The organism is Vibrio sp. AIC-3, from assembly GCF_013114515.1.
GTDB lineage: Bacteria > Pseudomonadota > Gammaproteobacteria > Enterobacterales > Vibrionaceae > Vibrio > Vibrio crassostreae_C.
The window spans coordinates 57,672-105,743 of record NZ_VTXG01000014.1; the positions used below are offsets into that span (position 1 = coordinate 57,672).

Below are 48,072 nucleotides of genomic sequence, written 5' to 3' on the forward strand. Positions count from 1 at the left end.
GATTTGAACTTGGTATCAGATACCGCTCAAAACCTGAAATTCCCACTCCCATTATCAAGTGCTGCACTGAACATGTTCGTTAGCGCGAGTAATGCTGGATTTGGTCAAGAAGACGACAGTGCAGTGATAAAAGTCTTCCAAGGTATTGACCTGCCGGGTGTAAACACGGCAAAGGCGGAGAAATAATCATGTTATTAGGTGTTATTGCAGACGACTTTACAGGTGCAACAGACATTGCTGGTTTCTTGGTTGAAAACGGTATGCGCACTGTTCAACTGAATGGGATTCCAACGGGAGAGTTTGACACATCAGCAGATGCTGTGGTGATCAGCCTTAAATCTCGCTCTTGCCCAGTTGACCAAGCGGTGACGGATTCGGTTACTGCGCTTAAATGGCTTCAATCTCAAGGTTGCCAACAGTTTTACTTTAAATACTGCTCAACGTTCGACAGTACCGCTGAGGGCAATATTGGTCCCGTAACAGATGCACTTTTGGCGGAACTTGGAGAATCTTTCACTATGGTTTGCCCTGCATTGCCAGTAAATGGTCGCACGGTTTACAACGGTCACTTGTTTGTTTTTGGTGAGTTGCTCAGTGATTCAGGTATGCGTAATCACCCTGTTACACCAATGACGGATTCAAGTGTGGTTCGAATGATGGACGCACAATCAGAAGGTGTTTCCGGTTTAGTTAACTTTCAAACGATTGAACAGGGCGCTGATGCGGTTACCGCTCGTTTTAACGAACTCAAAGCTCAAGGTAGTCGCTATGCCGTGGTAGACGCATTTAATGCAGAGCACTTGGTGACGTTAGGTCAAGCGGCTAAATCTCTGAAACTAATCACAGGTGGCTCAGGCCTAGCTGCTGGTATCGCTAAAAATTGGACAGGACATCTTGCTGACCAAAGTGATGCAAAACATGCCGGTAGCCCAGTCAAAGCACCAACCGTTGTGTTCTCTGGTTCTTGTTCAGTGATGACTAACCAACAAGTTGCGGTATACAAGCAGCTTGCTCCTCACTTTGCTATCGATGTGAAGGCTTGCTTAACCAATGATCAATACGCCAATGATGTGTTCGATTGGGTGATGACCAATAACCAAGGCGAGTTTGCTCCTTTGGTTTATGCAACCGCAGATGCCGCCGCACTGAAAGCCATTCAAGAAGAGTATGGCGCGCAAGCTTCAAGCCACGCCGTTGAACAGTTTTTTAGTCAACTCGCTATCAAACTGCACCAACATGGTGTGACAAACTTCATTGTTGCTGGTGGTGAAACATCAGGCGTAGTGACGCAAAGTCTAGCCGTGAAAGGTTTTCATATTGGCCCTCAAATCGCACCAGGTGTGCCTTGGGTTAAATCGGTCGAAGGTGAGCTATCACTAGCGCTAAAATCGGGCAATTTTGGTGATAAAAACTTCTTCGCTAAAGCTCAATCATTCTTTTCATAAGCGAGATTCAAATGAGTAAAGTTTTGATGAACGAGCAGCAGTTAAGAGAGCAAATGGTCACGCTCGCTCGTTCAATGTTCGAACGAGGTTACGCCACTGGTGGTGCAGGTAACCTGTCTATCAAATTACCTAATGGGCATTTTCTAGCAACACCAACAGGCTCTTCATTTGGTCGCCTTGTCGCTGAGGAATTGTCGGTTGTTGATATCGATGGCAACCACATCTCAGGTAAGAAGCCTTCTAAAGAAGCGGCATTCCACTTAGCGATTTATAGAAATAATGCAGAATGCAATGCGATTGTTCATTTGCATTCTACTTACCTTACCGCGTTGTCTTGCCTTGAAGGGTTGGATCGTAATAACGCGATTAAGGCTTTCACACCGTATTTCGTGATGCGAATTGGTGAGTTACCAGTGATTCCTTACCTACGTCCGGGTGACCCACAAATCGCTGAAGAGTTGGCAAAACGAGCAGGTGATTATCGAGCATTTTTGTTAGCAAACCACGGCCCAGTAGTAACAGGCACTGACTTTGTTGATGCCGTTGATAACGCTGAAGAGCTAGAAGAGACCGCCAAATTAGCATTCTTATTGAAAGGGAATGATATCCGTTACCTAACGGACGAAGAAGTGATGGATTTAAAAGGGAGAGGCAAATAATGGCTAAGTTCGCAGCAAACTTAACGATGTTATTCACAGAAGTACCATTTCTAGAGCGTTTTGAAAAAGCACACCAAGCCGGTTTCAAAGCTGTTGAATACCTATTCCCTTATGCATTTGAGGCCGAAGAGCTTGCAGCAAAAATGCAGAGATTTGGTTTTGAGCAGGCGCTTTTTAACATGCCTCCAGGTAATTGGGATGCGGGTGAGCGTGGTTTTGCCGCTATTCCAGATCGTGAAGAGGAATTTAAAGCTAGTGTTGATACGGCGCTTATGTACGCGACAGCTCTGGGCTGTAAAAAAGTCCATGCAATGTCAGGCATATTGAATGAGAACTTTACTAAGCAACAACACGTTGAAACCTTCATCTCAAACATTCGTTTTGCGGCTGATAAGTTTGCTGAGCAAGGCATCGAATTGATGATTGAACCTCTTAATAGCCGTGATGTTCCGAACTATTTTGTGGCGCATCAACGTGACGCTGTCGAACTGATTAAGTTGGTCGATAGACCAAATGTGAAACTTCAACTCGACCTTTATCACGCGCAAATCATGGATGGTGATTTAAGTACTTTGATTCGTGAAGTTGCTGCTTATACCGGTCATATCCAAATTGCTTCTGTACCAGAGAGGCATGAACCATCGGAAGGCGAACTGAACTACCCACATTTATTTAGTGTTTTGGATGATTCAGGTTACCAAGGTTGGATTGGCTGTGAATATAACCCAAGAAGCACGACAGAAGAGGGGCTTAGCTGGGTAAAAAGTTATTTATAGCGCGGTGTGAATGGCGTTTATATGTAACGAATCATAAAAGTAAAAACTGATTTAGATAACACGGCTTACAGGTAAGCCAACACATAACGATAAAGTGCAATGGGTGACCCGGTATCACCCATATGCACCACCCTACAAATTTTCTAAAAATGAAGAAAGAGACAAAAGGAATATAAAAATGGATGGAGCACTGATAGGCATCGTAATTGGCATTTTAGCCATGATGGGCATGATCATTAAAACAAGAATCCCAGTGGCGCTTGCGATGATTATTGCAAGTATCATCATGGGGCTATTCGCTGGTATGGCACCAACAGAGCTGATCAACGCAATTAAAGCCGGTTTTGGTGGCGTGCTTGGTGGTATTGGTTTGATTATCGCGTTCGGCGTTATCATGGGCGCGTGTTTCGAGCGTTCTGGTGCGGCTGTTAGAATGGCAAAAACGTTTGTAAAGCTGTGTGGTAAAGGTCGTGAAGACTTAGCACTAGGTTTTACAGGTGTACTTGTCGCTATCCCAGTTTTCTGTGACTCTGCGTACATTATTTTACACTCTCTTGTTCGCGCAATTTCACGTGACACAGGTAAATCAGCGGTTGGCTTAGGTGTGACTCTGGCGCTTGGCCTACTGATCACTCATGCGCTTGTGCCACCAACACCGGGTCCAGTTGCTGTGGCTGGAATTCTGGGTGTAGATCTAGGTGAATACATGTTATGGGGTTTGATGGTTTCTATCCCTATGATGCTTCTTTCTATGATTTATATTCGCCGAGTAGGTAACGAGTACTACCGCGTACCAAACGGTGAGACATGGATTACTAACCAAGCTGATTGGGCAAACCTTGAGAAAGTAAAAGAAACAGATGACAGAGAGCTACCAAGTAACTTTTTATCATTCGGTCCAATTCTGCTGCCAATCGCATTCATCCTAATCAACACGCTTGTTGGTCAAGGTGACACTGCAATGCACAACGTTATTTCGTTGATTGGTAACCCAGTGGTTGCTGTTGGTATCGGTGTTCTTATGGCGCTATACGGTCTTACTCGTCATATTGAGCGCAAAGACATGGTTAGCTCTATGGATGATGCTCTGTCTACTACAGGTCTAATTCTTGTGGTAACTGGCTGTGGTGGCGCAATGGGTGCAGTACTTAAAGCATCAGGTGCTGGCCCTCAAGTAGCCGAAGCTATCGCGAGCAGCGGTATTCCACCTCTACTTGTACCACTAGCAATTGCTTCAATGCTTCGTCTAATCCAAGGTTCAGCAACGGCATCAATGATGGTTGCAGCAACGATGACGCTGCCATTGGTTGAAACGTTAGGTCTAGACCCAGTATTCGTAGCACTTGCATGTGCGGTAGGTCCGGTTGGCTTCTCTCATTTGAACGATTCATACTTCCACATCATTAACCGTACGTTAGGTATTACTGAACTTGCTGACCAAATTAAGATCTGGTCTGTGTCTTCAACTATCGCATGGGCGATTGGTGCAAGCATCATCATGATTCTAAACTTAGTGTTTGGTAAAGGCGGTACGTTGATCGACCCACTGATTCCAATTGCGGTTCTAGGTGCTGTATTCGTGTGGCTAAAAAGCAAAGAGAAATCACAAGTAAAGACAGCCGTTACTAACTAATACTACTTACCTTTATATACTGCCCCTATTAAGTGATTAGCTTGCTGATCTTCAATAGGGGCATTTTTGGATCGGGCACTCATCAAAATTACTAATCTTTTGGATCTCTCAGTATGAAAATTGTTATTGCACCAGACTCGTTTAAAGAATCTCTATCGGCTGTATCTGTGGCGGCGTGTATTGAAAAGGGCTTTTGTGAAATCTTCCCAGACGCTGAATACGTAACATTGCCTTTGGCTGATGGTGGTGAAGGGACTGTGGATGTATTGCTCCAAGGGCTTGTTGGTGAAAAGCGACATAGGCAAGTCGAAGGGCCGTTAGGGCAACAAGTTAATGCTGAATGGGCGATGCTTGAGTCATCCAATAGCAACCCGAACAAAACGGCACTGGTTGAAATTGCTGCTGCATCGGGTTTGGACTTGTTGAAACCAGAGCAGCGTGATCCATTGATTGCTTCTTCATTCGGAACGGGGCAATTGATTTTGGAGGCGATAGAGCAGGGCGCTCAAACGATTATTCTTGGATTGGGTGGCAGTGCAACTAATGATGGCGGTGCAGGTATTGTTCAAGCATTAGGTGGGACACTGTTAGATAATGCAGGGCAAGAGCTTAACCGAGGTGGCGTTGCACTAGCTGATTTATCATCGATTGATCTTACTGGTTTAGATTCACGCTATGCTGATATCGAGTTAATTGTGGCGTGCGATGTCGATAATCCGTTGTGTGGTGATAACGGTGCTAGCCATATATTCGGCCCACAAAAAGGCGCAAGCCCAGAACAAGTTGTGATTCTTGATAAGGCGCTTGAGAATTTTGCTCAAGTAGTTGAATCGCAAGGTTGTGTTCGTGGGGATGATCCCGTTCACAAGCGTACTGGTTATGGCGCGGCTGGTGGTGCTCCAATGGGGCTTGGTTTGTTGTTTAACATGCAGATTAAACCGGGTATTGAGATGGTGCTTGATGTTTTGCAAGCCGATGAAGTATTGAAAGGCGCAGATCTTGTGATTACCGGTGAAGGGCAAATGGACAATCAAACTCTGCAAGGAAAGACGCCTTATGGCATTGCCAAACGTGCGAGCTTACAAGGCATTCCGACCATAGGGATTGCAGGTTCTTTAGGTACAGAAGTCGAAGCCTTGTATGGTGAAATGAACAGCTTGTTTGGTACAGTGCGCTCTCCTCAGTCACTCGAGCAAGTACTGCGAGAAGCTGAATTGAACCTAACCAGAACGGCGAGGAACATTGCCTCAACTCTGAGGTTAGGCCATGCCATTTTTAAATAAACCGAAGTTATACATAGGCTTATTCGCAGTGAAGTTCAATAGGTTTCATAGATAACAACGATAAATATAAACGATTATATTTTCTGCCAACTCAGGTCTATTCTTTATCCATATTGTTTTAGTGGTTTTTAAAGTATTGAATCCACTTAAATCTAAGATGTGGCAACGATGCGATATCTTTAACCTTAAGGAATAGACCATGAGTAAAAAACTGACCACAGCTGCGGGTTGTCCTGTCGCTCATAACCAGAATGTTCAAACGGCGGGCAAACGTGGTCCACAACTTCTTCAAGACGTTTGGTTTTTGGAGAAATTGGCCCATTTTGATCGTGAAGTGATTCCAGAGCGTCGTATGCACGCGAAAGGCTCAGGTGCTTACGGCACATTTACCGTTACACACGACATCACAAAATACACCAAGGCAAAATTGTTCTCTGAAATAGGTAAAAAAACCGACTTGTTTGCACGTTTCACAACAGTTGCGGGTGAGCGCGGTGCTGCCGATGCTGAACGTGATATTCGTGGCTTTGCATTAAAGTTTTATACTGAAGAAGGCAACTGGGATATGGTGGGCAACAACACGCCAGTATTCTTCCTTCGTGATCCTCTTAAGTTCCCTGACTTAAACCACGCGGTGAAACGTGACCCACGCACCAACATGCGTAGCGCGAAAAACAACTGGGATTTCTGGACTTCTTTGCCGGAAGCTCTGCACCAAATTACTATCGTAATGAGTGACCGTGGTATCCCTGCGACTTACCGTCACATGCACGGCTTTGGTAGCCACACGTTCAGCTTCATCAACGCTGATAACGAACGTTTCTGGGTGAAATTCCACTTCAAATCTCAGCAAGGTATTAAGAACCTTTCTGATGCAGAAGCGGCACAAGTGATCGGTGATGATCGCGAAAGCCACCAACGTGATTTGCTAGACAGCATCGATAACCAAGATTTCCCGAAATGGACGTTGAAAGTACAAGTGATGCCAGAAGCGGATGCAGCGAAGGTTCCATACAACCCGTTCGATTTGACTAAGATCTGGCCTCATGCAGATTACCCGTTGATCGAAGTGGGCGAATTTGAGCTAAATCGTAACCCGCAAAACTTCTTCGCAGAAGTAGAGCAGTCAGCATTCAACCCAGCGAACGTAGTTCCAGGTATCAGCTTCTCGCCAGACAAGATGCTGCAAGGTCGTCTGTTTGCTTACGGTGATGCACAACGTTACCGTTTGGGTGTAAACCATCAGCACATTCCAGTGAATGCGCCTCGTTGCCCAGTACACAGCTACCACCGTGATGGCGCGATGCGTGTCGATGGTAACTTCGGTGGCACATTAGGTTATGAGCCAAACAACGAAGGTCAATGGGCTGAGCAACCAGATTTCGCTGAACCAGCACTGAACCTAGATGGCGCAGCAGCACACTGGGATCACCGCGAAGATGAAGATTACTTCTCGCAACCGGGTGACTTGTTCCGCCTAATGACACCAGAGAAGCAAGCGATTCTTTTTGATAACACTGCTCGCAACCTAGGCGGCGTGCCAAAAGAGATTCAATTGCGTCACCTAAGACACTGTTACAAAGCTGACCCTGCATACGGTGAAGGCATTGGTAAACTGCTTGAAATCGACGTGAGCGAATTTAAGTCGTAATCAATCATCTTGATTCGTTAATTGAAAGGCCGTTGAGTGAATCACTCAACGGCCTTTTTTGATCTCGCTGTTTATTAAGCAACCCTAAATCATTGAAAAATTTAATAATCCACATTGATAGTTTTTACCTATCGAATTGATAAATCTATCCCATTATCTTTGTAAGAGTGATGGGATTATTCTACGACTATCAGTTTATAAAGTAGAAGAGTTTGAGATGAATAAGAGCGCATTAATCGTTGAAGGTGGAGCAATGAGAGGCATTTTTGCTGCCGGAGTTTTAGACGCCTTTATGCAAGACGATTTCCGTCCTTATGACTTTGCCATCGGCGTATCTGCAGGTGTGTCGAATCTGGTTGGCTACTTATCTCATGCACCAAAACGCAGTTATGATGTGATCACCACGATGGCGACGGATAAGACCTTCTTCAACCCTGCTCGCTTTGCCAAGGGCGGTAACTTAGTGGACGTTAAGTGGTTATGGAACGAATCCAATCAACGTTATCCGCTGGACTGTGGCGAGCTATTTTCAAGTATCCCACTCATTGCTGCTGTCACAAATGTCGATACGGGCAGTGCAGACTACTACCATATTAAGCCAGAAAACCTTTCTAATGTTGTTGAAGCAACAACGGCTTTACCTATCGCTTACCGTGAAACTCCGTGTTTCTCTGGTGGCTGTTATACCGATGGCGGTGTAGCCGATTCGATTCCGGTTCGTGAAGCATATCGCCGTGGCGCACGCGATATTACCGTGATTCTGTCTCACCCATTGAGCTACCGAATGAAGCCTCAAAAGCACCAATGGATGCTGAAGAAACTATTAAAGAAATTCCCAAATATTGCTGAATCGATGGCGGTGCGTGCTGAAAACTACAACCAGTCTCTGGAGTTCATTCGTAACCCACCCAAAGATGCGACCATTAAAGTGATAGCGCCGCCAGAAGCGTTCGCAGTAAAGCGTTTAACTATGGATCAAAGTACTCTTAATGCAGGTTATGAGATGGGCATTAAAGCGGGTGAAGAGCACCTTGCCATTCGAAAAGGCGTGTATGGTTTAGACACCGAAGATTGTCATTTCTGCGTCTAGGAACGTTTTTAGGATACAGGATAAACGACAAAGCCACGCTGTTCACTTCAGAATAGCGTGGCTTTGTATTTGTAGACCTAGTTTGTTTTTAACTCAGTCTGCTATTAACTCAATTAGCGATTAAACGAGTTCGTTACCGCTGGTGTTGCCAGCAAAGAAGGCATCAACACTGGTGAGCGTTGTATTGGCGATGTTGAACAGAGCATCTTTGGTCAAGAAAGCTTGGTGACCTGTGAACAATACATTGTGACAAGCAGATAGACGGCGGAACACATCATCGACAATCACGTCATTTGATTTGTCTTGGAAGAACAGCTCTTTCTCGTTGTCATACACATCAAGACCAAGTGCGCCAATCTTACTCTGTTTAAGCGCTTCGATAGCAGCTGTGGAATCCAGTAGTTCACCACGGCTGGTGTTGACAATCATCACGCCGTCTTTCATCTTCTCAAACGCAGTCGCATCTAATAGGTGGTAGTTCTCTTTACTCATTGGGCAGTGTAGAGAAATCACATCAGACTCTTGGTAAAGTTCGTCGAGTTCAACGTATTTAGCGCCTAACTCAACAGCTAACGGGTTTGGATATGGGTCATAGCATAGGATATTCATGCCTAAACCCTTCAGAATTCGCATCGTCGCTAGGCCAATCTTACCCGAGCCAATCATACCGACCGTTTTACCGTGGAAGTTAAAGCCAACTAACCCCTCAAGAGAGAAGTTCGCATCACGAGTGCGTTGGTATGCCTTGTGTAGTTTACGGTTCAAACACATCATCATGCCAACCGTGTGTTCTGCTACCGATTCTGGTGAGTAAGCCGGAACGCGAACCACTTGCAGACCAAACTCTTTGGCTGCGTCTAGGTCGACCTTGTCAAAGCCCGCACAGCGCATCGCGATTAACTTGGTGCGGCCTTGAGCAAGAATCTCTAACACGTCTCGCGATAGGTCATCGTTTACAAACGCACAAACCACTTCGTTGTCGTGCGCCATTTTTGCTGTTGTTGTGGTGAGTCGAAAATCGTGAAAATGAAACTCAGCGTTGAGTTCGCCTTTTGCCAGTTCGAATGATTTTTCGTCGTATGATTTTGAGCTAAAAAAAGCAATGTTGAGCATGGCTTCCTCTCTTACCTAAAATATAAATAACCCACTGATTCATTCTCTGAAACGGGATTAAAACAAGGGCATGTTGGCCTTTCGCGGTTAAGTTTTGTTCGAGATAAAATCGTTTTAATCGCGACGAGAGGTTTGCCGCCTAGTCATTCTAAGCAAAACCCTCTCAACAAAGAGTAAAACGATTTTAGCCGAACCCTTCGGGCAGTGTTTGTGGTTCCTTTCTACAGCGTTATCGAATTCTCATGTAGGCGAGCTACACGTCGAATTCTCTGCCTTGTATAAATAACCCACAAACGGCTGCAAAAATCAGCTCGATAGGTCAACATGCCCTACAACTCTGTTCAGTGTGCTAGAGTTTTTTTCTCTTGTCTATCACCATTAGTCATTGTAATTGCTATGGTTATTTGATCTTTTGTCTTCACTTATTGAACATTAAAAATCACATTACGAGGTTGCTTGCTTATAAGTTCATCAATATTGAATGAATCTTACTTTCGGGTGTGGAACGTTGAATTTTCCAGTGTGACGGAATACGTAAATGACTCATATAAAACCTCTTCTCTAACTGTTCTTTGAAAGTTGTGCTTCTGTCTAACGAGTGGTGGTTGTTATTTACCAGTAGTTCTCACTGCTGAATTGACCGGGTTTTCTGCGTAAGTGCTTTTCGAAACCTAAGCTAGTTAGCGCTTCGCTTGTGTCACGAACCATTTGCGGATTGCCGCAAAGGTAGAAAAAACTGCGGGTTTGATTGAAAGCGACAGACGCGGCTTGCTCGAGGTCGCCTCCAAGTAACAAATTTGGGATTCGTCCGCGCAAAGTTCCGGTAACTGATTCTCTAGAAATAATTGGCACATATTTAAGTCTCCCTTGAAAGTGATTAACGAGTTGAGTGATACGATCTCGATAAGTCAGGTCTTGCTCTGTTCTTACAGCATGCACTAGAACCAGATTCTTGAATGAAGAGGCTTTGTCTGAAGCCAACTCATTTTGCTGTATCTGCATGCTCTCAAGTATTGAGATAAATGGGCCTACCGCGGTTCCGGTTGAAAGCATCCATAGATCGTCGGCGATCTCTGGGATCTCATCTAAGGTCATAAAGCCACTTGGGTCTTTGCCGACAAAGATGTCATCGCCCATCTTCAACTCATGAAGTTGAGGTGAAAGCTGACCGTTCTGATCCTTAATAATCAAAAATTCCAGATGTTGATGACCTTGTTCGTGCTCTGGCGCGTTCACCATCGAATAGGCGCGTCTTACGAACTCATCCTCACTGTTAAGTAAGCCAAGTTTCGTGAACTGACCTGCCTGATAAGAAGAGACAGGTGCACTAACCTGGAGTGAGAACAATCGATCTGTCCATTCTGTTTTGTTTAGGACTTTGCCTGTAACTAAACCATGAGGAATATCTGTCATATCATCCACCTTTAAGAAGAGAAGTTATCTCATTAAGGATACTCAACTATTTACACTTTAGAGTTGCATGTACCACGCCAATAGTGAGAATGCTTATCAATACTGATTAAAGGTTAATTATTGGGTCGAATGTTGTCAAAAAGACAATATACTATTTGAGTCCAAATGACTCGTGCATGTGTTTTGGTTTCGTTTTAATAGACTTTAGCTGGTTGAACATCGTTAACATAGGTTGAGTGGTTTGACCCCTAGGATATTCAATCAATTACTGAAGAGAATAATTTATAGATGCGTATAATGGCGGCTTTCGTTCTCAATATAACTGTGTTTTATGCTTGATAATCTTCGTATGGCCTTGAACGTATTGTTCGTGACCATTAATACTGCATTCACCGCATTGGCTGTGAGCCTGTTTGCCCTAATCAAACTTATTTTGCCAATTTCTGTCGTTCAAAAATCATGCACTCGCTTAGCTAACTTCACATTCTGGTGTTGGGCTTCTCTTAATTTATGGATGTTGAACGCCAATAACGATATCGAATGGCAAGTGGAAGGGGGGGAAGATATTTCGACCAAGCAGTGGTATTTGATGATGTCTAACCACCTAAGCTGGGCAGATATTGTGATTTTGTCTTCAATCCTAAAAGACAAAATGCCGATGACGAAGTACTTCTTGAAACATGAATTGTTGTACGTACCATTTGTTGGCTTGGCCTGCTGGGGCTTAGATATGCCATTCATGAGACGCCACTCTCGTGAGTTCCTATTACGCAACCCAGAACGCCGTAATGATGATTTTAATGCAATCAATAAAGCGTGTACTAAGTTCAAATTAGCACCGACAACATTGGTTAATTTTGTTGAAGGGACTCGTGCAAACCACGAGAAACTGGCGTCAGCAAAGACCCCTTATCGCCACTTATTGAAGCCGAAAACTGGGGGCGTGGCATTTGCTTTATCTGCAATGGGCCCAATTTTGGATGGCATCGTGGATGTGACCTTAGCTTACCCTGAAAACCAAACCTCTCCGTTTGAAGATATGCTGAAGGGCAAAATGACTAAGGTCGTTGTGCGTATTAAATTGCATCCAATGGATGAGAACGTGAACGGTAATTACTTTGAAGATAAGGCTTTTAAACGTCGCTTCCACAATTGGTTGAACAGCACGTGGAAAGAGAAAGACGTCTACCTTGATACGGTTTATGGGGTTGATAAGCCTTCTGAGGTAGAGACAGTTGACGAGCCTGATGTGGCTTATAAGAAACAAGAACAGTAAGCTAAAACTGAATCGATAGCATTAATAAAGCCGATAGCTCATTGAACTATCGGCTTTTTTATTAATTTGACTTTCTTAATATTCAAACCATTAAGTTAGTACTTACTATGGCTTAACCGCCTGGTAAGCATCAATAATATGCTTTACTTGGCTAGGTTTGCCTTGCTTCTCTTGTCCTTGATGGATACGTAAGTAGTGCTGCAATGTTTTGGCTTTGTATTGCTGTGATACCTTCACTTGTTCATCACAACTTGGTGTCCAGATCTTGTCACCGACGTTTGATATCTCGCTAACGGTTTGGCTCTTTTCTGAATCACCGCGACTATTACTCACCAATAAAATCTCGTAGTAACGACGGTTCTCTTCAATCAACACTTCATCAATAAGACCAAAATGGATCGCCTTTAAATGGCTTCTCAACTCGAATTGCTGATGCACCGGACAAAGCAAGAAATCGATCGCTTTGTCTGGGTGTTGACGATGAATATCATCGACGAGCTTTTGAGTAAGATCGCCACCGACGCCCGCAATAATCACCAGGTGTTTGCCAGTATGTTTCTCAAGCGGGATAGCGGCGACATCCATACAGTAGACTTGCCATTGGCTAGTCACTTTCTGTTCTGCTATTGCACCTTGCGGAAAGTAACGCGTAAGTTTGCTTTCCAAATCGCTCATAAGAGACGGGACAATATCGACAAAGTGAAGCTGAGGTGCTTTGTTATCCGACAACAGTTGAACACCCAAGAAGCCGTGATCACAACAACAGTCCCAAATATGTTGGTAGTCATTGCTGACAAGGGAATGGAGAGTTTGCAGTCGGTTACTTAGCTTCATAAGGCTCGTGTCGTTAGAAAAGGGGTATTGTCGTGTTGAACGCGCATTGTAATGACTTTCCATAAAAACAAAAGCACCTAGGGTATGAATCCTAGGTGCTTTGTTTTCATCGGTATCCAAGTAAAGGATAAAGTGAGCTTGTTAGGACAACCTATGAAGCCTTTGCAACAGCCCTGATGTGGCCTTCAACTCGATTTTTTCCAAGCTGTTGAGCAATCAACTTTGCTTGCTCCGCCAGTGCTAGAGCTGTATCTGGCTCTCCCTCTATTTGTGAAAAACCGACACTCACGCCTAAAGAGAGGCTGATGTCTGGCGTCACAATAGTTTTCTCTGCTACGCCAATTCGGCACTGGTCTAGTTGGAACTTGGCGTCGTTGCCGTCGTTTGCTTTAAATAATACTGCGAACTCTTTGCCTCCAATACGAGCAAGGCATAGTCCTTTAGGCTTCGGAAAGTACGAGCGTAGTGCTTCTGCTGTCAGCTTGATCATCTTGTCACCCACAGCTTCACCATAAGCACGGTTCACGTGGTCAAAATTATCGATATCGAGTAGAGCTATATAGGTTTCAGGCTGGTTGGCGTAGTTTTCCAGTGCAATATTAAAGCTACTTTTGTTGTCTAATTGCGTCATCAAGTCCTTGCTACTCAACTGGTGCTGAAGCAGTAAGTTGGACAGTGAGACTTCCGTGTAATCTCTGATCATTCGTAGAATACTCTGGCTGATCGGTAAGTTTACGTTTACGTACAACACTGCGATCAACTGCTGACGAGAGTGCAAAGGAATACAGTAATGACGTTGGTGTATTTTGAGTTTACACGCCAGTGGATCGGCGTACTTACCACTTCGGTAAGCCATAGTGTCCGGTGTAAATCGCTCTGCAAGGGCTTTGTCACAATGTACCGTGGATTTGTTTCCGTGATAGTCGATGGTACTGAATGCGTGGTTCTCAAGCTGATAGAGACAGAATTGAATGCCTTTTTGGTAGGTGAAACTATCCAGTATGGATTTTAACTCTCGCTTAAAGCTTACAAGGTCATCGACTTTATTCAGTTGCGACAAGGACACGTTCAAACGATAAGCCAGATAGTTGGCACCAATCCACAATAGCAGGAGTGAGCCCAGTACTAAGCCCGTCAACGTAAATTGATGTGAGCTGGTTAAGATGTCATGGCGGTCAGTGCCCGCAATGAACACCCAATTTAAGCTGTTGTCTGCGTCAAATACCGATATTTTGAAGTTATCTTGATAGTAATATTCGTGCTTACCAACGGTTTCACCTTGTGAGAGTTGGTGGCTGATCCCTGCATGGAAGCTGATGGATTTAGAACCGATACGCTGTGGATCCGGGTGGAATACCAGTCGCTCTGTTGCTCTGTCTACAACAAATACATAGCCATTATTAAGCGTTTCTAAATCTCTTAAACCTTGCGTGGTATGCATTAAATCAAACTCAATCCATATTTCTTCGTTGAGCTTTTCTGCAGTGTGTTTAACGGCGAAAACCCATCGTCCATCGGCTTTTTGGTAAACGGAAGAGATGTAAAAATCTTCTACAACACCGTCTATTGAATGCCATTGTATTGTGGCGATTTGTTCATTGGAAAGAGGAAGGCCACGAGTGGAGACATAATGTTGGGAGTTAGGTTGGTATCGAACGATATCGGAGAAATTTGGTGTTCTTCTTAGAATATTATCACTCAATTCTCTGAATTTTTTATCACCGATTGGAGCCGTTTTAGGCAAGCCTAGACTGGTTTCTAAAAAATAGAGTTTGCCGAATGTGGCTTCGATGTTGGAACGAATGGTAGAGCTTGCGATACGAATGTTTGATGATGATTGTTCTGTTGCTGCTGTTTCTACTTTTTCAAGCTGAGTCATAGCAAGATAGAGCATCCCTCCAGTTAATAAAATAATGTATGGTTTAAAAAGCCGAATTAATGTTTTAGGTAAAGCCATGATATCCAAAGACGTTATAGATTCATTTTTATAGTACGGCAATACTAAACAGTTTCATTAACCACATCAATGCAAATGATTCCATATGGATGAATGATTTTTGTGATATTCAGCTAACAAAAAAGCCAGCTGTAAATATAACTGGCTTCTATGGTTTTCGGTGTTTTATTAAGCTGACTAAGCTTTTGCTTTAATCAAATCAGCCTGATCTGGCGAATAGTGCAAAATTGCCATCGAAGTTGGCGACAACAACATTTCACCTTCTGCATGACCGGGTTTAACGTTTCGCAAGTTGGTATCACAGATGGTTACCCAGTTTTGTTCACGGTCATTCGGTAACGAGAAACGTGCTGGCGCATTGGTTTGGTTGATAAGATAAATTAACTCGTCGCCATCTTTACCAATACCTAAATGCAAAGCGACTGAGCTTAAGCGGTTCCAGTCGTCATGCTCCATAAGTGTGCCATCGACACGGCTCCAGAAGATGCGGTTAGAGTTACGCTTTTCGCCACTGAATGCCTTAATAAACGGCACCATGTATTGCTGACGAGCAGAGATCATTTCAGATAACCAAGTCTTGAAGTAAGTCTTGCGCTCTGAATCTTCCCAGTTAAGCCAGCTGGTCACGCCATCTTGGCAGTAAGCGTTGTTGTTACCTTTTTGAGTATGAGATAACACATCGGCCGTCAAAATATGAGGAATACCAAAAGCAAACAGCAGGCTCGCCATGAAGTTGCGTTTCTGCTTTTCACGTGTTGCGATAACTAACAGGTTTTCGGTTTCACCTTCAACACCGTAGTTTTCAGAACGGTTATCACCATGCCCATCGCGGTTATTCTCACCATTTTCTTCATTGTGCTTGTGCTTGTACGAGACAAGGTCCTGCATGGTGAAGCCATCATGGTAAGTGATGTAGTTGACGGTGAGTTTGTAAGGCCAGTGCGCTGCACTGTAGATATCACGAGAGCCCATTAGGCGTGTAGCAAACTCTTTTAGGTAACCCTGATCACCGCGCCAGAAGCTACGTGTGATGTCTCTCAGCTTGTCATTGCATTCATTCCAACCAAGCGGGAAATTACCCACTTGATAACCATTAGGACCAATATCCCACGGCTCTGCGATTAACTTAGTTTCTTTAAGTACAGGGTCTTGAGCTACGGCTTTAAAGAAAGCAGCCTCAGGGTTGTAGTTGTCACCTTCGCGCCCCAGTGTCGCTGCCAAGTCAAAACGGAAGCCGTCGACTTGGAATTCACTCACCCAGTACCGAAGTGTATCCATCACTAAGTTGAGTGCAGGTTGGTGGGTAAGGTCGACGGTGTTTCCACAGCCAGTGAAGTTCGCGTAATGGCAGCCATGTTTAATGTAGTAGCGGCTATCGAGTGCTTTTAGGTTGAAGGTGGTTCCGCCTTCCCCACCTTCTGCTGTGTGGTTGTACACCACGTCTAGAATGACTTCGATGCCATTGCGGTGCAGTTCGCGAATCGCAGTCTTTAACTCGTTTACGGCATCTTTCTCTGCGTAGCGAGGGTCAGGCACCATAAACAAGTATGGGTTGTAACCCCAATAGTTCACTTTACCCATGTCTAATAGGTGTGGTTCATGCATGCATGCGGCAATGGGCAAAAGCTGTAGAGAGTTGATATTTTGCTGTTTGTAGAACGCAAGCATTTCAGGGCTCACTAACCCTAAGTAGCGTCCTTTAGTATTGGCAGCCACTTCTGGGTGCAGTTGAGATAGACCTTTTACATGCGTTTCAAAAAGAACGGTATCTTCGCGGCTAATGCGTGGCTTTTCTACATCTTGCCAATCGAAGGTGTCATCAACAACGACACATTTCGCCATAGCAAAGCTTTTTTCATTGGTATATGGCGTGACGTAATCGAGCGGTTCGCTTATTGCTTTGGCATACGGGTCTGAAAGCAGGATAGGGCCATTGTCCGTTTCGGCAATGAAGCCGTATTTTTGCCCCGCTTTAATACCATCAATAAAGACATATCTGATATCAGCGTATTCATTTTCCAATTTATAAGTGGTGAATTCGTCGTTCTCGTCAAAAAGAGCGAGTGAAAGAGATTTACAGTCAGGAGAATAAATAGAGAAGTTGCAGCCAGTGTTACCTAGCGTTGCGCCTAGCGGATAAGGGCGAGCGAGCGTTCTAGTCATTGCTTGATTTCTTGTTCGTTTATCAACATCAGTGAACTATTAGTAAAAGGCTTTGTCACAGTAAGGTCAAGCAACTTCACAGATTAATTACGGTAAAAAAATAATTCATCGATGAAGTTCAAATTATATATTTGAGCTAGATCTCACTTATGTTGAATAATTAGATCTGTGTGCTGTCTACTCCTCCTATATTAAGTGATCTACCTCTTTAAAACACCATTCTGTATATTTTCTACTCCCCTCTAGTCCCCCTTAATTAACTTAGGGGCGGAGGAAGTCAAACTTGTCATCCCCTCTTAATATTGACCCCGTTGAAACGAATCAGGGGAAACCCTAAACCTCTCTATCTTACGACTACCATTACTGCCTTTGGTTGCCGCAAGAGAGCAAAAATATAAAAACCTAAAATAAATCGTCCTTAATGGAGTTAAGAATGAAAAAAGTAAGTTTGATTGCTGCTGCAGTGGCAACTACATTAGCTGCTGGCTCTGCGTTCGCTGTAGATTTTAATGGCTACATGCGTGCTGGTACTGGTATTAGCGGTAACGGTAACGGCGACGTATCAGTAAATAAAAACGGTATTGGTCGTCTAGGTAACGAAAATGACAACTACTACGAGTTTGGTCTAGCTGAAGAACTAAAAACTGGCGAGCAAACGTGGCGCGTAGAATCTATGATTGCTCAAGGCAACAACGGTTCTAATGGTTGGGAAGACGGTGATTTCAACGTTGCACAATTTGCTGTTAAAGCTAAAGGCGTGATCGCTTCAGACAAAGAAGCAACGCTTTGGGCTGGTAAAACATACTACCAACGTAAAGATATCCACATCACTGACTTTTACTTCCTAAACACGTCAGGTACCGGTGGTGGTATTGAAAACTTATCTATTGGTGACCAGAAGCTTTCTGTTGCGCTGATTCAAGACGGTGACCACGACGAGTCTACAGGTTACATTTTTGATGCTCGTCTAGCGAACATTGGCCTATGGCAAGATGCATCTCTAGAGCTAGCATTAGCGTACAACTTTGCAACTGACTCTGATGATAAGAGTGAAGAAGCGGATGATGGCCTACTAGCTTCTGCGATCATTCACCAAGGTATGGATAACGGTTTCCACCAAACTATCCTTCAATACGGTACTAACGGTTACGGTGTTCAGGCGGCTAACTTCTGGGGTTCAGGTACATACTACGCTCGTGGTACTGAAGCATTCAACGATGCATCTGGTTTCCGTTTGATCAACTGGGGTGTAATGAACCTAGGCGAATCTTGGGAAATGGGTCACCAACTAGCATACCTATCTGGTAGCGACATCGGTGGTCAAGCTGCAGGCGTTTACACAAACAAAAACTTTGATATCGACCAGTACTCTGTAGTTGCTCGTCCAATGTTCAAGTGGAACGACACTATGCGTACTATCTTCGAAGCAGGTTACAATGCTGGTGAGAAAATTTCAGACAGCGGTTTAGCTAAAGAAGATTTCGGTAACGCTAAGTTCACAGTAGCTCAAGCTTGGGCTATGGGTGACAGCTTCTGGGCTCGTCCTGAAATTCGTGTTTACGGTTCTTACATCCTAGATACTGAAAACAAAGATGCATTCAACGGCGACGATACTGAGTACGTGTTCGGTATCCAAGCTGAAGCTTGGTGGTAAACACTTAGCTTAACAAATCCTAAACTGTCCTAATTCATAGCCGGCTCGCGTCGGCTATTTTTTTAAGGAATGTACGATTAAGTTGATCGTTCCCTAGGTGAATAGTTCTCTTTGTGGTAATTAAAGTTAGTAAATTTCTTAAAAAAATAACAAGAAGGAAGGGTTATGTATTTTAAAGCTCTAATGTTGAGTGGTTGTGTTGCGTTGGCCGGTTGTCAATCTGCACAAGTAGTCGAGCAAGTGCAAGTGGCACAGGCTGAACAAGTTAACTCTATTGCTGGTCTTCAATTTGCCCCGATGAAGCTTCCAAGCTCGGCAATTTTCGATGTAACACCAGACAGTCAAATTTTAAACTATCAGGGTATAAACAGCCCTGTAGTAGCGATCGAGCTACCAGCGGATCGCGGTGAATACTCTATTAAGATCACCAGCATGATCGGTGATACAGCATTTGTGCCGAATGCCGTGATTTACGATAAAAACGGTCGCGAGTTAGAGCGTTATGGCAAAGAGAGCTTCGAATACGCGAAGCCTAGGTTGCATTTGGGCAACCGTCTTGTTGCAGAAAATGATTTTTACCCACCGACAACTGCTGAATCTGTTTACTTAGTTATCTATACAGAGCAAGAAGATCTTGGTGGTTTTACTGATGTCATTCACCCTGCACGTTTAGATGCGGAAGGCCGCGGTAACTACCTGCCAGAAGTAGAAGACATCCCCGTTCCAAACGCGAATGTCGGTAAGATTGAAGTGACTATTGATAGAGTGGGCTTCTTCTCATTTGGCTCTAGCAGTGAATCTAACGCTAAACCAGCGGCAGCAGCTAAGGTTGAGACTATTCAACCAGAAACACAAACTTACTACCATAATGCCATTCAAGCAGCAGTAGACGCAGACAATATTCCCAAAGCACTTAGCTTATTAGATGAAGCAAAAGCCCTTGGTATTGAAGGTGCACAAGAAGCCTTTGTGCGAGCCGTCAACGCCAAGTAATATAGATAAAGGGTTCCTTTAAAAGTGCAATGCTTGTAAGTTAAGCATCGGTTAGCATCTTCTAAGGAACCCTATCGAATACCGCTTTAATGTATATGCTTTTTATTTGCAATGTTCAGCAACTTTCTCGCCTAAAGGGACTTCTGTATTTTCGCATTTTGATACGTGACCAGTAGTCGTTTCCCCTGCTTTATCCGTTTCCATATATTGATCAACATTACCGTTGCTTTCAAGTGTTTGCAGTGCCTGTTTGTGCGCGGCATTTTCAGCTTGTATTTGTTGCGTTGTTGCAGTGCTAGGAGTATGTGCCAGGGCGCGAGCAGCGTCGGTAGATTCTACAAGATCAGTGGTATTAGCCAAAGCCATCCCGCCCATCAATGCTGTAGTCACGATGCCCATTTGGATGGTTTTGATGATATGTTTACGGTTCATGGAAGTTTTCCTAATCAAAATTTAACGACACCGCAAACAACTGCGGTGTTTTGCTGTTGATAGAATATTACATCGAGAATTGAATGTATTTTAATCGTAATTGTAGGGCGTAACCCTTCAAAAAAGGCTGCCAGGATTAATTCTGTTCACTTAAGGGAGAGCGGCATTCCTACTATGATATATCGTTAAGATTTGGTTTTAACGGTTCTAAGGAATATCCTTTCCCTTTAGTTCTAAGTTTTCAGCCATGTAATCGAATGTAGGGGCTATAAAGTATGGTTGGAAATGCCCCGAATTTTAATGGGCGATGCAGTTGTTTATTATTTGCTTAAATCTGCTGGGTTCAATAGTTGTAAAAAAGGGAGACTGACGTCTCCCAAAGGCTAGCTTTCGCTTGTTTTATTATCTGTTACTTGAACCTAAGCTTGGAGCTTAATTCTTAGTGACAGATACCACAGCTTTGTCTACATTGTCGTCAAGCTCGTGAATGGCATTCAAGGTGAAGGTGTAGCTGCCCGCTTCCGTTACGCTCAATTGGCAATTGCCACCTGTGCCAATATCGATTGACCCGCTTGCAAGCTCTACAGAATCGCAACCAAAGTTAGGTGTTTTCCAATCAGCATCTGCAAACTTGAAGCCATAGTTACCTGCTTCCAAATTGCCTGTTACAGAATAAACCCCATTAGCAACAAAGCTCATCGCCCAATCATCAACAGGGTTCCAACCATTCATATCCCCACGAACATACACGGTTGTTTGGCCGTATGGCGGAATGCTCGATACATCCTTGCCAGAGTTATCAACTGGCAGGCCAGCACCTTGTGCATCACCTTGAGCTTGTACAAATACAGCGGTAGTTAGCGCAGGGACTGTGAAGGTTTCAGCGGCAAAGCTTGCGCCTTTCACTGTGTCGTCAGCCGAGTTTTGTTGAACGTCATGAAGTGTAAAGCCGGTTGCTCCTGTGATTTTGAATGATTGAGATTTATTAGTTGAGTTTACAACTGCCACAATCGCATCATTTGCAGGGTCAAGATCGTCGCCCGCAGACACGCCATCATCGATCGACATGACAATCAGGCCTTCGACTTGATCTTCGCCAACGTTACGGAAGTCGACACGCTTCATAACTTCGTCAGCTGTATCTAAGCGGAACAGTTCGCTTGAGCTACGGATCTTTAATAGCTCTAGGAATTGCTGCTTAGTCAGCTCAATGTCGTCTGAGTCTGGTTTAGCCGCGCTGTCAGCAATGATTGTTTTGATCAGATCCCAGTTTGCACCATCTTTATCTTCACGAGGTAAGCCAACATTCCAGTTGTTGTCCGTCCCATCAAACATGACGCGGTTGTACCAGTCACCAGAATCGTAAGAATCGCGCTGCATAGACTTAGATCGTAGCAGTTCAGAACCCATATGGATGAATGGTATGCCTTGGCCTAGCATCACGGTAGAAAGCGATACAGACTGCATACGCGCACGCTCTGCAGAGCTAGTACCAGTGGCGATCTTGTAAGCGTTGTTATCCCAAAGTGTTTGGTTATCGTGTTTGGAAACGTAAGAGATGTTCTCGGAAGGCATCTTGGTGTAACCAGCTGGCGCGCCGTTGTAATCAACGTTTTTACCCAGTTTGGTATCGCCTTTGTAATCAATCAGTACGTATTCTGCGAGGTTACCTGCCATCCCCAAACGAACAAGGTCTTGGTTATGTAAACGACCATTGATCGAATCTTGATCAACTTTGGTTTCTTCGTTGGCAATCGCTGCGTTACCAAAGCCTTGGTTAAAGCGAAGTGGGTGGTTCCCTTCTGAGTCGACACCACCATCGAATGGGCTACCACCACGAACGGCGTCACGCAAACGGTCTGAGAAGGTACCGATTTCTGTACCTGCCATGTTGATTTGGTTCGCTTGATCGAAGCGGGCGTTGTTGGCGACTTCACCAAAGTCCCAGCCTTCCCCGTAGAACAGAGTATTCGGGTCGATTTTGCGCACTTCTTCCAATGCTTCGACCATTACATCTTTTGGCTGGTGGCCCATCAAGTCAAAACGGAAACCATCCACTTTGTAGTCGTCAGCCCACACCTTAAGTGAGTCGACCATCAATTTACCCATCATCAGGTTTTCGGTCGCAGTGTTGTCACAACAAGTCGAGTTTTCTACGCCACCAGTGTTGACGTTAAGACGGTGATAGTACCCAGGGACAATCTTATCCAGTACCGACTTATCGTTCACACCAGACGCGTTGGTGTGGTTGTATACCACGTCCATGATCAGCTTAAGATCCATGTCGTGCGTAGCTTTGACCATCTGACGGAATTCGAGAATACGCTGAGAACCATTAGGATCGGTCGCGTAACTTCCCTCAGGCACTGTGTAATGGAATGGGTCGTAGCCCCAGTTGAAGCTATCAAGCATACGAAGGTCATTCATTAATGCTTGTGCGTCACCCGTTGAAGGGTCATAACCATCGAGTACGTCTTCGATGACTTTGTTTTCGTCTTCGCTTCCACATAAGGTAGCTGTCGGTTTTACATCACACAGTTTTCCTACGGTGTCGGTGATATCAACACGGCTCGCGGCATCTTCATCGACGGTAGCGATATCAAATGCTGGTAAGATATGCAGCGTAGTTAAACCTGCTTCTTGGAGAGCTTGTAGGTGTTTGACCGACTCACGATCGGCTTCTGTAAGAGCGAGGTACTTGCCATTTAGGCTAGCTGTGCCGAGCTTATCGCTGAAGCTAAAGTCACGTAGGTGTGATTCGTAAAGTACGTGGTCTTCGTCTTTTTCTACGGTTGGTCGTTGGTAGTTGTCCCAGTTCGCTGGTTTCAAGGTTGAATCATTCAGGTCAATCACTTGAGAGTATGCTGAGTTCTTTGACAAACTGAGAGAGTATGGGTCTGTCACAAGGCGAGTTTCGATATTGCCTGTGGTTGGGTGATAAACCTTCACTTGGTAACGGTAATAACTGTTCACTGCATTAGACACGGCATCAGTCGCCCAAATGCCTGTCTCAGTGTTTTCCGTCATCGGGATTACTTGTGAACTTAGCAGATCTTCACTGTATAGAACGAGTTCTACATCTTGCGCGGTTGGTGCCCAAAGCTTGAAGGTCGCCGCACTGCCTTCAACAATTGCGCCTAGTTCTTCAGCCATTGCATTACCAGCATCTTCGCTAGCAAATACCGCATCAAGCACACCAGGTTTTTGAACCTCAGTTGAAGAGATAACATCGCCATTGGCATTGTAGGCAACAAAAATTATCTGAGATTTTAAAATAGTGCGAAGTGTGCTGTCGTCAACATCGATAGCTAGGGCAGGTAAGCTTGCAAGGTGTCGGAAACGCTCTTTCAATTCAGAAGATAGTTCTCCGTCTTTGCTTAGTTCAATTGCAGTTCCACCGACAATCTCTTTGTCATCGTTCATTGTGATGCTGTTGTCTAGTGCATAGAAAAGCTTCACAGAGTCTGCATTGCTAGCCGCTTCCCAACCAATTGTGGTTGCATCTAGCCAGTGTGCTTTTTGACCATCAATATTGACTGGGCGCTCTGAAATTGGGTCGTAGTACAACTCGCTGCTGCCATGGAAACCAAATACGCCTTGTGAATCGCCAAGCTTAGTTAACTCGACTTTTGAGTTCGCACTGCCAAATGCTTTCTCATCACCATTGTGCAAGATGAAGTTCATGCATTTGTGTGGGTCAGAGGCATCTGGGTCAACTTTCAACACATAATAGGCACCGTAAGTATCGCTGATACCATCGTATTCGTAAGGGCTGTTCCAATCGGTTCCGGTTTCACTCAACCCCATGCCGACTAAGTCTGTGCTAGTACAGCCTTCGCCATTCCACAGGTGAAGTCCCCAACCGTCGTAAGTAGAGCCAGATGAGCTGGCAGCGGCAACATCGCGTTTGTAGTAAATAACGACTTCGTTTTCAGCTGCAGGGTATAAACCACTGTTGCCAGGGGCTGTACCGTTGTCGCTATCATTATCACTACCACAACCCGCGATCAAAGTAGCGGTGAAGAGCGGTAACATTGCTTTGGCCAATGTAGAGCGTTTGAAGCTCTTCTTTTTGGTATTGTTGAAGGTATTTCGTAGAGAGATAATTTTATTAATATTTATGTTGTTCACGTTTTGATATCCATATTTCACTTTTTATGAAGATGAATATCCTAGCTTTAACCAAGGTCAACTATTTGTGATGGCAATGTATAAAGTTATTTTAAATTCGTAAATATAGGAAACCTAGTGTCAATATCACGCTTTGTATTTGGTTATTGTTAAATTAATTGGATCAATGACTCATTTGCATAATATCAATAATGTAAGGTGTAGAGGCTAGGCGTAGTTAATAAGGATGAGAGCTCATCCTTATTATTGTGAGTAATATATCGAATTGAGAGAGTGTTAATTTAATGTGGAAATTAAGTTATTTATCAATTAGCTAAAAGCGAGCTGTTCGGTAATTTATATTGATAGGTATATCATCCATTTAAGGATAACACCCAAGCCAAAGACGCCAGCGGTTTCAATTCAATATTAAAACTGCCAACACTGTTCTCAATGTCGAGCACTTGTTGCGCTATGCCTTCAATATATTCATTGAGTATGTAACGACCATCAACTAATTTGAGTTTTTGGATTACATCACTTGGAATCTTTAAGTGAATATTTTCAGTGGTATGTTGGCTGAAATTAGCTGCAACAATGGTTAGCTCTTGGTGGTCAGAGCGCAGAAATGCGTAGACTGAATCACTTAAGTTACAGCACTGGTGTAAGTCTTGGTAATCACCTGTCATCGACGAGTGCTCTAGCGAAAAGTTCATAACCTTCTGATAGAAGTGACGTAGTTGTTTTTCGTTTTCGTCTAATAGCCCGCCATCGAATGCGCCGTGGTTCATCCACTTTTGGTGTTGTGGGACTCCGATGTAGTCAAATATGGAAGTTCGTGAGGGCTGTCCAAAGCCTGCATTCTCCGCGCCCGGTTCGCCGACTTCTTGCCCAAAGTAGATCATGGTTGGAGAACTACTCAATAACGCGCTGACTAGCATTGCAGGCTTCGCTATATTTGGGTCACCTACAAATTCAGGAGACGCGATGCGTTGTTCATCATGGTTATCCAAGAAGTGCAGCATGTGATGTTCAATATCCATCATTTGATGTTGGATTTTGGGGATGATAGCCGTGGAAGTATTGCCTAGCATGATGTCTTTTAGACCGTCGTACAGATCTACTTTGTCATAGAGGTAGTCCATCTTGCCTAAGTGAATGTATTCACGGTACAAGTCCGGCTGATACACCTCTGCCATCAGAAAGGCATCGTGGTTTTTCATCTTTATTGATGAGTTGAGGTAGCTCCAAAATTCGACTGGAACCATCTCAGCCATATCGTAGCGAAACCCATCAACACCTTTATTCAACCAAAACAAGGCGATATCTCGGAATTTAGCCCAAGAGTTAGGCACATAAACAGATTGCCAGAAACGGAAATGATCCATGTAATTGCGTTGAGCATAGTCACTCGGTAGTTCAGGGAAGTCTTTTGAACCGTCTGGTCGCATGCCATAATTGATTTTCACCGTTTCATACCAATCATCGAAACTAGGCTTGGCTAAACGTGAGCCGTTACCTGTCCATTTGGCGGGCGTCTCTATAAACGGGGAGTTTCGGTTGGGATGCTGTTCACCACCTAGCGGCGTAAAGGCGGGCTCTATGTCTGGCAATTCAAAGGTGCTGTTGGGAATGTAGTAGAAGTTATTGTCTTTGTGGTATTCCAGCGTTGTGTCATCTTGAGCGCCGAAGTCACTGACACCTTCTGGGTTGTTTAAGCCTTTATAATGACGCGCAACGTGATTCGGTACGATATCGATAATCACTTTTAAACCATTGTCGTGACTTCTTTTGATGAGTGCCTCGAACTCCTCTAGTCGGCATTCAGGGTTGTCTGCGAGATCTGGGTTTACGGAATAGTAGTCTTTGACGGCATATGGTGATCCCGCACGGCCTTTTACCACGCTAGGGTGATCGTCTGAAATACCAAGGTGCTTGTAGTCATTGATGAGCGCATGATGTGGCACTCCGGTATACCAAATATGAGTCATACCGAGTTTGCGGATTTCAGACAGCGCTTTGTCGGTAAAATCACTGAACTTACCGACGCCATTTTGCTCGATTGTGCCCCATGGAACATGTTGGGTGTTTTTATTGCCAAATAAACGCGTAAAAACTTGGTAGATGGCGTACTTTTGGTTGTACATATTTATAATTCCTTTAACTTCCATCATGTTATGTAGGGATGAAAGGGCTTGTTTATTCTTTGCAGGCTAACCGAATTACAATATGCCTTGCTCATCCTTATCAAAATCTACAGGGCGTAATTGCTACAGTATGTGAGCTGTTGCTCAAAAGGAGTCATGTTGTCTTCATCTATTCAAATCGTTATCACCTATTTGGTTCTGGTGGCGGTGTCTGTGTTGTTTGCGGAAAGTTCTAAAGCGCTGTTGGTGTGGTATTTGGTTATCGGTTTCGTGACGTTTTTTGTGTACGCGAAGGACAAGCGAGCAGCGATCAATGGCAATTGGCGTGTGCCAGAGAAAACTCTGCATATTTTTTCTGTTGCTGGTGGCTGGCTAGGGGCGTTGATTGCTCAAGATAAGCTGCGTCATAAAACGCAGAAGCAGCCGTTCAGAGTCATATATTGGGTGACAGTGGCAGTGAATGTTGCGGCGTTTGTGTGGACACTAACCCCGAGCGGGCAGGCGACGTTTGGACGTTGGCTTAGCGAGGTTATTGGATACTTGTAATGAAATTGATGGCTAGTAATCACTTACTAACCATCATAGGAAAGCTATTTTGTTATAACATCGGAATCGTTGAGGCTAACAGCAAGCCTGCCATACCGTAGTTGAAGCTTTTGATACGGACTGGTGTTGTTAACCAGTGTTGCAGTTGTTTACCTGCCGCTGTCCAGAATGTCACGGATGGTAAGTTGGCGAGCGTGAAGATACCTGCGATGATTGCAAGCTCCCACCATGAACTGCCGCTGCTATAAACTGAAATCGCAGTCAGCGCCATTGACCAACCTTTAGGGTTCACCCACTGAAAACTGGCAGCGCCGAGGAAGGTCATTGGTTTAAAAGCTTCAGTACTTTTCGCTTTGCCGCTCAATGCTATCTTGATTGCAAGGTACACGAGGTAAGCAAGGCTCAGGTATTTCAGTATTTGGTGAGTAACTGGGTACGCGTTGAAAATGCCCATTAAACCGAAGCCAACCAGCAGCAACATGGCTGCAAACCCTAGAGCAATGCCAAGCATGTGTGGAATAGTACGGGCAAAGCCAACATTTGCTCCTGATGTCATGAGCATGATGTTATTTGGACCTGGTGTGAAGGTCGAGACAAACGCAAACAAGGCAAGTGCGCTAAGTTGTTCTAAAGGCATTATGGTTCTCCAGCAAAAAATGAACGAAGTGACTGACCGGTCATGACTTTCACGTGTTGAGAAACATAGTAGGTGGAAAGTGAGGCAATTATGTGCTTTTATTTCCTCTATTATCACTAAATGCACAATAATAAGTACTTATGGATAGATTTGACGAAAGGATATTGCAAGAGCTTAAATTGGACGGCAGAATCTCCAATATTGAGCTTTCTGAACGAATTGGTTTGTCGGCTTCAGCGACCTTAAGGCGAGTACAAGATCTCGAGCGTAAAGGGATCATTCAAGGTTACCGTGCAGTTCTGGATAATGGCCTGATGGGCGTTGGCTTTATTGCTTACGTTTCGATTGGTTTATCGAGCCACAGCAAAGCGGCTCAACTAGAGTTTGAACAGCATGTCAGTATGGAAAAAGAGGTGGTGGAGTGCCACAACATTACCGGTGCCAACGAGTACTTGCTAAGGGTAGAAACCAAAGATCTACCGGGCTATAAGAAGTTTCATGCCGATGTGCTTGGGGAATGTGCTCAGGTGCAATCTATTACGACTATGGTTGTGATGGATACCCCTAAAGACGAACGCTAGTCGAGTTTTATTTCAGGAGAGGCGCAGTGCCAAATACCAATCAGTTGTTATTGTTCTTAGATGTGGTTCAACAAGGGTCGTTTACCAAAGCGGCAACCTTGCACGATATGGACAACTCATCACTCTCTAAACAGATCAAAAAGCTCGAGCAAGATTTAGGTGTTCAGCTGCTTAACCGCTCTACACGCTCGTTTTCGTTGACGTCGGCCGGGGAAGATATTCTCGCACAGACCTATGTACTGAAAGACACCATCAATCAGATTCAAGGCATTGCAGATTCATACCAGTCAGAGCCAAAAGGCGTGCTACGAATTACTTCACCGATCTATTTTGGGCAGCAATATCTGCAACCTATCATCACTCAGTTCATGAGAAAGTACCCAGATGTTCAGATCGTACTTTCACTAGACGATAAGATCGCCAACATCATTGCAGGGCAGTTTGATATCGCGTTTCGCTTCAGTAAGCTTGTTGAATCGAATTTGATTGCCAAGAAGATTGCCGACAGTAACTTTATGTTGGTCGCCTCGAACGACTTTGTGAAGCAGCATGGTGAACCTAAAACGCCACAAGATTTGCTCGTGTTACCCGCTGTGATTTATACCAATGGTGATATGACGGTCGATCATCTGAGAATCAGTGAAGAGCCGGGAGGAAATACTTTCCAGAGCCTGACGATTCGTGGCAACTATAAGGTGAGTGATGTTCGCACCATGGTCTCTTGCGTAAAAGATGGCTTAGGCTATGGCTTCCTTGACCAATCAAACCTGTATGCCTCAATGAAAGATCTGGGCTTGGTTACGTTGCTTCCAGATTACCCGATTTCTACAATCGATACTGCAATCTACGCTGTCTATCCGCACCGTAAGCAGACCAAACTGGTCAAAGAGTTTATTACGACGGTTCAAGACTATATCGGCTCTCCGACGATTTGGGAGAAGATGCAGCAAGGTTAGTTGTTTTTCTAATCGTTCAAACATAAAAAAAGGAGCCAGAACGTCGAACGATCTGGCTCCTTTTTATTCCTCTGGCTATAGCTGATTTACAATGTAAAGCTTAGCTATAGCTGACGTGAAAGGCTCTTGTGCACCAATGTCTATCAATGCTCATGAATCACTTCTTTACCACTTGGGTAGGCTTTTGAACCCAGTACATTACCGTCGACTTCTTTGCCATAATAACCTTGGTGGTTGTGGTAACGCTTAGCATTACCTGCAACATCACCTTTGTATCGTGGGTCTTGTGGGCGTTCATGACTGTTCACAAATGCGGCTACATCCCATGCATCCTGAATTGAAAGCTGTTGGCTCTTTCCAAGCGGCATATTTTCGTAGATGAAGTAAGCTGCTGTATTTACACGGTGCATACCTGCACCCCAGTTATACGCATTTTCCCCCCACAGTGGTGGGAAGTATGAACGGCCGTCTGATCCTTTAATGCCTTCACCATTTTGACCATGACAGGTTTGGCAGTTGGTTTGGTAAACCTTTTCACCACGCGCTATCGATGGCTCTTGTTCAGGATTATCAATCTTAGGATAGCCACGCCCTGCCAACTTACTGCGGCCATCGATTGGGTATTTGCTTAACAGCTCTTCAGGGAGAGGGAAGCTTTCCGCTTTACCACCGACTTGTAAGTCGGCATCGCTAATCTCAGGAACGGGTGTATCTTGCATGCCGTTCTTGTCTAAGATGCCGCCCATCGCCAGCCAGTATGAATACGCCGTCAGTGCGACCATCTCTTTTGAACCCTCAGCCGGTGGCAGACCATTCATTGAGTAGGTGAAGCAACCTTGGATACGTTCTGCGTAGCTGTTTACCTTGTCATTCTTAGAACGATACGCAGGGTAGGCCATGTACGCACCCCAAAGAGGGGCAGCGTTAGGCTTCATGCCCGCTTGCATGTGGCAGTTGACACAGTTTTGTTCATTGCCGACGAACGTACCACGCATCTGTTGTGAATCGACAAACAGGGAATAGCCCAGTTTTACTTTGTCACCAAATTCCCCATCAGGAATATCTACCAAGTCGCGTGGCACCAGATATTTATTATCTTGTGGTTTTTCAACGGCGGGCAGTTCGGTTTGGCGATCGGGTAACTCACCTTCGGCATAAGCCATTCCAGAGGCAAGGGTTGCGGTAATTAGAAATAATGTTTTCATGCGAGCCCTTTAGTATCGGAAAGATGCGAAGTAGTAAGAGAGGTTTTTGATCTCATCGTCGGTCAACTTGCCGGCGATATTGCCCATCATGTTTAAATTATCACCCTTACGAGTGCCGTTTTTCCAAGCGTTGAGCTGAGTCTGAATGTAGTCGGCATGCTGGCTTGCTAGGCGAGGAAATTTGTCTACGCCCATACCGCTTGGCCCATGACAGGTTGCACAGGCTGGAATGTTTCTATCCCAATCGCCTTGGAATACAAGTTTACGATAGGGGTTATCGATATCAGCCTGTGAGCCGCGCTGCTCTAAATCGGTAAATTCGTATGAAGGTAGTGATGCAAAGTATTCTGCGACCTCACGACGAACTGCGGGATCAGATACACCGTCAGCCATTCCCTTCATGATCGCGCTTTGACGCTCACCACTTGAGAACAGAACCAGTTGATGTTCTAGATAGTCAGCATTGAGCCCTGCAAGCATAGGGGCAATGTTGGGCATGCCTTTACCGTCGGCTTGATGGCAGCCGCTACAAGTTTCTGCGGCTTCTGGCATTGGATTAGGTGCTGCTTGTGCAAAAGCGGATAAAGAAAGGCTTCCTAGAGCAGCGATGCAAAGCGTTAGAGTTTGAGTTTTAATTGTCAGCTTAGTCATGAGGCGTCGCTATTGGTTGTAATGCATGCATTTTCGACATAATTGGTTGTTCGCGCTATTGTGGATTTCCACATTAATTCACTTGGAACTTGAGGTGAGTCTCACATTAATAACCTCAATCACCATAATGGTATTGATGTGAACTTCTATAGGTTGATCCAACTGCCGTTTATGAAATGCAAGGGAACTGCCATGTTCGCCTCGGTATAACTGCTTGTTAAGGCTCTTTTATGGCACCGATTGTATAAGCATAGCTGCTTTATGGATGCGGGCTAAAAAAGTTGTGGTGAAATGAAGATTACCTAATGGCTTTGGGTTGATTACTCTATCTAGAGCGGATGCTTTATCTAGATTGGGTACTTTATGTAGATTGGACGTTTATCCAAATAGCCTGCTTTTCTAGATCAAGGGGACGAAAAAGCAGAGCAACCTCGAATGACGAAGTTGCCCTGTTGTGTTCTCATCTGCAAATCAGATAAGGAAGTGTTTTGAATGAGTGATTAAGTTATAGCTTGCTGAGTTTAAGCTAGACCTTGTAGATCTTAGCCGGAAGCGCTTGCCTTGCTGCAGCCCCCACAACCCAATCCAACATGACGCCTTTGCCTTCTCTCGTCGGGTCGATCAAGCCTATATCATTAATGTTAACACCATCGTTCGACTTCATCTTCACCGGTTGTTGTGTATTACCGATCCAGTGCGCACGCTCACCGAGTTCTTTATGACCAAAGCCGTGTTCAAAGCCTAATGTGCCCGGTTTGATGCCATCAATCACCATCGCCAGCGCATGTGTGGTTGAGCTCGGTGTTTCAATAGCAAACACGTCACCGGTTTTGATACCCACAGAAGAGGCGTCTTGCGGGTGGATGTAAACAGGGTTTACTCCTTTAATCGATTCCAAGCGTGGTGACAAATTAGAGACCGCACTGTGAATGTTGGATTTAAAGTTGGTTAGGGTGAACGGCCACTCTTTTGCTGGGAACTGCTCTGCTAGTGGCGTTCCGTCCGCGAGTTTTTGTGGATACCATGTAGGGCAACCCATGTATTGCTCGCCACTGATGGTGTTGCGAGAAGTACCGAGCTTTTCATTCCAGATAGCCAATGGTTTGGTCCATTTGTACTTCATGGTTTCATTGGTATACGCATTGGTTGCGTCTTCAAAACGGCCGCCACGCGCAAAGATATACGCTACTTTGAGCATCTCTTCAGGCTTGAGCGTTTTGTTCATCATAGGGACTAGGCGTTCTAGACCAGACCAAACGATATCTTCGGCGTCTACATTCGGCACGCCACCTTTTACGAACGCCAAGTTAGCAGCCGAGCGCAGGTAGAAGTCTTCAGCGCTATGAATACCGTGCCAGTTACCTTGGTTGTCTTTGATTACGTTATCGCCAAAGCCACCTAAGCCCAGAGTTTTCGCCACATCAATAAAGAAGTTCTCTAGGTTGATGGCGCGCCCGTCTTGAGTGCGTGAGGTTTTAGGCTCAACAATCGGCCAGCGAGCAGTGATCGCTTTGGTCGCGACGCCATGCCACGGGGTTGCCATGCCCCAGCTTTCGTAGGTCACCGTGTCTGGCACTAGGTAATCCGATAAGGCAGTCGTTTCATTGATGAAGGCATCGATAGAGACGATCAAGCCAAGCTGTTTTGGATCCTTAAGCTTTTCACCCAGCAAGTTGTTTAAACCCGGAACACCATAAAGTGGGTTCGCCATGTGGTTGATCCATGCCTTTGCGCGGTAAGGATAGCCATCAATAGCAGCTGATAAGTGCTCGGTTAACAGCGGCGCAGAGATTGGGTACCACGGAGCACGTGTTGGGTAGGGTGACTCGCCTGCGGCAACGCGACGTTTGTATTCGCTGGTCTTGTGATACGGGAATTTGCTGCGAGACAAGAACACACCTTGCGGCTTAGTCTTACCCTTGAACTTGGTAAAGTCGTAACGTGGACCTGCAACAGAAGTTGGGTAGCCACCTGCTTTCGCCATCGCCCCGCCTTTTGCATTGATGTTACCGATCAGCGCGTTCAGCATTAGGATAGAGAACGAGTTGTAGAAGCCGTTGGTGTGCATGTTGCCACCGTGAGTATCCACGACTGCTTTCGTCCCGTAGCTGGTGAAGCGTTTTGCCAACGCAATAATCTGGTCTTGTGGGATTTCACACTGCTCACTGTAGTAAGCAAGATCATATTTGAAGGCTTCTTCTTTCAATCTTTGTAGAGAAGATTTAACACGAACAGTCTGACCATTGATTTCTACGTCTTGATCGACGAACAGCGCCGCTTCATTCACCTGAATATGTGACGCCAATAGTGACGTTGTCACATCTAGTGCGATAAATCCGTCATCGTCAGACATCGGTTCGCCTGTTTCTAGCAAACCCATATCTGATGCGCGAAGCATACGCCCATTTTGTGGGTGCGATTCGTCACTGATCACAAGGTGAGATGCATTACACCAGTGTGTGGTGCCTGCTTTCTTCATCGCTTGCGCACTTGGGCGAGACAAGAAGTCGTGATTGTAGCGCTGGTTTTCGATGATCCACTGGATCATACCCAGAACTAATGCTGAATCGGTGCCCGGTTTGATCGGCAGCCAGTTATTGCGATCGCCCGCCGCAAGGCTTGACGATCCTGCCGGAAGGCTTGGTGTCACTATGGTGTAGCTCAGTTTTCCGTTGGTACGAGCCTCAGCCAATTGTCTTGCTTGACGCTTGAACGGGTTACCCGCTTGAGCCGGAGACATACCGATGAAAAGAATGAATTCTGCGTTGTTGAAGTCGGGCTTTAAGTGCGAGAACTTATCTAAGTCATTCATGATCGCGCCAGAACCTGCACGGAATGCGTAGCCACAGTAAGAGCCGTGATGACCAAAGTTACGAGTGCCGTAGCTGTTAAATGCAAAGCGCTTCAAGATGTCGTCACGGCCTTCATTACCGGCATTGGTCACAAGCAGTTGGTTGGCTTTTGGTCCGTATTCAGGGTTGTTTGGATCGAGTGGTGTTTCGATGTCACGAATCGATCGTAAGCCCTCAACTTCACCTTCACCGAATAAGTCACCACCCTCGGTGATCTCAGAGATAAGTTGTTCGTAGCTGATTGGTTCCCACTTGCCTCCACCACGCTTACCAACGCGTTTGAGCGGTTGAGTGATTCGGTATGGGCTGTTTTGAATCTCCAACATGCCGTTACCACGGGCACAGGCTGTCGAGCGGTTATTGATGCCTGACTCACCAGACAAGCCAATGTAGGCGTCTTTTACCGGTGTTTTGAACGGGATCTGCTGATCACTTGAAAGCGGGTGATATGGGTTACCTGAGATACGTAAAATCTCATCATTGCGATTATCGATACGTACACGCAAGCCACACAGTGTCCAGCAGCCAAAACACATTGAGGGTGCAACGCGTTGGTTTGGATTCGGCGAAATCTTACCTTGCTCATCGACACTGTATTCCGTCTCTAACGAATTACCGTGATGGATGTGATTGGTTTTCTTACCTGCGGTGCCATCGATAGCACCGTGAACCATGTGCTTTGTGGTTGTCGCATAACCTGCAGCAAAAGCTCCAACACCACCGGCAGCAAGGCCTGTTTTCAAAAATTGACGACGTTTGTTATCCATGATGATTCCTCAGACTACAAGCTATGTGAGCGGTTAAGTGGTGATGATGTGTTTTGGTTTGGCTTAGATGCTGTCTTTGTCGCAGAGCCAGTTGATCTTGACGATCCAGCAGACACGATTTCAGAGGCGAACAACGCAAGTGCTAGCCACAGGCCGCACATGCCAACGATGCCAAGTAACCCAGCACTACCCATTGGTAATTCATAAGGGAATGGACCCACATCAAAACGAGGAATGGTTTGAACTTCCATCATGGTGACCCAACGTACCGCCCATGCTGAAACTATGGTCGCAAGCGCAACACAGACAATTCCTAACTTGCTTTGCGATAGGCGTTGTAGTGGCAGCACTAAGATCATGCACAGCAAAATGCTGGTGGTCATGATGCCTAAATTGATGCCCCAAGCGTCGTTCTCATACAGGCTGAAGTGACCATGATTAGATGCCCAAATCGACGTAAGAATGATGGCAAGGCCACCGGTTAGGGTAATCGTTCTTTGTACCAGAGCGAGGTCTGTTGGTTTTAAGCTTGGCTTGGTGGATGGCAGTAGAGCCCAAATCAATAGGGTTAAACCCGTTGCAGCAAAGAACGCTGTCGTAAACCAAAGCAGCGGAGAAGCCGGTTGATGCCAAAGCGGTCGGCTCGCCAAAATCGCAATTTCTGCGCCTGTGTAAAGCGCGATGCTTAGGCCCGAAATAGCCGTCACAGCAGCGAGCGCAATCATCAGCTTTGACGATATTTGCCATTGACCTAGCGTCAGCCAAGCCAAACGTTTTAGAAGTGGGTTTTCACTTTCCTTAAGCTGTGCGATGTCGTCACGCAGGTAAACCCAAGCCGTCGTGACAGCCAGACCAGAGAATAGAGGTAGAAACAAAGAGCCTAATGACATCCATGACCAAGGCGAGATGTGGGCGTAGAAGTGCCAAGCTCGTCCCGGTTGGTGCAAATCACCGGTTAATGCTAATGGCCCAACAATCGCGCCGATGGCCATCACAAGCACAAGGGCAGAACGGAATTGGTGGCTGGTTGAGTTTTTGAATATCAGTGCAATCAAAAACAGAATAGCCGCCGCGTAAGCTGAACCAATGTAGAAGAAATATTGAACCGCCCACGGTAGCCAAGCGATCTCTTGAGCGGGAACTAACACCTCAGTGATATTCATGCTGTCTCTCCTTGTTTGCTTTGTGTCGCGATTGCCAATTCTTGTTGGCTAGAGGATGAGTTATCTATGGCGGCTGGATCATAAATCGCAGGTTGGCCTTCGATGTGGCTAACGAAACGCTCGTTCATGCCGATATAGAAAACATGGGGGTTGGTATTCTGCTCTGGCTTGAGCACCTTGATGTCGTCTTGGTTTTCATTAAGCAGACGGTTGATCTCGCTGTTTGGGTCTTTGAGGTCACCAATGACACGCGCACCACCAACACAGGTTTCTACACAGGCGGGCAGTAAGCCATCTTCAAGGCGGTGTGCGCAGAAGGTGCATTTGTCTGCGGTAAGGGTGTCGTTATTGATGAATCGAGCGTCGTAAGGGCAGGCTTGAACGCAGTAAGCACAGGCTACGCAGCGTTCGTTGTCGACCATGACAATACCGTCTTCGCGTTGGAAGGTCGCTTGAACTGGACAAACCTTGATGCAGGGAGCGTTGTCACAGTGATTACAGAGACGAGGTAACATGAAAGATTTCACGTCTTGTTGAGCAGTCGAACCATCATCAAGGGAGACTTCATACTGTTTTACGGTGGTTCTGAATTGGCCAATTGGTGCTTGGTTTTCAACGCTACAGCCAACAGTGCACGCCTGACAGCCAACGCACTTACGTAAATCAATCGCCATGGCGTAGCGTTTACCTATTTCGCCTTTGCGGTCAGGTTGGTTGTTATTGCGAATGGCTGTGCTTGCGACTGCGGTGTTGATTCCGGCAATGGGAATGAGCGCAGCACCAGCGGAAACCTTGCCGAATTGGCTGAGAAACCGTCTTTTCAATGAGTCCATGGAGGTACCTATAAATGGGTATTCGATCTGTTGGGCTCATTGTCAGATTTTGGGCGTACGCGGGGTATTGTGGATTTCCACATACCCAGATCAAAGTTGATCTAGAACAAATGTGGTTTTACCAATCTAGCTGTTATGCTTTGTTTTAGAGGCTTATTTAAGGCGCTCAAGCATGAGCTAAGCGCGAAACACGCCGCTGACATAAAATGAATTGAGAATAAATTGAATAAACAGTCCGTTTGGAGAAAGAGATTTCAGTGACAGTCAGAAACCTAATGACAATCGTTGGCCTTTGTTGGTTGAGCCTAACCGCAGGCGCGTGTTTAGCGGCTCAATCGGAGCAAGAGATTGCAACGACAAGCACTGTTGAGTCTGAGCAAATCATAGAAGTTGGCGTGTTGGCGACTCGAGGTAAGCTTTCCGCACAGCAGCGTTGGCAGCCGACAATGGATTGGTTGTCGGAGCGCATTCCCGGAAAACACTTTGTTCTCAAGCCTTTCAACTTGGAAGAGATGGCCGAAGCGGTAAAAGATGTGACTGTTGATTTTGTTATCACCAACCCCGGTCAGGCGGTTCGATTAGGACGCCAGTATGCGCTTTCTTGGATGGCAACCATGACCAGTCATAACTTTGAAGCTCAAGGCACCAGTAATACACGCAGTATTGGTTCCGCCTTGGTGGTGAGAAGAATGTCGCCTTATATCTCTCTCGAACAACTTAGCGGTAAGCCGATTGCGGCAGTCTCTGAAAATGCTTTTGGTGGTTACCTCACTATGCGTTACCAAGTGATGCAACAAGGGCTCAACCCCAATCACTTTTTCTCTAATACTCAGTTCTTAGGTTTCCCTATTGATGCCAGCTTGTATCAGCTGCGTGAAGGGCACATTGAAGCTGCGGTGGTGCCTGCGTGTTTGGTTGAGAGCATGATCAGCGAAGGTTTGCTGGTGGCGGGTCAATATCGTGTTATCGAGAATCAAGCACCAGAAGGGTTCCGATGTCAGGTGTCTACACCTTTGTACCCTAACTGGTCGTTTGCCAAAACAGAGAGAGCGTCTTCGGCACTGGCGAAACAAATGAGTCAGGTGTTATTTGCGATGCCAAAAAGCAGTGCGCCAGCCGTTGCAGCGAATGCATCGGGCTGGACGTCACCCACAAGCTTGCTGTCGATCGATAAGCTATACCAACAACTCGACATGCATCCACTGCAACAACCTTGGTGGAAAGAAGCGTTAATCTGGCTCAAGTACAATCAACAGTGGGCATGGGCGTTCTTTATTCTTGTCGTGTCGCTGAATGCTTACCACTTCTGGTTGGAATACAAATTCAGTCGCAGCAAAAAGCAACTAGAAGCGACGCTGTACAAGCTGAAAAGTAAGAGTGAACAGCTAGAGCACTCACAACGAATCGCGGTAGTTGGTGAACTGGGAAGTAGCTTGGCACACGAGATTAATCAGCCTTTGGCAGCTATTCGGAATTATAGCGAAGGTGGTTTACTGCGGATTTCGAAGAACAAACCGCTGACTGACATAGAGCCTGTATTTGAGAAGATACAGTCTCAAGTGGACCGTGCTGATGCGATTATCCAGCGCCTAAGAAACATGATCAAAAAACGCTCATCAGATAAATCTCAAACTGATATAGAGGTGCTTCTTACAGATACCATCGAGCTACTGCAATTTAGATTAGAGAAACACAAGATAACCATTGAACGTTATGTTGTGGGTAAACCTATCACGCTACATGTTGACCCTATCGGATTGCAGCAGGTAGTTGTAAATTTGATCAACAATGCGACTGATGCGTGTAATGCTCAGATGCATCGCGAACAAAGCGCTACGTCTGATATTGGTAACAAAAGCAACGAACCATCGACAATTAAAGTGATTACCGAGTATCAACCGGATAAAATGATACTGTCGATTATCGATAATGGCACCGGTTTAGATTTCACTGAGCAACTAGTCACTCAAGCCTTTGTGAGCAGCAAAGAAAACGGCTTGGGTTTAGGGCTGGCGATTTGCCAAGATGTGATTGAAGACCACAGTGGCCAAATGGCCATCAAATCATTAACTCCTCACGGCTGTCACGTCGCAGTGACGTTACCTTTTTCTCTTTCAAATGATTGATAAGGAATCTTGTTATGTCTGAACTTCATCAAACGTTGCCGGTCTATGTGGTTGATGACGATGAGTCGATGCGTGACTCGTTGGTGTTTCTATTAGAAGAGCATGATTTCACTGTGTCAGCTTTTGAAGATGGCCCCAGTTTTTTAGACTCAGTGGACTTGAGTGCGCCGGGGTGTGTGGTGTTAGACAGTCGAATGCCAGAGATGAGAGGGCAGCAAGTTCATGAGTTGATGGTGAAAGCGCAGAGCCCACTGTCGGTGATTTACCTGACGGGTCACGGTGATGTGCCAATGGCGGTTGAAGCCTTACAAGCCGGCGCGGTGAACTTCTTTCAAAAGCCAGTTAAAGGCTGTGAGTTAGCTGAGGCAATCAAACAAGGTTTGGACGCTTCTGAAAAGCATTTACACATGAATGTGTATCGCCAAGCGTATGCGTCGTTAACTGAGCGAGAAATCGATATTCTTAAGCAGATTATCGATGGCAAACGTAACCAGAAAATCGCTGATGAATTATGTATCGCGATGAGAACGGTAGAAGTACACCGAGCGAGTTTAATGAAGAAATTCTCAGCGAAGACAGTTGCCGAGTTGGCTTACATATACGGTCAACTGAACTAACTACAGCGACACGAAATTGCTGATAGGCATTCATCAATTTCGTTGTCGTTTTTTAAGATTATTTTGCTCAAAGGTGGTCTTCATTATCGAACTCTATTGAAGCAAGGTCACACCATTTATGGAGTGCATAAGGATAGGTCTAAGTAGACTTTTTATCGCTATGTATTCCTGAGATACTGAACTGAGTTCATTTTAGGGCGGAACGTTTTAATAACGGCGCTTTTCCCTGTAATTAGAAACATACCATTCACTATGGGTTGATCACTTTCCCGATATCGGGGCTAGTATCAGCCGAGTTAGGTTAAAATATTTTATGAGTACAATGGGAATCGCAATTGGTGCGACGGCTCTTTCGTTAATACTTGTCGCCGTGTGGCTGATCTCTTTATCGTTAAGAAAGCAGCGCTTGGAACAAGAACGTAAGGCTCGTGCTGTCGCTTATCGAAAAGCGATTGAAAAAGCGCGTATACAAGAGCAAAAAGAGCGTCACTTCAAAGCCGAAACCGGGCATGTTCCGTCGATTCTGTATTTGGCGAAGGAGGCGGAACGTAACAATATTAAGGAAGCTCTGTATTGGTACGACAAAGCGGCGCAACTCGATAATATCAATGGCATGTACGGCATTGTGCGCCTAAGCATGAAGCGCAAAGAAGACCTAATTTTAAGAGAGAAAGCCAACTTTTGGCAGCTTGCGATATCCGCATTGGACAATGACGTGTCTGCGAAATTTGAGATGGGCAAAGCGCTTGTCTTTGGTCGTGGAACTGATAAAAACATCCCTAAAGGTTACACCTATATCGAAGAATCTGCGGCTGGTGGTAATACTGAAGCAATGCTGTTTATCGGTGACTGGTGTCTAGATAAAGAAAACCCAGACTACTCTGCCGAAAGCTCTGTCGAGTGGTACCAAAAGGCCGCGGAAAAGAATAGCTTAGACGGCAAGATCAAACTTGGTATGAGTTATTTGAACGGTGTGGGTGTTGAGCCTAACCATGGCGAGGCTGTTTACTGGTTTGAGACGGCCGCAGAAAAGAACAGTGCAGAAGCCATGTTTAGAGCAGGTGAAGCTTGGATTGACCATGGTGAACACGGCAATGCCATTGCTTATATCTGGCTATTTTTATCGGCTCATTTTGGTTACTCAGAAGCCAAGCATTTGAGGGATAAAGTCGGCGGGGAACTTGGTGTGGATGCTGTCGTGGGCTTACAAGCTCTGACTAAACCGATAATGACTAAGTTGACCCAAGAAGCAATCACTAAGCACTCAATCATTAAGGCGCTCAACAAGCTCTACAAACGCAATGTCCCTGTCCCTAAGAAGGTTAAAGAAGCGTCCGATGAAGAAGGTGAGGAGTTAAATGTCGATGGTAGTCATTTAGAGACCAAAGCGTCGAGTGAGCAAGGTTCTAACGTCGATTACAGCCAGCAGGCGACGCCAAACCATGATAGCGGTGCTGCGAATCAAGGGTCACCCAGCGATCAAGCAACGCATAACAAAGAAGCAAGTCCTAACTCTCTAGACTTCAGTCAGGCAGCCGTGGATCCAAGCTGGAAAAGCAACCACTAAAACGTGTTGGTTAGCTTTGATGAGTTAGACAAGAATGACTAAAGCTGTGAAGCTATAAATCTATATAGCTTCTAGCCGTAATCTAGAAAACCAAGACAACAAAAAAGGGAAGCGAATGCTTCCCTTTTTATTTGTGTGCTATTTGCTTTTAGAGCTTAGAGCTTAGAGCTTAGAGCTAAAGCCTAATACCAAGAGCTGTTAAGCTTTGTTTTGCTCAGCTTTACATACAGCCGCAGTGAACACGACGTCAGTTGAGCTGTTAAGCGCTGTTTCAGCAGAATCTTGAATCACACCAATGATGAAACCAACCGCTACAACCTGCATCGCTACATCGTTTGAGATACCGAATAGGCCACAAGCTAGAGGAATCAGTAGCAGTGAACCACCGGCAACGCCTGATGCGCCACATGCTGAAATTGCAGCAACAAGGCTTAATAGAATCGCAGTGAAGATATCAATCTCAATACCCATTGTGTGTACAGCTGCAAGCGTTAACACAGTGATGGTGATTGCAGCACCCGCCATGTTGATGGTTGCGCCTAGAGGGATTGATACAGAGTAAGTATCTTCATCTAGCTCTAGCTTCTTACAAAGGTTCATGTTCACTGGGATGTTTGCAGCGCTTGAACGAGTGAAGAATGCCGTTACACCAGACTCACGAATACATTGCAGTACAAGTGGGTATGGGTTCTGTTTTGTCTTTACAAAGACAAGCAGTGGGTTAACGACAAGAGCAATGATCAGCATTGAGCTTAGTAGAACCGCTAGCAGTTGACCGTAGCTTGCTAGTGCATCGAAGCCCGTTGTTGCGAATGTAGTCGAAACAAGGCCGAAGATACCGAATGGCGCAAGACGAATAATGAAGCGAACAATGTGTGAAACACTGTGGCTAAGGTCTTCGAAAACCGCTTTGGTTGTTGCAGATGCGTGGTGCAGTGCAAGACCAAGACCGATAGCCCAAGCAAGAATACCGATGTAGTTCGCATTCATTAGTGCGCTAACTGGGTTATCTACAAGCTTGAATAGAAGCGTATGAAGAACTTCTGCAATACCTTGAGGAGGGTTAGCACCTTCAGCGCCAGCAACCAGTGTCAAAGTGGTTGGGAACATGAAGCTCAGTACTACAGCAGTCAGTGCAGCTGAGAACGTACCAATCAGGTAAAGCACAATGATTGGACGCATATGAGTATGCTGACCTTTCTTTTGGTTTGCGATAGAAGCTGCAACAAGAATGAATACTAAAATTGGGGCAACAGCTTTCAGAGCACCAACAAACAGACTACCTAATAGGCCTGCATCTTGAGCTGCTGAAGGAGAAACCATGGCGAGAACGACACCGAAAACAATACCAGCAAGGATCTGTAGAACGAGATTTCCACGAGCGATGCGGGCGAGCATGTTGTTATTTTGCATAAAATACCTGCAATTGTTAATTTATTATAGTGATGTATTTTTTATAAAGTTGTACCAAATCCAACTATACACTAGTGGAATGGGCGGTCATATTAGCGGGATCTAAGAGGGTGTCTAGGAATAGTTTACTTTTAGGGTGATTGTTTGCGCTACGTGGTGTTTTTAGAGCTAAATGTTAAATTTTTGTACTCTTGTTGAGATATAAATCTGCATGATAATACTCATTCGGGTCAATGTTCTGGTTTTGGTGCCGTCAGAGTCGATTAGCAAGATCATTGTGTGCAGAAATGATCTCATCGAATTCCTATTGATATAAAGAAGACCTGTTAATACAAAGAAGCCCCGCTGATACAGTAAAGCCCCAGGCCAATGCGTTAAAGAGCTCATGAATTAATGAGCTAATACGCGATAGGGACATGGGGCTTATTTACGTGTTGTAAACCTAATCCAATAATCGGCTATTTAGGCGATTTTTTGATATTACGGCTCTCTGACTGCACGGTTTTGTACATTTTAGAAAGCTGTTTACTGCTCGCTCTCTGCTCTGCCAATGAGGCTCCATTTCTTGCTTGCTCTCTGAGTAGCTTCTCATAGTTAGAGAATCGTCTTTCAGAAAGCTCACCGCTTTCAATGGCCTTGCGTATTGTGCATCCTGGTTCTGACTCATGGCTGCAATCAGAAAAGCGACAATGCATCGCTAACTCTTCCACATCAGAAAAGGTTTCACTTACTCCTTCAGCACAATCGGCGAGTTGTAACTCTCGCATACCAGGAGTATCGAGCAATAAACCACCCGATGTTAGCAAGTGGAGCGATCGTGACGTGGTTGTATGACGGCCTTTGCTATCGTGGCGCCTAATTAAATCTAAGTTTTGTTATAAAGTGTTACATTTAGCTCTAACATTGGCTTTGTGCTATGTAACACTTTTATGATGCGGTAGATGAACCTTAGATGGTTTCCAGCCAGAAGAACTAGTTAGTTGTTACTCTCGATGGCCAAAGCTGTCATACAGTGTGATTTACCGAATCCTTCTAAGTTTTTTAACCAGATTCTTTCCTCACCTTCGTTTTGTAAAGCTAGGTACAGTCTAGTAGCATAGTCCTTATAAGCTATTGTTTTATCATCAATAGACGAGCAATAATCGTTCCAAATATGAGCTATTGCGTGTACTGCAGAAGGAGTATTATATCTCCAACAATAGGAAATACATAAATCTAATAAACATATCGACTCGCTGAAATGTTTGTATTCTGTATCCAAAAATAATGGAAAATTTAAAAATCTCTTAAACAAATCTACAGCGTATTCCCAACGGTCCTTAATTAACTCTTCATTAGAAAATATTATCCTAGCTCTATAGTCAAATGGTAAGTATTTATCGTCAACGATTTCAAGAGCTAATTTATTTAGCTTGTTATTAGCAATTAGGTTTGCTGTTATTGTTTTTAGATCTCGATAAAGTTCATTTTCAATAAAATCATCTGTATCATAAATTATCTTTAACAGTAGACTTACTTTTCTGATGATTATAGGTAGAATTGGTGAGATTTCACTAATCTTACTTAGTGGAGTGTTGGTGAAAACTAATATAGATAATAGATTAATAGCTGCGAGTCTGGTAGTTGCGCTATGCCATAACATCGGATTTCTTACATTAATAAAGGGTCTTGTTATATATTCTTCAAGTACTTTATCTGTAGCTTGAACGGTCTTCCCTAAGAACTTTCCTAATATTTGGTTCTTGTCGTTAGCTAATAAAACAAAACAATGAGAAATATTGTGAAATTTTTCCGAATCGACTAGTGATGAATATGTGAAGTTTTGGTCGCATATTTTTTGTACAGTGTCATGTTTAGGGTTGATGCCAATCCAATTTTCAGCCTTTTTAATTATATGGGTACGAATTTTTATTTTGTCTTCAAGCGAAGGAACAAGAGCAGATAAGTCTAAAAGAAGCTTATCGTCTGTAATTAGAAAGAGAATGTTCGTAAGTTTTTCATCTTGAAGTCCTAAGTTGGGCCAAATATTTACTAGTTGTTTTATAAATAAATTTAATTTGTCTTTTGTTTCTTGAATTTCAATTTCATAGCCTTTCTTGTCTTTAATTCTCGATATAATTAAATATTCTGAGTTAACTAAAGAAGGATTTCTTTCGTTTTGTAGGATTTCTTGATTTAGAGTATCGATTTGGTTGCTTAACTGTTTGATTTTATTTGATACTTCTTGAAGCTTGCTCGCTGAAATCCAGATCACATCATGAATGCTCAAGTTGTTCTTCAATAATATATTTTGGATTTCTGAAATAGAAGTATTGTTATCAATTACATCATCATTAATAAAGGCTACGATTGTTAAGAGTTTTAAATGTAGACAGTTTCCTCTCATTAATGGAAGCGACCTCTTCCTATCTTTAAAAATAATCGAATTAATTAATGGCCTACATAATTCACCGACATATTCTTTATGTTTTTTTTGCTCAACAAAACAGGAGTAATCCTGAGGAGCAAGTGCTGCACATAAGCGAACTACAAAATAGATTCCGTAATCATGGTTACCATATTGTGAATCATATCTTATACTATGAGCTGAATCTTTAAACCCTTGCCAATTGAATTTCTTTAAAGCAATGGCTCTTGAATAAGACTTCTCTTCTATAGAGCGTTCTCTAGCTATAAATTGCTCTCTATTAATTAACTCATTTAGAACTTTTATAAGTGTTTTTCTATAAAAATATCCCGACAGTCTAATACTAACAACCTTTTCGAAATCACTGTTTGACCTAGCTGACATCTCTCCTAGTCCACGCAGGCAAGATGAAAGTTTATCGATATTTTCAGGAGGGGGAAGCTTCATTCTTTTCTTATTTATGTACCTAAATATATTCCTCCCGTTGGCATTCCAGTTAATACTGGAGTTAATATTTATCAATCCTCTTCTAACTGACTCCTTAACAATATATTTATCACTACAATGTTCATCACGATTTAGCAACCATGCAAGCGTAACAATCACATCGGGGTCGTTATAAATACCTCTATATAAGCTACTCATTTTATTTCTGGCCATTGATATGTGATTTTTGGATTACCAACTCGACTGTTATCTACCCCAATACACAGCCCTTCAATATACTCTTGTATTTGGGATGCTGTTGATGGCTCTATTTTTGTTATACAAAATGGCCAATTCCCAGCCATTTTATTAATACTATTTGATAGCATATATACTAATGGTGATGGATCGTCAGAATAGGTTATCAAATATCTATCATGAAAAGCTTGATTAGTGCTACTCCAATTGATATTTATAACTTTCACTTGGCAATTGATGATTTCTTTGGTTTTAAGTATTGATTTTTTTAGTTCATCTACGGGGTTTACATCACTACGAAGCACATTGCCGGAATCTGGGTCAATATTTCCAAGGCTGGTTACTATAATAAGTTCCAATGTTGACTCTTCTATTCTTGTTACAAACCTTTCGAATGCGTCAGCACCAAAAAATGGGTCTACAATGATCGCTTTTTTGGCTGCTCCATTATCTATTAGTCGTTGAAAGTGTTTAATTACGTTCACTTCATTACGAATCGACTTGCCAAACCACACGTCATGCCCCGATTTAGGAAACAAAATAGGTTGCAGGTTAACCATTGTTTCATCGAAGTCTCGGTATTTTGAGGCAGACCTAGAATCGATTGAAAGAGGTTTAGTGTTAGTTTTTCTAACAATGGAAGCCTTATTAGCTAATTCCTTTCCCACTTTTTGGGCTTTTAGGGATAGTTTATCCTCTATACTAACTTGTCTTGATACTATTCCCATATTCATCGCAACTTGGGCTATAAAGTACTGATGGTCTTGGTCAATGAGCTTACCCGATGAATCAAATAACCAGTATTCAAATTCATAACAATCTTCAGGAATGTCTGTGGTTTTGGTAACCTCCACCCCCTCTTTTAGCTCAATAAGCTTTTGAAAAATAGTATCTTTTGATTCTCTACATATTACATGTAGCATTTGATTCTCATTGACAAGAGGTTCTTTTCTAGCAACTCTAATACAGTTAGTTCCTCCACCTTTACCTTGATTCAGTAGCTGAATCGAGATGTTAGATTGAACGTTATCCGAAAGGTTGTGCACCTCAAAATTACCAAATTTTCTCGAGTAATCTCCATCGAATGGTAAGTTTAATTCTCTTTTAAGAAAATTGAGGACACTTGCAAGTTCATCTAAGTAGTCAACCCATACTTCTAAACTTGGTGTTGTATAATAAGATCTTATCGGAACAGCTCGTTGTCCAAAAGAGCTACCAATAAGGTCTCTATAAGATGTGATTTCAAAACTTTTACTTAATGTAGGTCTTAAAGTGGATAAATCTAACTGACTATCAGAAGATACTTTTGATATTAAACAATCAACTTGGCTAGTGGTAAGGAGCGTTGAGAAAAAAACAACTTTCCCGACTTTGGTACTGAGTTCTCCTTCATCTAGATCTGTGTTTTGTTTATAGTTGGCATAGTTTGGTACTAATGCAGCATACAATAATATGTCTTTTTCAGGAGCTTCTAAGTAGGACGCCCAAAACCACCATGTACTCATCTTAGTCATCTAAAGTCTCAACCCATCCAAAAATGATAATAGTGCCGCAATAGTACAATATTAAGCAATATGTTGCACTTTAATGATGCTCAACAGTGCCATCGGAATAGCTTAATCATTTCTGGCTACAATACGAGACAGCGCTATCTCTTGCTCTGTTATATTCTTTTAAATTCACCGTTCTGCTAGCAACACTCTTTATCTTGCTATCTTTCCAAACTGTGTATTTTAGAGATATAGATCCCCAATTTTCTACGGCTTCAACAAATCGTAGGTTACTAATCGTGGCAAACAAGTCTGTTCCAATTTCACTTGGGGATACATACAACTTTCGTATTTCACTACCACTTGAATATTCAACATATGTATGTATATTCTGCCCATATTCTGTCATTTTTAATTTCAAAAACTCAGCTTGAAAACCATCTGGGCGATACGAGCAGGTAAACCAAATCCGTTGCTCATTATCAATATCAAAGCCTATTGATGTAGCAGAAAAAGGTGAGTTTTTCTTGTGTTCGTGCTTCAAAACAGACCAATAACCGAAATCCTGTCTTTCAGATGCATGTACATTTATGGTTAGAGCTGCAACAAAGGTTAAAATTAATGATCTCACTTTCTTCACCTTAATATGATTCTTCGATAATTCAACCAAGATCAATTAATCTCAACACTAGGTCAAATAGTTTCTATTGAAATTTTTAGTTCTCACAGGTCAAAATAGAATTTATAATTTTTCAAATAAAAAAAGTAGTCATTCTGAATAAACCAAGTTTGGAGAGGTCCAAACTTGGTTGTTTAGCGTAAATAGTTATAAGCAAGACAGTATCCCTATCTGGCAGGGTAGATGTCACTGTTAAAATTTAACCAGTTTGGGCGATAAAGAGTAATTGTGTCTCGTATCTCAGTAGAAAGAAAAGAAGCTATATTGAA

General features: G+C 44.1%; 36 protein-coding genes (1 of these 36 cut by a window edge). 17 read left to right on the top strand and 19 right to left on the bottom strand.

The features are described 5' to 3' along the window. From ltnD to F0229_RS11835, 8 genes are all read left to right on the top strand, one after another. On the top strand, nt 1-186 hold the 3' portion of the coding sequence (gene ltnD / locus F0229_RS11800; protein WP_171732923.1) for an L-threonate dehydrogenase. The gene continues 729 nt to the left of window position 1, outside the view; the window shows 186 of its 915 coding nt (coding positions 730-915); the start codon falls outside the window, past its left edge; the stop codon is at nt 184-186. A 2-nt stretch (nt 187-188) separates the two neighbouring features. Next, nucleotides 189-1,445, top strand: a complete 1,257-nt coding sequence (gene otnK, locus F0229_RS11805; RefSeq protein ID WP_171732924.1) for a 3-oxo-tetronate kinase — start codon at nt 189-191, stop codon at nt 1,443-1,445. Between the two features lie 11 nt (nt 1,446-1,456). Beyond that, complete coding sequence (locus tag F0229_RS11810) at nt 1,457-2,104, top strand: aldolase (protein WP_171349682.1); 648 nt, start codon at nt 1,457-1,459, stop codon at nt 2,102-2,104. Then, nucleotides 2,104-2,880: a 2-oxo-tetronate isomerase gene (gene otnI, locus F0229_RS11815; protein ID WP_171732925.1), complete on the top strand. Its 777-nt coding sequence runs from the start codon at nt 2,104-2,106 to the stop codon at nt 2,878-2,880. Before F0229_RS11810 ends, otnI begins: the two co-directional genes overlap by 1 nt. Before the next feature lie 178 nt (nt 2,881-3,058). After that, the gene (locus tag F0229_RS11820) at nt 3,059-4,513 is read left to right on the top strand and encodes a GntP family permease (protein ID WP_017086589.1); all 1,455 of its coding nucleotides are present in this window, start codon (nt 3,059-3,061) and stop codon (nt 4,511-4,513) included. Nucleotides 4,514-4,626: 113 nt separating this feature from the next. Further along, nucleotides 4,627-5,796, top strand: coding sequence for a glycerate kinase (locus F0229_RS11825; RefSeq protein WP_171732926.1), 1,170 nt, complete (start codon nt 4,627-4,629; stop codon nt 5,794-5,796). 199 nt (nt 5,797-5,995) lie between these two features. Next, nucleotides 5,996-7,447 (top strand): catalase, encoded by a 1,452-nt coding sequence (locus tag F0229_RS11830; protein WP_017066332.1) that lies wholly within the window; start codon nt 5,996-5,998, stop codon nt 7,445-7,447. A gap of 217 nt (nt 7,448-7,664) precedes the next feature. Further along, nucleotides 7,665-8,537, top strand: coding sequence for a patatin family protein (locus F0229_RS11835; RefSeq protein ID WP_017063996.1), 873 nt, complete (start codon nt 7,665-7,667; stop codon nt 8,535-8,537). A gap of 120 nt (nt 8,538-8,657) precedes the next feature. Here the strand turns inward: F0229_RS11835 and F0229_RS11840 are convergent, their stop codons facing one another. Then, a complete protein-coding gene (locus F0229_RS11840) occupies nt 8,658-9,650 on the bottom strand; it encodes a 2-hydroxyacid dehydrogenase (RefSeq protein WP_102398419.1) in 993 nt (330 codons plus the stop codon). A gap of 612 nt (nt 9,651-10,262) precedes the next feature. Beyond that, nucleotides 10,263-11,063 carry a ferredoxin--NADP reductase gene (locus F0229_RS11845; RefSeq protein ID WP_171732927.1) on the bottom strand — a complete coding sequence of 267 codons (801 nt, stop codon included), beginning with the start codon at nt 11,061-11,063 and terminating at the stop codon, nt 10,263-10,265. 331 nt (nt 11,064-11,394) lie between these two features. Here F0229_RS11845 and F0229_RS11850 point away from each other — a divergent pair, with 331 nt between their 5' ends. Continuing rightward, nucleotides 11,395-12,339 (top strand): acyltransferase, encoded by a 945-nt coding sequence (locus F0229_RS11850; protein WP_017063993.1) that lies wholly within the window; start codon nt 11,395-11,397, stop codon nt 12,337-12,339. Between the two features lie 105 nt (nt 12,340-12,444). Here F0229_RS11850 and F0229_RS11855 read toward each other — a convergent pair whose 3' ends face one another. The 3 genes from F0229_RS11855 to glgX all read right to left on the bottom strand — a co-directional run bounded on the left by F0229_RS11855 (nt 12,445) and on the right by glgX (nt 17,293). Next, nucleotides 12,445-13,173, bottom strand: a complete 729-nt coding sequence (locus F0229_RS11855; protein WP_017069730.1) for a tRNA (adenine(22)-N(1))-methyltransferase TrmK — start codon at nt 13,171-13,173, stop codon at nt 12,445-12,447. 151 nt (nt 13,174-13,324) lie between these two features. Beyond that, nucleotides 13,325-15,067, bottom strand: coding sequence for a diguanylate cyclase (locus tag F0229_RS11860; protein ID WP_171732928.1), 1,743 nt, complete (start codon nt 15,065-15,067; stop codon nt 13,325-13,327). Nucleotides 15,068-15,307: 240 nt separating this feature from the next. Beyond that, nucleotides 15,308-17,293, bottom strand: a complete 1,986-nt coding sequence (glgX, locus tag F0229_RS11865) for a glycogen debranching protein GlgX (protein ID WP_017069732.1) — start codon at nt 17,291-17,293, stop codon at nt 15,308-15,310. Nucleotides 17,294-17,726: 433 nt separating this feature from the next. On the opposite strand from glgX, the gene lamB reads away from it, so the two are divergent. Continuing rightward, nucleotides 17,727-18,947, top strand: coding sequence for a maltoporin LamB (gene lamB, locus F0229_RS11870; protein ID WP_171732929.1), 1,221 nt, complete (start codon nt 17,727-17,729; stop codon nt 18,945-18,947). Nucleotides 18,948-19,112: 165 nt separating this feature from the next. Then, nucleotides 19,113-19,940 (top strand): MalM family protein, encoded by an 828-nt coding sequence (locus F0229_RS11875; RefSeq protein ID WP_017058852.1) that lies wholly within the window; start codon nt 19,113-19,115, stop codon nt 19,938-19,940. Nucleotides 19,941-20,042: 102 nt separating this feature from the next. On the opposite strand, the gene F0229_RS11880 is transcribed toward F0229_RS11875, so the two are convergent. The 3 genes from F0229_RS11880 to F0229_RS11890 all read right to left on the bottom strand — a co-directional run bounded on the left by F0229_RS11880 (nt 20,043) and on the right by F0229_RS11890 (nt 26,629). Then, nucleotides 20,043-20,372, bottom strand: a complete 330-nt coding sequence (locus F0229_RS11880) for a hypothetical protein (protein ID WP_017058851.1) — start codon at nt 20,370-20,372, stop codon at nt 20,043-20,045. A 432-nt stretch (nt 20,373-20,804) separates the two neighbouring features. Next, nucleotides 20,805-24,503: a pullulanase-type alpha-1,6-glucosidase gene (pulA, locus tag F0229_RS11885; protein ID WP_171732930.1), complete on the bottom strand. Its 3,699-nt coding sequence runs from the start codon at nt 24,501-24,503 to the stop codon at nt 20,805-20,807. A 353-nt stretch (nt 24,504-24,856) separates the two neighbouring features. After that, the gene (locus tag F0229_RS11890; protein ID WP_171732931.1) at nt 24,857-26,629 is read right to left on the bottom strand and encodes an alpha-amylase family glycosyl hydrolase; all 1,773 of its coding nucleotides are present in this window, start codon (nt 26,627-26,629) and stop codon (nt 24,857-24,859) included. A gap of 156 nt (nt 26,630-26,785) precedes the next feature. On the opposite strand from F0229_RS11890, the gene F0229_RS11895 reads away from it, so the two are divergent. Beyond that, the gene (locus tag F0229_RS11895; RefSeq protein WP_171732932.1) at nt 26,786-27,175 is read left to right on the top strand and encodes a DUF1294 domain-containing protein; all 390 of its coding nucleotides are present in this window, start codon (nt 26,786-26,788) and stop codon (nt 27,173-27,175) included. A 52-nt stretch (nt 27,176-27,227) separates the two neighbouring features. Here F0229_RS11895 and F0229_RS11900 read toward each other — a convergent pair whose 3' ends face one another. Next, nucleotides 27,228-27,812: a LysE family translocator gene (locus F0229_RS11900; RefSeq protein WP_017064223.1), complete on the bottom strand. Its 585-nt coding sequence runs from the start codon at nt 27,810-27,812 to the stop codon at nt 27,228-27,230. Nucleotides 27,813-27,952: 140 nt separating this feature from the next. On the opposite strand from F0229_RS11900, the gene F0229_RS11905 reads away from it, so the two are divergent. Next, complete coding sequence (locus tag F0229_RS11905) at nt 27,953-28,393, top strand: Lrp/AsnC family transcriptional regulator (protein ID WP_009845852.1); 441 nt, start codon at nt 27,953-27,955, stop codon at nt 28,391-28,393. Nucleotides 28,394-28,419: 26 nt separating this feature from the next. Further along, the gene (locus tag F0229_RS11910) at nt 28,420-29,349 is read left to right on the top strand and encodes a LysR substrate-binding domain-containing protein (RefSeq protein WP_171732933.1); all 930 of its coding nucleotides are present in this window, start codon (nt 28,420-28,422) and stop codon (nt 29,347-29,349) included. 143 nt (nt 29,350-29,492) lie between these two features. Here the strand turns inward: F0229_RS11910 and F0229_RS11915 are convergent, their stop codons facing one another. The 5 genes from F0229_RS11915 to dsrO form a co-directional block, all read right to left on the bottom strand. Then, on the bottom strand, nt 29,493-30,554 hold the full coding sequence (locus tag F0229_RS11915; RefSeq protein ID WP_171732934.1) for a c-type cytochrome: 1,062 nt from the start codon (nt 30,552-30,554) through the stop codon (nt 29,493-29,495). A gap of 9 nt (nt 30,555-30,563) precedes the next feature. Beyond that, nucleotides 30,564-31,205, bottom strand: coding sequence for a c-type cytochrome (locus F0229_RS11920; protein ID WP_017058844.1), 642 nt, complete (start codon nt 31,203-31,205; stop codon nt 30,564-30,566). Nucleotides 31,206-31,731: 526 nt separating this feature from the next. Next, nucleotides 31,732-34,824 carry a tetrathionate reductase subunit A gene (locus tag F0229_RS11925; protein ID WP_171732935.1) on the bottom strand — a complete coding sequence of 1,031 codons (3,093 nt, stop codon included), beginning with the start codon at nt 34,822-34,824 and terminating at the stop codon, nt 31,732-31,734. A 14-nt stretch (nt 34,825-34,838) separates the two neighbouring features. After that, a complete protein-coding gene (nrfD, locus tag F0229_RS11930) occupies nt 34,839-35,987 on the bottom strand; it encodes an NrfD/PsrC family molybdoenzyme membrane anchor subunit (RefSeq protein ID WP_171732936.1) in 1,149 nt (382 codons plus the stop codon). Then, nucleotides 35,984-36,820 carry a sulfate reduction electron transfer complex DsrMKJOP subunit DsrO gene (gene dsrO, locus F0229_RS11935; RefSeq protein WP_017058841.1) on the bottom strand — a complete coding sequence of 279 codons (837 nt, stop codon included), beginning with the start codon at nt 36,818-36,820 and terminating at the stop codon, nt 35,984-35,986. The genes nrfD and dsrO overlap by 4 nt, the downstream gene beginning before the upstream one ends. A 257-nt stretch (nt 36,821-37,077) precedes the next feature. Here dsrO and F0229_RS11940 point away from each other — a divergent pair, with 257 nt between their 5' ends. The 3 genes from F0229_RS11940 (at nt 37,078) to F0229_RS11950 (ending at nt 41,130) form a co-directional block, all read left to right on the top strand. Beyond that, entirely contained in the window at nt 37,078-38,946 is a 1,869-nt protein-coding gene (locus F0229_RS11940; RefSeq protein ID WP_029222568.1) for a sensor histidine kinase, read from the top strand. A gap of 14 nt (nt 38,947-38,960) precedes the next feature. Then, nucleotides 38,961-39,563: a response regulator transcription factor gene (locus F0229_RS11945; RefSeq protein WP_171732937.1), complete on the top strand. Its 603-nt coding sequence runs from the start codon at nt 38,961-38,963 to the stop codon at nt 39,561-39,563. A gap of 322 nt (nt 39,564-39,885) precedes the next feature. After that, entirely contained in the window at nt 39,886-41,130 is a 1,245-nt protein-coding gene (locus F0229_RS11950) for a tetratricopeptide repeat protein (protein WP_017058838.1), read from the top strand. Nucleotides 41,131-41,328: 198 nt separating this feature from the next. Here F0229_RS11950 and sstT read toward each other — a convergent pair whose 3' ends face one another. The 5 genes from sstT to F0229_RS11975 all read right to left on the bottom strand — a co-directional run bounded on the left by sstT (nt 41,329) and on the right by F0229_RS11975 (nt 47,755). Next, nucleotides 41,329-42,543 (bottom strand): serine/threonine transporter SstT, encoded by a 1,215-nt coding sequence (sstT, locus tag F0229_RS11955; RefSeq protein WP_017078589.1) that lies wholly within the window; start codon nt 42,541-42,543, stop codon nt 41,329-41,331. Between the two features lie 458 nt (nt 42,544-43,001). Continuing rightward, nucleotides 43,002-43,403 (bottom strand): GTPase RsgA, encoded by a 402-nt coding sequence (gene rsgA / locus F0229_RS11960; RefSeq protein WP_367613541.1) that lies wholly within the window; start codon nt 43,401-43,403, stop codon nt 43,002-43,004. Nucleotides 43,404-43,519: 116 nt separating this feature from the next. Beyond that, nucleotides 43,520-45,595, bottom strand: a complete 2,076-nt coding sequence (locus F0229_RS11965; protein WP_032545601.1) for a hypothetical protein — start codon at nt 45,593-45,595, stop codon at nt 43,520-43,522. Next, nucleotides 45,592-47,148 carry a VPA1262 family N-terminal domain-containing protein gene (locus F0229_RS11970; RefSeq protein WP_108117685.1) on the bottom strand — a complete coding sequence of 519 codons (1,557 nt, stop codon included), beginning with the start codon at nt 47,146-47,148 and terminating at the stop codon, nt 45,592-45,594. Before F0229_RS11970 ends, F0229_RS11965 begins: the two co-directional genes overlap by 4 nt. Before the next feature lie 106 nt (nt 47,149-47,254). Beyond that, nucleotides 47,255-47,755 carry a hypothetical protein gene (locus F0229_RS11975; protein ID WP_017061859.1) on the bottom strand — a complete coding sequence of 167 codons (501 nt, stop codon included), beginning with the start codon at nt 47,753-47,755 and terminating at the stop codon, nt 47,255-47,257. Nucleotides 47,756-48,072: the final 317 nt, after the last annotated feature.

Coding starts and splice junctions, on each gene's coding strand:
- F0229_RS11905 (WP_009845852.1), top strand. CDS start 27,953: ATGGATAGATTTGACGAAAGGATATTGCAAGAGCTTAAATTGGACGGC.
- otnI (WP_171732925.1), top strand. CDS start 2,104: ATGGCTAAGTTCGCAGCAAACTTAACGATGTTATTCACAGAAGTACCA.
- lamB (WP_171732929.1), top strand. CDS start 17,727: ATGAAAAAAGTAAGTTTGATTGCTGCTGCAGTGGCAACTACATTAGCT.
- F0229_RS11810 (WP_171349682.1), top strand. CDS start 1,457: ATGAGTAAAGTTTTGATGAACGAGCAGCAGTTAAGAGAGCAAATGGTC.
- F0229_RS11900 (WP_017064223.1), bottom strand. CDS start 27,812: ATGCCTTTAGAACAACTTAGCGCACTTGCCTTGTTTGCGTTTGTCTCG.
- F0229_RS11925 (WP_171732935.1), bottom strand. CDS start 34,824: ATGGATAACAAACGTCGTCAATTTTTGAAAACAGGCCTTGCTGCCGGT.
- F0229_RS11965 (WP_032545601.1), bottom strand. CDS start 45,595: ATGAGTAGCTTATATAGAGGTATTTATAACGACCCCGATGTGATTGTT.
- F0229_RS11880 (WP_017058851.1), bottom strand. CDS start 20,372: ATGAACCGTAAACATATCATCAAAACCATCCAAATGGGCATCGTGACT.
- F0229_RS11820 (WP_017086589.1), top strand. CDS start 3,059: ATGGATGGAGCACTGATAGGCATCGTAATTGGCATTTTAGCCATGATG.
- F0229_RS11850 (WP_017063993.1), top strand. CDS start 11,395: ATGCTTGATAATCTTCGTATGGCCTTGAACGTATTGTTCGTGACCATT.
- nrfD (WP_171732936.1), bottom strand. CDS start 35,987: ATGAATATCACTGAGGTGTTAGTTCCCGCTCAAGAGATCGCTTGGCTA.
- F0229_RS11950 (WP_017058838.1), top strand. CDS start 39,886: ATGGGAATCGCAATTGGTGCGACGGCTCTTTCGTTAATACTTGTCGCC.
- F0229_RS11840 (WP_102398419.1), bottom strand. CDS start 9,650: ATGCTCAACATTGCTTTTTTTAGCTCAAAATCATACGACGAAAAATCA.
- F0229_RS11890 (WP_171732931.1), bottom strand. CDS start 26,629: ATGTACAACCAAAAGTACGCCATCTACCAAGTTTTTACGCGTTTATTT.
- F0229_RS11830 (WP_017066332.1), top strand. CDS start 5,996: ATGAGTAAAAAACTGACCACAGCTGCGGGTTGTCCTGTCGCTCATAAC.
- F0229_RS11845 (WP_171732927.1), bottom strand. CDS start 11,063: ATGACAGATATTCCTCATGGTTTAGTTACAGGCAAAGTCCTAAACAAA.
- F0229_RS11855 (WP_017069730.1), bottom strand. CDS start 13,173: ATGAAGCTAAGTAACCGACTGCAAACTCTCCATTCCCTTGTCAGCAAT.
- dsrO (WP_017058841.1), bottom strand. CDS start 36,820: ATGGACTCATTGAAAAGACGGTTTCTCAGCCAATTCGGCAAGGTTTCC.
- sstT (WP_017078589.1), bottom strand. CDS start 42,543: ATGCAAAATAACAACATGCTCGCCCGCATCGCTCGTGGAAATCTCGTT.
- F0229_RS11945 (WP_171732937.1), top strand. CDS start 38,961: ATGTCTGAACTTCATCAAACGTTGCCGGTCTATGTGGTTGATGACGAT.
- F0229_RS11875 (WP_017058852.1), top strand. CDS start 19,113: ATGTATTTTAAAGCTCTAATGTTGAGTGGTTGTGTTGCGTTGGCCGGT.
- F0229_RS11835 (WP_017063996.1), top strand. CDS start 7,665: ATGAATAAGAGCGCATTAATCGTTGAAGGTGGAGCAATGAGAGGCATT.
- F0229_RS11860 (WP_171732928.1), bottom strand. CDS start 15,067: ATGCTCTATCTTGCTATGACTCAGCTTGAAAAAGTAGAAACAGCAGCA.
- F0229_RS11920 (WP_017058844.1), bottom strand. CDS start 31,205: ATGACTAAGCTGACAATTAAAACTCAAACTCTAACGCTTTGCATCGCT.
- glgX (WP_017069732.1), bottom strand. CDS start 17,293: ATGACTAGAACGCTCGCTCGCCCTTATCCGCTAGGCGCAACGCTAGGT.
- F0229_RS11970 (WP_108117685.1), bottom strand. CDS start 47,148: ATGACTAAGATGAGTACATGGTGGTTTTGGGCGTCCTACTTAGAAGCT.
- F0229_RS11895 (WP_171732932.1), top strand. CDS start 26,786: ATGTTGTCTTCATCTATTCAAATCGTTATCACCTATTTGGTTCTGGTG.
- F0229_RS11915 (WP_171732934.1), bottom strand. CDS start 30,554: ATGAAAACATTATTTCTAATTACCGCAACCCTTGCCTCTGGAATGGCT.
- otnK (WP_171732924.1), top strand. CDS start 189: ATGTTATTAGGTGTTATTGCAGACGACTTTACAGGTGCAACAGACATT.
- F0229_RS11825 (WP_171732926.1), top strand. CDS start 4,627: ATGAAAATTGTTATTGCACCAGACTCGTTTAAAGAATCTCTATCGGCT.